Source organism: Spiractinospora alimapuensis, from assembly GCF_018437505.1.
Taxonomy (GTDB): Bacteria; Actinomycetota; Actinomycetes; order Streptosporangiales; family Streptosporangiaceae; genus Spiractinospora; species Spiractinospora alimapuensis.
Map to the genome: position 1 here is coordinate 2,913,940 of NZ_CP072467.1, position 56,801 is coordinate 2,970,740.

53 protein-coding genes and 2 pseudogenes (2 of these 55 only partly in view) are annotated in these 56,801 nt (G+C 69.5%); 20 read left to right on the plus strand and 35 right to left on the minus strand.

The genetic code is table 11. The annotated features are described in order from the left end of the window. The 11 genes and pseudogenes from J4H86_RS13370 to J4H86_RS13420 all read right to left on the minus strand — a co-directional run. Window positions 1-187, minus strand: partial view of an ABC transporter ATP-binding protein gene (locus tag J4H86_RS13370; RefSeq protein WP_236543826.1) — the beginning only. 563 nt of this gene lie to the left of the window's left edge; the window shows 187 of its 750 coding nt (coding positions 1-187); it begins with the start codon at window positions 185-187; its stop codon lies beyond the left edge, outside the window. Window positions 188-854: 667 nt separating this feature from the next. Then, a complete protein-coding gene (locus J4H86_RS13375; RefSeq protein WP_236543827.1) occupies window positions 855-1,736 on the minus strand; it encodes a zf-HC2 domain-containing protein in 882 nt (293 codons plus the stop codon). A 1-nt stretch (window position 1,737) separates the two neighbouring features. Further along, window positions 1,738-2,286, minus strand: coding sequence for an RNA polymerase sigma factor (locus J4H86_RS13380; RefSeq protein WP_330932529.1), 549 nt, complete (start codon window positions 2,284-2,286; stop codon window positions 1,738-1,740). A gap of 29 nt (window positions 2,287-2,315) precedes the next feature. Then, window positions 2,316-3,749: an ATP-binding protein gene (locus tag J4H86_RS13385; protein WP_236543828.1), complete on the minus strand. Its 1,434-nt coding sequence runs from the start codon at window positions 3,747-3,749 to the stop codon at window positions 2,316-2,318. A gap of 133 nt (window positions 3,750-3,882) precedes the next feature. Then, window positions 3,883-5,207, minus strand: a pseudogene (locus J4H86_RS13390) (sugar porter family MFS transporter). 209 nt (window positions 5,208-5,416) lie between these two features. Continuing rightward, window positions 5,417-6,658, minus strand: coding sequence for an MFS transporter (locus tag J4H86_RS13395; protein ID WP_236543829.1), 1,242 nt, complete (start codon window positions 6,656-6,658; stop codon window positions 5,417-5,419). Then, complete coding sequence (locus J4H86_RS13400; RefSeq protein WP_236543830.1) at window positions 6,655-7,197, minus strand: carboxymuconolactone decarboxylase family protein; 543 nt, start codon at window positions 7,195-7,197, stop codon at window positions 6,655-6,657. The genes J4H86_RS13395 and J4H86_RS13400 overlap by 4 nt, the downstream gene beginning before the upstream one ends. A gap of 702 nt (window positions 7,198-7,899) precedes the next feature. Further along, window positions 7,900-8,874 carry a Bug family tripartite tricarboxylate transporter substrate binding protein gene (locus J4H86_RS13405; RefSeq protein ID WP_236543831.1) on the minus strand — a complete coding sequence of 325 codons (975 nt, stop codon included), beginning with the start codon at window positions 8,872-8,874 and terminating at the stop codon, window positions 7,900-7,902. Then, complete coding sequence (locus J4H86_RS13410) at window positions 8,871-10,535, minus strand: tripartite tricarboxylate transporter permease (RefSeq protein WP_236543832.1); 1,665 nt, start codon at window positions 10,533-10,535, stop codon at window positions 8,871-8,873. The genes J4H86_RS13405 and J4H86_RS13410 overlap by 4 nt, the downstream gene beginning before the upstream one ends. A gap of 15 nt (window positions 10,536-10,550) precedes the next feature. Beyond that, window positions 10,551-11,096 (minus strand): tripartite tricarboxylate transporter TctB family protein, encoded by a 546-nt coding sequence (locus J4H86_RS13415; protein WP_236543833.1) that lies wholly within the window; start codon window positions 11,094-11,096, stop codon window positions 10,551-10,553. Window positions 11,097-11,099: 3 nt separating this feature from the next. Then, window positions 11,100-12,116 carry a tripartite tricarboxylate transporter substrate binding protein gene (locus J4H86_RS13420; RefSeq protein ID WP_236543834.1) on the minus strand — a complete coding sequence of 339 codons (1,017 nt, stop codon included), beginning with the start codon at window positions 12,114-12,116 and terminating at the stop codon, window positions 11,100-11,102. A 261-nt stretch (window positions 12,117-12,377) separates the two neighbouring features. Here J4H86_RS13420 and J4H86_RS13425 point away from each other — a divergent pair, with 261 nt between their 5' ends. Both J4H86_RS13425 and J4H86_RS13430 read left to right on the plus strand, forming a co-directional pair. Then, entirely contained in the window at window positions 12,378-13,994 is a 1,617-nt protein-coding gene (locus J4H86_RS13425; RefSeq protein ID WP_236543835.1) for a sensor histidine kinase, read from the plus strand. Next, window positions 13,991-14,674 carry a response regulator gene (locus J4H86_RS13430; protein WP_236543836.1) on the plus strand — a complete coding sequence of 228 codons (684 nt, stop codon included), beginning with the start codon at window positions 13,991-13,993 and terminating at the stop codon, window positions 14,672-14,674. The genes J4H86_RS13425 and J4H86_RS13430 overlap by 4 nt, the downstream gene beginning before the upstream one ends. On the opposite strand, the gene J4H86_RS13435 is transcribed toward J4H86_RS13430, so the two are convergent. After that, window positions 14,675-15,691: an alpha/beta fold hydrolase gene (locus J4H86_RS13435; RefSeq protein WP_236543837.1), complete on the minus strand. Its 1,017-nt coding sequence runs from the start codon at window positions 15,689-15,691 to the stop codon at window positions 14,675-14,677. It lies immediately after the preceding gene. A 248-nt stretch (window positions 15,692-15,939) separates the two neighbouring features. Between J4H86_RS13435 and J4H86_RS13440 the strand changes: the two genes are divergently transcribed. Next, window positions 15,940-17,394, plus strand: coding sequence for an HNH endonuclease signature motif containing protein (locus J4H86_RS13440; protein WP_236543838.1), 1,455 nt, complete (start codon window positions 15,940-15,942; stop codon window positions 17,392-17,394). Window positions 17,395-17,404: 10 nt separating this feature from the next. Here J4H86_RS13440 and galK read toward each other — a convergent pair whose 3' ends face one another. From galK to J4H86_RS13460, 4 genes are read right to left on the minus strand one after another with little or no spacing between them, the layout of a single operon-like run. Continuing rightward, window positions 17,405-18,586, minus strand: a complete 1,182-nt coding sequence (gene galK / locus J4H86_RS13445; protein ID WP_236543839.1) for a galactokinase — start codon at window positions 18,584-18,586, stop codon at window positions 17,405-17,407. Beyond that, a complete protein-coding gene (galE, locus tag J4H86_RS13450; protein ID WP_236537545.1) occupies window positions 18,573-19,583 on the minus strand; it encodes a UDP-glucose 4-epimerase GalE in 1,011 nt (336 codons plus the stop codon). Before galE ends, galK begins: the two co-directional genes overlap by 14 nt. Continuing rightward, entirely contained in the window at window positions 19,580-20,698 is a 1,119-nt protein-coding gene (gene galT, locus J4H86_RS13455; protein WP_236537546.1) for a galactose-1-phosphate uridylyltransferase, read from the minus strand. Before galT ends, galE begins: the two co-directional genes overlap by 4 nt. Continuing rightward, entirely contained in the window at window positions 20,695-21,516 is an 822-nt protein-coding gene (locus J4H86_RS13460; protein WP_236537547.1) for a DeoR/GlpR family DNA-binding transcription regulator, read from the minus strand. Before J4H86_RS13460 ends, galT begins: the two co-directional genes overlap by 4 nt. A 211-nt stretch (window positions 21,517-21,727) precedes the next feature. Here J4H86_RS13460 and J4H86_RS13465 point away from each other — a divergent pair, with 211 nt between their 5' ends. From J4H86_RS13465 to J4H86_RS13475, 3 genes are read left to right on the plus strand one after another with little or no spacing between them, the layout of a single operon-like run. After that, entirely contained in the window at window positions 21,728-23,017 is a 1,290-nt protein-coding gene (locus tag J4H86_RS13465) for an ABC transporter substrate-binding protein (protein WP_236537548.1), read from the plus strand. 37 nt (window positions 23,018-23,054) lie between these two features. After that, window positions 23,055-23,951, plus strand: coding sequence for a carbohydrate ABC transporter permease (locus J4H86_RS13470; protein ID WP_236537549.1), 897 nt, complete (start codon window positions 23,055-23,057; stop codon window positions 23,949-23,951). Continuing rightward, window positions 23,948-24,811, plus strand: coding sequence for a carbohydrate ABC transporter permease (locus J4H86_RS13475; RefSeq protein WP_394356371.1), 864 nt, complete (start codon window positions 23,948-23,950; stop codon window positions 24,809-24,811). Before J4H86_RS13470 ends, J4H86_RS13475 begins: the two co-directional genes overlap by 4 nt. On the opposite strand, the gene J4H86_RS13480 is transcribed toward J4H86_RS13475, so the two are convergent. Further along, window positions 24,801-25,385: a DUF2306 domain-containing protein gene (locus J4H86_RS13480; protein ID WP_269134583.1), complete on the minus strand. Its 585-nt coding sequence runs from the start codon at window positions 25,383-25,385 to the stop codon at window positions 24,801-24,803. The genes J4H86_RS13475 and J4H86_RS13480 overlap by 11 nt on opposite strands. A gap of 8 nt (window positions 25,386-25,393) precedes the next feature. Between J4H86_RS13480 and J4H86_RS13485 the strand changes: the two are divergent. Next, window positions 25,394-25,849, plus strand: a pseudogene (locus tag J4H86_RS13485) (TetR/AcrR family transcriptional regulator C-terminal domain-containing protein); the annotation flags it as partial. Window positions 25,850-26,208: 359 nt separating this feature from the next. Beyond that, complete coding sequence (locus J4H86_RS13490) at window positions 26,209-27,318, plus strand: type I restriction endonuclease (RefSeq protein WP_236537552.1); 1,110 nt, start codon at window positions 26,209-26,211, stop codon at window positions 27,316-27,318. A 41-nt stretch (window positions 27,319-27,359) separates the two neighbouring features. Here J4H86_RS13490 and J4H86_RS13495 read toward each other — a convergent pair whose 3' ends face one another. Next, on the minus strand, window positions 27,360-27,776 hold the full coding sequence (locus J4H86_RS13495) for a VOC family protein (RefSeq protein WP_236537553.1): 417 nt from the start codon (window positions 27,774-27,776) through the stop codon (window positions 27,360-27,362). Window positions 27,777-28,009: 233 nt separating this feature from the next. Here J4H86_RS13495 and J4H86_RS13500 point away from each other — a divergent pair, with 233 nt between their 5' ends. Beyond that, window positions 28,010-28,171, plus strand: coding sequence for a hypothetical protein (locus tag J4H86_RS13500; protein ID WP_236537554.1), 162 nt, complete (start codon window positions 28,010-28,012; stop codon window positions 28,169-28,171). 33 nt (window positions 28,172-28,204) lie between these two features. Here the strand turns inward: J4H86_RS13500 and J4H86_RS13505 are convergent, their stop codons facing one another. Both J4H86_RS13505 and J4H86_RS13510 read right to left on the minus strand, forming a co-directional pair. After that, window positions 28,205-28,600 carry a thiol-disulfide oxidoreductase DCC family protein gene (locus tag J4H86_RS13505; RefSeq protein ID WP_236537555.1) on the minus strand — a complete coding sequence of 132 codons (396 nt, stop codon included), beginning with the start codon at window positions 28,598-28,600 and terminating at the stop codon, window positions 28,205-28,207. Between the two features lie 51 nt (window positions 28,601-28,651). After that, complete coding sequence (locus J4H86_RS13510) at window positions 28,652-29,392, minus strand: SDR family NAD(P)-dependent oxidoreductase (RefSeq protein ID WP_236537556.1); 741 nt, start codon at window positions 29,390-29,392, stop codon at window positions 28,652-28,654. An 80-nt stretch (window positions 29,393-29,472) separates the two neighbouring features. On the opposite strand from J4H86_RS13510, the gene J4H86_RS13515 reads away from it, so the two are divergent. Next, a complete protein-coding gene (locus J4H86_RS13515) occupies window positions 29,473-30,114 on the plus strand; it encodes a TetR/AcrR family transcriptional regulator (protein WP_236537557.1) in 642 nt (213 codons plus the stop codon). A gap of 27 nt (window positions 30,115-30,141) precedes the next feature. Here the strand turns inward: J4H86_RS13515 and J4H86_RS13520 are convergent, their stop codons facing one another. Next, window positions 30,142-30,774, minus strand: coding sequence for an AAA family ATPase (locus tag J4H86_RS13520; RefSeq protein WP_236537558.1), 633 nt, complete (start codon window positions 30,772-30,774; stop codon window positions 30,142-30,144). 132 nt (window positions 30,775-30,906) lie between these two features. Between J4H86_RS13520 and J4H86_RS13525 the strand changes: the two genes are divergently transcribed. Genes J4H86_RS13525 through J4H86_RS13540 form a run of 4 tightly spaced genes read left to right on the plus strand, consistent with a single transcriptional unit; the run spans window position 30,907 to window position 33,784 of the window. Further along, entirely contained in the window at window positions 30,907-31,926 is a 1,020-nt protein-coding gene (locus tag J4H86_RS13525) for an NAD(P)-dependent alcohol dehydrogenase (RefSeq protein WP_236537559.1), read from the plus strand. Next, a complete protein-coding gene (locus tag J4H86_RS13530) occupies window positions 31,923-32,165 on the plus strand; it encodes an antitoxin of toxin-antitoxin stability system (protein WP_236537560.1) in 243 nt (80 codons plus the stop codon). The genes J4H86_RS13525 and J4H86_RS13530 overlap by 4 nt, the downstream gene beginning before the upstream one ends. 47 nt (window positions 32,166-32,212) lie before the next feature. After that, window positions 32,213-32,755 (plus strand): Uma2 family endonuclease, encoded by a 543-nt coding sequence (locus J4H86_RS13535; RefSeq protein WP_236537561.1) that lies wholly within the window; start codon window positions 32,213-32,215, stop codon window positions 32,753-32,755. A 33-nt stretch (window positions 32,756-32,788) separates the two neighbouring features. Then, window positions 32,789-33,784, plus strand: a complete 996-nt coding sequence (locus tag J4H86_RS13540) for a helix-turn-helix transcriptional regulator (protein ID WP_236537562.1) — start codon at window positions 32,789-32,791, stop codon at window positions 33,782-33,784. 124 nt (window positions 33,785-33,908) lie between these two features. On the opposite strand, the gene J4H86_RS13545 is transcribed toward J4H86_RS13540, so the two are convergent. Beyond that, window positions 33,909-34,838, minus strand: coding sequence for an SDR family oxidoreductase (locus J4H86_RS13545; protein WP_236544024.1), 930 nt, complete (start codon window positions 34,836-34,838; stop codon window positions 33,909-33,911). 133 nt (window positions 34,839-34,971) lie between these two features. Here J4H86_RS13545 and J4H86_RS13550 point away from each other — a divergent pair, with 133 nt between their 5' ends. Further along, complete coding sequence (locus J4H86_RS13550; RefSeq protein WP_236537563.1) at window positions 34,972-36,492, plus strand: hypothetical protein; 1,521 nt, start codon at window positions 34,972-34,974, stop codon at window positions 36,490-36,492. Between the two features lie 68 nt (window positions 36,493-36,560). Here J4H86_RS13550 and J4H86_RS13555 read toward each other — a convergent pair whose 3' ends face one another. After that, on the minus strand, window positions 36,561-37,892 hold the full coding sequence (locus tag J4H86_RS13555) for an OmpA family protein (protein WP_236537564.1): 1,332 nt from the start codon (window positions 37,890-37,892) through the stop codon (window positions 36,561-36,563). 367 nt (window positions 37,893-38,259) lie between these two features. Between J4H86_RS13555 and dhaL the strand changes: the two genes are divergently transcribed. The 3 genes from dhaL (at window position 38,260) to J4H86_RS13570 (ending at window position 42,594) form a co-directional block, all read left to right on the plus strand. Further along, the gene (gene dhaL, locus J4H86_RS13560; RefSeq protein WP_236537565.1) at window positions 38,260-39,969 is read left to right on the plus strand and encodes a dihydroxyacetone kinase subunit DhaL; all 1,710 of its coding nucleotides are present in this window, start codon (window positions 38,260-38,262) and stop codon (window positions 39,967-39,969) included. A 391-nt stretch (window positions 39,970-40,360) separates the two neighbouring features. Continuing rightward, window positions 40,361-40,864, plus strand: coding sequence for a hypothetical protein (locus tag J4H86_RS13565; RefSeq protein ID WP_236537566.1), 504 nt, complete (start codon window positions 40,361-40,363; stop codon window positions 40,862-40,864). A gap of 299 nt (window positions 40,865-41,163) precedes the next feature. Continuing rightward, a complete protein-coding gene (locus J4H86_RS13570; protein WP_236537567.1) occupies window positions 41,164-42,594 on the plus strand; it encodes a GntP family permease in 1,431 nt (476 codons plus the stop codon). 66 nt (window positions 42,595-42,660) lie between these two features. On the opposite strand, the gene J4H86_RS13575 is transcribed toward J4H86_RS13570, so the two are convergent. Continuing rightward, entirely contained in the window at window positions 42,661-43,833 is a 1,173-nt protein-coding gene (locus J4H86_RS13575; RefSeq protein ID WP_236537568.1) for a pyridoxal-phosphate-dependent aminotransferase family protein, read from the minus strand. Window positions 43,834-44,076: 243 nt separating this feature from the next. Here J4H86_RS13575 and J4H86_RS13580 point away from each other — a divergent pair, with 243 nt between their 5' ends. Further along, complete coding sequence (locus J4H86_RS13580; RefSeq protein ID WP_236537569.1) at window positions 44,077-47,031, plus strand: FAD-binding and (Fe-S)-binding domain-containing protein; 2,955 nt, start codon at window positions 44,077-44,079, stop codon at window positions 47,029-47,031. Between the two features lie 71 nt (window positions 47,032-47,102). Here J4H86_RS13580 and J4H86_RS13585 read toward each other — a convergent pair whose 3' ends face one another. The 7 genes from J4H86_RS13585 to J4H86_RS13615 all read right to left on the minus strand — a co-directional run bounded on the left by J4H86_RS13585 (window position 47,103) and on the right by J4H86_RS13615 (window position 54,156). Continuing rightward, the gene (locus J4H86_RS13585; protein WP_236537570.1) at window positions 47,103-48,026 is read right to left on the minus strand and encodes an NADP-dependent oxidoreductase; all 924 of its coding nucleotides are present in this window, start codon (window positions 48,024-48,026) and stop codon (window positions 47,103-47,105) included. A gap of 57 nt (window positions 48,027-48,083) precedes the next feature. Next, window positions 48,084-49,610 (minus strand): acyl-CoA synthetase, encoded by a 1,527-nt coding sequence (locus J4H86_RS13590; protein WP_236537571.1) that lies wholly within the window; start codon window positions 49,608-49,610, stop codon window positions 48,084-48,086. A gap of 95 nt (window positions 49,611-49,705) precedes the next feature. Beyond that, on the minus strand, window positions 49,706-50,263 hold the full coding sequence (locus J4H86_RS13595) for a potassium channel family protein (protein ID WP_236537572.1): 558 nt from the start codon (window positions 50,261-50,263) through the stop codon (window positions 49,706-49,708). A gap of 298 nt (window positions 50,264-50,561) precedes the next feature. Further along, complete coding sequence (locus J4H86_RS13600; protein ID WP_236537573.1) at window positions 50,562-50,981, minus strand: type II toxin-antitoxin system VapC family toxin; 420 nt, start codon at window positions 50,979-50,981, stop codon at window positions 50,562-50,564. A gap of 288 nt (window positions 50,982-51,269) precedes the next feature. Then, window positions 51,270-52,217, minus strand: a complete 948-nt coding sequence (locus tag J4H86_RS13605) for a mechanosensitive ion channel family protein (RefSeq protein WP_236537574.1) — start codon at window positions 52,215-52,217, stop codon at window positions 51,270-51,272. A gap of 204 nt (window positions 52,218-52,421) precedes the next feature. After that, window positions 52,422-53,132, minus strand: coding sequence for an HAD-IA family hydrolase (locus J4H86_RS13610; RefSeq protein ID WP_236537575.1), 711 nt, complete (start codon window positions 53,130-53,132; stop codon window positions 52,422-52,424). 31 nt (window positions 53,133-53,163) lie between these two features. Next, the gene (locus J4H86_RS13615) at window positions 53,164-54,156 is read right to left on the minus strand and encodes a DMT family transporter (protein WP_236537576.1); all 993 of its coding nucleotides are present in this window, start codon (window positions 54,154-54,156) and stop codon (window positions 53,164-53,166) included. A gap of 116 nt (window positions 54,157-54,272) precedes the next feature. Here J4H86_RS13615 and J4H86_RS13620 point away from each other — a divergent pair, with 116 nt between their 5' ends. Then, window positions 54,273-54,851, plus strand: coding sequence for a TetR/AcrR family transcriptional regulator (locus J4H86_RS13620; RefSeq protein WP_236537577.1), 579 nt, complete (start codon window positions 54,273-54,275; stop codon window positions 54,849-54,851). Window positions 54,852-54,866: 15 nt separating this feature from the next. On the opposite strand, the gene J4H86_RS13625 is transcribed toward J4H86_RS13620, so the two are convergent. The 4 genes from J4H86_RS13625 to J4H86_RS13640 form a co-directional block, all read right to left on the minus strand. Then, window positions 54,867-55,871, minus strand: a complete 1,005-nt coding sequence (locus J4H86_RS13625) for an aldo/keto reductase (RefSeq protein ID WP_236537578.1) — start codon at window positions 55,869-55,871, stop codon at window positions 54,867-54,869. A 142-nt stretch (window positions 55,872-56,013) separates the two neighbouring features. Beyond that, on the minus strand, window positions 56,014-56,403 hold the full coding sequence (locus J4H86_RS13630; RefSeq protein ID WP_236537579.1) for a hypothetical protein: 390 nt from the start codon (window positions 56,401-56,403) through the stop codon (window positions 56,014-56,016). A gap of 21 nt (window positions 56,404-56,424) precedes the next feature. Next, on the minus strand, window positions 56,425-56,781 hold the full coding sequence (locus tag J4H86_RS13635) for a VOC family protein (protein ID WP_236537580.1): 357 nt from the start codon (window positions 56,779-56,781) through the stop codon (window positions 56,425-56,427). Further along, a protein-coding gene (locus tag J4H86_RS13640; protein WP_236537581.1) for an ArsR/SmtB family transcription factor crosses the window boundary here: on the minus strand, window positions 56,778-56,801 show its end. The gene runs 354 nt beyond the window's last position; only the last 24 of its 378 coding nucleotides appear in the window; the start codon falls outside the window, past its right edge; the stop codon is at window positions 56,778-56,780. The genes J4H86_RS13635 and J4H86_RS13640 overlap by 4 nt, the downstream gene beginning before the upstream one ends.

Here is a 56,801-nt window from a genome sequence, read left to right on the forward strand (position 1 = left end):
GGCCACCGACGCGCAGCGTGCCGGCCCTGGGACGCAGGATGCCCGTGAGCAGCCGGAGCAACGTGGTCTTCCCGGCGCCGTTGGGCCCGAGTACCCCGCAGACCCCAGCCGGGATTTCCACCGTCACACCGGACAGGGCGGGACCGCGCCGATACCGGTACCGCACGTCCTTCGCGCTGATGTGCACGGTCCTCCCTTCGGTCAGCGGGGTCGCGGCATGTGGGGAGCCACCGAACGCGGGCGACGAGCGCGGCCGCACCCGGGAGTCCCCCCACGACGACCGAGGTGGACGGCGGTGCGAACCGCGCCGGTCCACCTGGTGCCCTCCCCAGCCTGCCCGGCCGCGAACGCCACCGAACGACACCAACGCCGGAACGCCACCTTCCGGCGGGCCACCAGCGGGGTCCACGGCATGTGGACCACCAGACGCGGGCGACGGTCACGGCCGCGACCTGGTTCGACCGGGTCCGGGAGGCGCGAACCCCGCCGGTCCACCTGGTGCCCTCCCCAGTCTGCCCGTCCGTGAACGCCACCGGACGGCACCACTACCGCGACCGCGCCGGGACGCCACCTACGGGGCGGGCCCCCCGGGGGGGCCCGCCCCGTAGGACTCACCCAGGGCACACCCCACGGCGAACCCACCACCATGGCGCCCACCAAACGGGCGCGCCACGGACCACGGACCTCAGCTCGCGCACTTCTCCCGTTCCCGACCGGCAACGGGAGCAACGCGCTCGAAGGCGTGGCATCAGGAGTCGAACCGGGCGACGTCATCACCACGCGCCAGGCCAGGGCGAGGACCAACCCAGGACCACCCTGGCGTTTCTCCGCTGATGGGAACACGTTCTCCCCGGTCACCCCAGGGCACGGGCGGGCCGCGCCACTAGCCGCGCGGCGGCCCCCAGCGCGACCGTGGCGAGGACCAGCACGAGCGCGTGACTCCCCCAGAGAAGCGTCGCCACCGTTCCCAGACGGGTCGATGCCAAGGCTCCGTGGATCGACGCCACGGCGAGCGCCCACGAGGCGGCGCCGAACACCAGGCCGACGGCGGGCGAGCGCCACACCGCTCCGAAGACGGTCAGACTGACGCCGAGCAGGGCGGGTGTCATCCACGCCCCGATGAGGGAGGCGACGGGTTGGCCCGCTCCGGGGAAAGCGGCGGCGAGGGCCGAGACGGCCAGCCCCAAGCCAAGCACGGCGCCCAGGACGAGTGCCAGTCGGGAGAGCCACACCGCCACGGGCGGAACGAGCATCGTGTACAGGGCCTCTTGGCGTGGATCCCGCCGTGGGTCGTTCACGGCGACTCCGGCGATCGTGACGATCGCGATGATGGCGGGAACCAGGTACTCCCCGGCGACGCCGGGTGCGACGAGGAGGGCGAGGGCCAGTGCCGCGAACCCTCCGGCCGTCCCCCACCACAGCGCCCTGGGCACCAGGCGGGCCTGACGCAGCGCCACCGCGCCGGCGAGCCGCAGCGCCCGACCGGCGGAGATCGTGGGTGCGGGGACCGGGGCCTCGGCGGAGCGCGGCGTGAGGTGTGGTGCGACGAGCGCGTCGAACGACGGGACGGCTGGCGGCGTGGCCTCGGCTCGCAGCGCGGCGGCGAGCTGGGCGGTCCCGTCCACCTGGGCGCGGCAGTGGGCACAGGAAGCCAAGTGTTCCCGCTCCGCGCCGGACAGACGCGCGTCGGCGTGCGCTCCGGCACGGGTGAGCGCCTCCTCGTCCAAGTGCGTCATGTCAGTTCACCCGCTCTCCGGGTAGCTGGGCCGCCAGCAAGCGTCGTGCCTTGGCCATCCGGCTCTTGACCGTGCCGACCGGAACACCCATCACCTCGGCGATGTCGGCGTAGGGCAACTCTTCCACCAGAGCGAACACCACGACCTCACGATGTGTCTCTGGCAACCGACCGATCGCCGCGAGAATTTCCTCCCGGCCGGCGGCGGCCAGGACCTGTGCCTCGACGTCGGTCGTGGTGTCCGCGGGCTCCGGGGCCGCCTCGATCTCGACCGTCGGAACCTGGTGCCGCCGCAACCGGTTGTGTGCCTGGCGCCGGGTTACCCCCAGCAGCCAGGCCCGCACCGAGGCCGACCCCTGGTAGCTGCCCGCGGATGTCCACACGGCGAGCCACGCTTCCTGCAACAGCTCCTCGGCGACCCCGCGATCGGAGGTGAGCCGGTACAGCAGCCGCAGCATGCCCCCGGCGTGCCGCTCGTACAGCCCGCGCAGCCCCTGCTCATCCCCGGAGACGACGCGCGCGAGCAGCTCGCCGTCGCTGTCCACGTACACCCCGATTCCGTCGCCATCCGAGCGGAAGCCTACTCACCACTCTCCGGATACGCCCACGCCGTAATGAGGTCGTCCGGCCCCAGCACGGGCAGGCCGTCGCCTTCGCCGGTGCGGGTAACGGCCAGAAGTGGGGTATCGGCATCAGCTCCGGGCATCTTGGATCGGTGCCCGACCAACTCCGCGAGGTCACCCGTACCGAACCCCCGATTCTCCCGCCACTTGATGGAACCGAGAAACGTCACTCGCCGTGCGACGGGGCCCCGGTCCGCGCCCACGAGATCGATCTCGGGGTTGTTGCTCCGCGTCCAGTACCCACCGACGACCGCTGTCCCCTCGGGCATCAACTCCGGGCGGCGACGCAGGGCCTCCCGCACGACCGGCTCGATCGCACCACCACGCCACGTGGTCCACGAGGCGTCGATACGGCGCATGGCCAGGTCGCCACGTCCACGTTCGATGTCCGCGAGAGACTGATCCACGAAGGCGAGCCAGAATCTCAGATGTGGGTCCGCCACGAAATAGCGCGTCTCCCGTGAGGGCTTCGTGGACAACGGTGTCACGGCGTCGATGACCCGCTTGTCGGCGAGGAGATGCAACGCACGTGTCAGTGTCGCCTGCGGCATGTCACCAGCGGCGCGGGCGATGGTGGAAAACGTTCTCTCTCCGGTGCCGATGGCCCCCAGAACGAGACGAGCGTGGCTCTCCGCGGGAAACTCCGCGGCCAATGTCCGCTCACCACTGACGAGTAGTGCGGAAGTAGGGTCCGCGAGAGCATCCCTGAGATAGGCCGCGACCGACGCGCCGCGCGGCCACTCATCGAGGATCAGCGGCAATCCGCCGGAAACAAGGTGTGCGTCGAAGGCCTCCGCCGCCGACAGTCCCAGCATCGCCGAAGCGTCGGCTGGAGTGAGAGGTGGAACGACGAGCTCGGTCGCGCGCTGGTGGAATGGCCGCCCGTAGTCATTGAGGGCTTCCATCATCGCCAGATCGGAGCCAACACCGATGAGCAGAACTGGAAGGCGGGATAGTTCACGATCAAAGATCTTCTGCAGCGTGCCCTCGAAGCCGGGATCGTTCGCGATGAGATAGGGCATCTCGTCCAGGACCACAACGCTGGGTCGGTCCGTAGGGAGAACGCGGGCCAAGAGTCGAAGGCTCGCGTCCCACGACTGTGGCACCTGATCGCGGAAGAGCTCTGCCCCGGGCAGGTCCGAGTCCTCCACGGCCTCGCCGAACAGACGCAGGTCCGTCGCCACCATCGGCTGGGCGGAGGCGGTGAAGAACACCGATGGCGCCCCCGACCGCTCGACGAACTCTTCGACCAACCGTGACTTGCCGACACGGCGCCGGCCGCGAATCAACAACGCGCGTCCGGGACGATCCGCGCGCCCTCCCTGCTCGACGCGACTCAACTGGCGCTGCAGGATCGCCATCTCCCGATGGCGACCAAAGAAACCGGACATGAAGACATCCAAATATGGAACCCTCACCAGTGAAACCCTCACTGGTGAAACCAACTTTCGCAACGGTGGTTCAGTCTAGACCGATCGCTCCGCTGGCCGTGGGTTGTCCACAGCTTGTTGACGAAGTCCCCGCCTACATGGACTCCAGGGTGCGGCCCTTGGTCTCGCGGACGTAGCGCAGGACGAAGAAGAAGGAGAGCACCGCGAAGACCGTGTAGACGGCGTAGGCGCCGGAGAGGTTCCAGTCCCGCAACTGCGGGAAGCTGACGGTGACGAGCCAGTTGGCGATCCACTGGGTCGCCGTGGCGACCGCCATCGCGGCGGCGCGCACCCGCAGGGGGAACATCTCGCCGAGCAGTACCCAGACGACGACGCCCCAGGATAGGGCGAAGAAGAGGACGAAGAAGCTGGCGGAGACCAGGGCGACGATGCCCCACTCGAACGGCAGCGAGGCGTTGTCCCCGGCGACCTCGGCGTTGCTGAACGCGAAGGAGGTGACGGCCAGACCGATCGCCATCCCGACCGAACCGACGAGGAGCAGGGGCTTACGGCCGACCCGGTCGACGAGTGCGATCGCGATGAACGTTCCCACGATGTTGACGAGGGACTGGAACAGGCTGAACAGCAGCGAGCTGTCCTCCTGGATCCCGACCGAGTTCCACAGGGATGTGGAGTAGTAGAAGATGACGTTGATGCCGACCAACTGTTGGAACGCCGACAGCCCCATGCCGACCCAGACGATCCCCCATCAGGCCGTAACGTCCCCGGAGGTCCCGCAGCCGCGGACGCACCTCCGAGCCGAGCGCCGCCCTGATCTCGGCGACCCGACGGTCGACGTCGCCCCCCTCGACCTCACGCAGCACCTGACGCGCCTGGTCGTCCCGGCCGATCCGGACCAGATGTCGCGGCGACTCCGGGATGACGAAGCTCAGTCCGATGTAGAGCAGGGCCGGCAGCAGTTCCACCCCGAGCATCCACTGCCACGCTTGGAGCGGCCCCAACTCTCCCAGCGCGCTCCCGCCGGCGGCGATCGCGATCATGTAGTTGACGAGCTGGGCGAGGGCGATGCCCACCACGATGGCCAGTTGCTGCAGGGACGCGAGCCGCCCTCGGTAGGCGGGCGGCGAGACCTCGGCGATGTAGGTCGGCGCGATCACCGAGGCGATCCCGATGGCGACACCACCCACGACCCGCCAGAAGGCCAGGTCCCAGATGGCGAAGGGCAACGCCGACCCGATCGCGCTCACCGCGAACAGCACACCCGCGATCTGCATGACCCGGATCCGTCCGAGCCGGTCGGCCAGGGGGACCGGCGACGCCGGCCCCCAACGCGGACCCAATGAGCGCCGCGGCCACCGTGAAGCCGATCAGCGCGGCGGTGGTCTGGAAGTGGGACTGGATCGCGTCGACGGCCCCGTTGATCACGGAGGAGTCGTAGCCGAACAGGAACCCACCCATCGCCGCGGCGCTCGCGATCAGCAATACGTGCGCGATGGAGCGGTCCCCACGGTCCCTCGCCCCGATTCCGTCGGCAGCCGCCACGATCGTCCTCACCCTCGCCTCGCCGGTGTTCCCGTCCACGGTCCCGCACGAGCGACGATGTGACCTGCTTCGACACTGCCTTCACCGCGATTCGCGCCCGGGTCGACCCTGGGGCGACCCCAGGGTCAGACCGAAAGCGACAGTCGCTCCCGGTTCCGCACCAACACCCACGTGGTGACCGCGGCCGCGAGGAACAGGGCGAGGAAGGTGAGGCCCAGGGCGTTGGCGATCCCCCACCGTGTCTGGGCCGCTCCGACCCCGATGTACAGCACACCCGCCGCGCCGGGGGCCAAACCCATCAGGACCCCCGAGGCCGCGGCGATCGAGTGCGGGGCGAGTTCCTGAGCCGTCGCCACCAGGATCGGGAAGTTCGCGTACACCAGGGCTCCGGCCAGGGCCAGCACCACGAAGTAGCCGACACTGCCCACCGGTAGGACGAGTACCGCGTACAACGGTGCGGTCGCGAGCACCATCGTGCCGGCGGTGAGCGCGAGACGGGGAACCCGTCCACTCAGCAACCCAGCGGACAGGGAACCGGCCACGGCGCCGAACGAGAACGTCGCGAGGGACCAGCCGATCACCGCGTCCCCCGTGGACCGGCCGACCTCGTTGACCAGCCACAGGGGCAGGGCGCTCGTCACCGCGACCACGACGAGACTGGACAGGACCCCTCCGACGGCCAGGATCGCCACCGGGCCATACAGCAGGCAACGGGCGCACGCGGCCGGACCGGTGGATCGGTGGTCGTCACGCCCGGCCGGCAGCAGCACGTAGAGCAGGACCGCGAGCACGACCCCGGGGATCATGAGCCACGGTGTGGCGGTGATCCCGAACTCGGCGACCACCCCGAGCACGATCACCGGTCCGACGGCGAATCCCAGTTGGCCACCCGCCGCGAAGAGGGAGATGGCGAGCTTCGGTCTGCGGTGCGCCTCCGTCCGCGCGATGACCGCGCCCGCGGGATGCACCGCGGCCGACCCCAGTCCCCCCACCACGATGAGCAGGAACAGGAGCCAAACCGCGGGGACCACGCCGAACAGACTCAGCAGAACCGCGCTGAGCAACACACCGATGGAGGCGACGGCACGCCGGTCCACCTTGTCGGTGAGCACGCCCACGAACGGTTGGCTCAGCGAGCCACTCACCCACATCGTGGCGACCAGGGTCGCCAGCATCGTCTCGCCCAGGCCGAAGCGCTCCTGCACTGTGGGAAGCAGGACCGACACGATGGTGGTCAGAGCGTCGTTGGCCGCGTGGGCCACGCTCAGCAGCACGGCGGCACCCAACCCGCCGACCACGAGCCTTCGGCGCAGGCTGTGGTCGGCGGGTCGGGTGCGCGGCTGCGTCGGAGTCAACGTGCTACTCACGCCGCGTCCTCACGTCCTCTGGCGTCGTCGGGCTCCAAACCCGCGACGAGGTTGAACGCGCCCGTCATCAGATTGAGGGCCACCAGACCGACGACGTCGGCGATGGCGCGCTCGTCCCATCCGTGGGCACGCAGGGTCGAGATGTCGTCGTCGGCGAAGGACGAGGGTTCGGCCAGGACTCGCACCGCGAAGCTGATCAGCGCCGTCTCACGGGGATCCGTGGAGACACCTTGACGCGCCAGCGCGACGTCGTTGTCGCTGAGCCCCGCGGCCTTGCCCGCCGCCGTGTGCGCCGACAGGCATAGAGCGCAACCGATCCACTCCTGCAGCGCCAGGGACACCTTCTCGCTGAGCGCGCGGGGAAGCTTCGCCCGCTTCATGGAGCGCGACAGTTCCAGGTAGCCGTTCAACAGGGCGGGCGAGTTGGCCATGGTGGCCACCATCGGCCCGACCTGCCCGTTCCTGGCGATGATTCCGCTGAGAAGCTCCGCGGAACGGGCGGGTGCCTCACTGGGCTCAAGGGCGGTCATGCGCGGCATCGGGCACTCCTTCGTTCCGACCTCTATACGGTGATGGGGTATTTTCTATACCCTACGGGGGTATAAAGCAAGTCCGTCTTCCCCTCGGATCGGGAAGACCACGAGGAAAGGAACGGCCCCATGTCACGAGAGCTGCGTCTCCGGTGGACCTCCCCGTCCACCCGACGCGTCCTGGCCACGACAGAGCTCGTGGTTCGTCTGTGTTGTCGCGCCCTGGTCGCCTCAGGGCGAGCGGACCTCAGCGGCCGAGCCTCCCGAGGTACCTGGTTCCTCCGCGCGGGCGCGACCACGCCCCTCCCCTGCGACCGCGGTGGGAGGCGGGCATAGCGGCAGTCACTCTGGCCGGGCCGCGCGAGCGGCCCGGCCCCCCGGAACGCGTGGCGGTCGTCGCGTGCGGCCTCGCCGTCGAACCCGGCATGACAGATCCCGCCCCCGGAAGAACCGCGCGGAGCGCGTCCGTTCCCGGTGCCACACCGCACCACGCGACGCGGCGGACCGCCACGATCCGCACGACTCCGGCTCCGTCCCAACACCGAATCCGACGGCGAAGGCCTCTCGAGCGGCCGGCGCGGACCGCACTGGTGGGCCAACGCAGACACGAGCCGAGGAGCACCGCGCTCGACCACGCGGGGACCGCCGCGTGCGGGGCGCTCGCACTGGCGGGGTGGCGCGGTGCGCGGTGCCGCCCGGGTCGGTGGCGGGTCACTGGAGGTCGAGTGACTCCAGAAGGGTGTCGATGCGGTCGACTTCTTCGGTGAGGAAGGTCGCGTAGTCGTCGCCGGCGAGGAAGGCGTCGTCCCAGTGGTTGGCGGCGAGGGTTTCCCGCCATTGGGGGGACTCGCGGAGGGCTTCGAGGCCGTCGATCATCTCGTCGCGGCTCTCCTCGCTCACGGCGGGTGGGGCGATCAGGCCGCGCCAGTTGGTGAACTCGAGGTCGACGCCGGTCTCCTTCAGGGTCGGGGCGTCGATTCCGTCTATTCGGTCGGGACCGGTGACGGCGAGGACACGGAGTTCGCCGGCGTCGATCGCGTTGCGGTACTCCCCGGCGCCCGCGGACGCCACGTCGACGTCGTGGCTGCGGATCGCGGCGAGGAGCTCACCGCCGCCGTCGTGCCACACGTAGTCGGCGTCCTCGACGTCCACACCGACGGTTTCGGCGAGCAGGAGCGCGGACAGGTGGTCGGGTCCAGCGAAGGCGGATCCACCACCGATCCGCACGGTGGTGTCGGGGTCGGCCCAGGCGGCGAGGAAGTCGTCCAGGGTCTCGAATGGGGATTCGGGGGGAACGAGCCACGCCCCCGGCTCCTCGATCAGGCGAGCCAGGGGCGTCGCGTCGGTGATGGGGTGGGCACTGTCCTCCGTGCGGGTGACGGCGACCAGGCCCATGCCCATCGCGAGGAGCAGCCGGTCGTCGTGCTGCTCGTACATCAGCCGGGCGAGGGCGGTGGTTCCCGCCCCGCCCGTCAGGTTGAACACCTCGATGTCGTCGGCGAGCTCGGCCTCGCCGGCCACTGCGGCCACGCTGCGGGCGGTGATGTCGTACCCGCCTCCCGGCGGGTTCGGCACCATGATCCGGACCTCGTCCAGGGGGCCCGCCCCCAGTCCGGGAGCGACTCCACACGCGGTGAGCACGGTCACCGCCACGGCGCCGGCGGCGCACCGCAGCAGGCCTCTCATGACGTGCCGCGGCCTCCGTCGTTCGTTCCGTCACTGTCGGTCGGGTCGCCCGCGTCGGGAGCGGACTGCGCGTCGGTCGAGTTCACCGCCGTGACGGAGTTTGCCGACTCGGGCGCGTCCTCGGCTGCGTCGGCGTCCGGTGCGACGGCGATGTCCGTAGCCCCGCTCTGGGCGTTGCCCCCCGTGCGGCGACGCCACAGGTACCCGATCAGCGGGCTCGCCAGGGAGAGCGCGCCCACCGCCAGGAGTCCGGCGGAGATCGGCTGGCTGAGGAAGATCGACCAGTCGCCGTGCGAGATCTGCAGCGCCTGGCGCATCGACCGCTCCATCAACCCGCCGAGGATCACCCCGAGGATAAGCGGAGCCAGTGGGAAGCCGTTCTGTCGCATCAGGTATCCGATGATCCCGAAGCCCAACAGCAGGAACAGGTCGAAGATGCTGAAGCTCAGACCGTAGATGCCGATGACGCAGAACACGACGATCAGGGGCAGCAGGATCGCCGGCGGCGTCTTGAGGATCTTGGCGAAGAGGGGGATCAGCGGCAGGTTGAGTACAAGCAGCACGATGTTGCCGATGTACATGCTGGCGATGATTCCCCAGAACACCTCCGGTCGGTCGCTGAGCATCAGCGGCCCCGGTTGGATTCCCAGCACCATCAGCGCGCCGAGCAGGATCGCGGTGGTCCCGGATCCGGGGACGCCGAGGGTGAGGAGGGGAACGAAGCTGCCGACCGCGGCGGAGTTGTTGGCCGACTCCGGAGCGGTCAGTCCCTTGATGTTGCCCTTGCCGAACGTGTGACCGTCCTTGGCGAGCTTCTTCTCCGAGGCGTAGCCCAGGAACGAGGCGACGGTCGCCCCGGCACCGGGCAGCACGCCGATGAAGAAGCCGAGCAGCGACTGCCGACTGGACACCTTCGTGATACTGCCCAGCTCTTGGCGGTTCAGCCACAGCGAGCCGATGGTCATCGCGTTCATGCCCTGGCTCCGCCGAACCAGGAGCGCGAACACCTCCGCCAGGGCGAAGAGCCCGAGGGCGACGATGAGGAACTCGATGCCCTCGTAGAGTTCCGGCAGCCCGAAGGTGAACCGCTGCACCGGGGTGGTGCTGTCGGTGCCCACCAGGGCGATCATGACGCCCACGACGGCGGCGATCAGTCCCTTGACGAGGTTCTGGCCCGACAGTGAGACGACCGCGGTGAGCCCGAGCACCATCAGCGCGAAGTACTCGGCGGGTCCGAACGCGACGGCGACGCGGGAGAGCTGCGGCGCGACCAGCATCAACAGCACGACACTGATGGTGCCGCCAATGAACGACGCGACCGCCGCCGTGGCCAGGGCCTTGCCCGCGTAGCCCTTGCGGGCCATGGGGTAGCCATCGAAGGACGTCGCCACCGTACTGGCGACGCCGGGCGCGTTCAGCAGGATCGACGAGGTGGACCCACCGAAGATCGCGCCGTAGTAGACGCCCGCGAGCATGATCATCGCCGTCGTGGCGTCGAGCCCGTAGGCGATCGGAATCAGCAGGGCGATCGCGCTCATCGGGCCGAGCCCGGGCAGCAACCCGATGATCGTTCCGGCGAGAACACCGAGGAACACGAACACCAGGTTCTCCGGCGCCAGCGCGATGCTGAACCCGTAGAAGAGTTGGTTGAGGGTCTCCATCAGAACTCCGCTGCCTCAGAAGGGGAATGGGCCGCTGGGGAGGACGACGTTGAGCCCCTCCGTCATGCCGAAGTACAGGACCGCCGTGACGCCCGCGCTCACCGCCAAGTTCACCAGGTGACGGCGGTAGCCGAGGTACCAGGTGGTCAGCACCGTGTAGAGCGTGGTGGACAGCAGGAAGCCCAGGGGGGTGATCAGGGCGATGTAGACCGCGGCGGAAGCGGCGAACAACGCCAGCTCCAGCCGCGGGTCGGACAGTCTCCCCAACCGCGTCCCCGTCTCGGCGCCCTCGTCCGACGTCCCCTCGGAGTCGGCGACGTTGGACGCGGCGCCCGATCCCGAGGCGGTCGCGTCCTTACCGGCGCCGCCCTTCTGCAGGAACAACAGGATCGACAGGATGAGCAGCGCGACACCGAGCCAGCGCGGCAGCGTGGAGGGCTGAACCGGGACCTGAACGGCGGTGAAGTCCGGCATCTGGAACGCCAGCACCAGGTAACCGATCGCGATGAGCCCCAGTGCCACCGCCATGACGCGGTTGGAGAAGCGGAAGGGGGTGTCCATGGGTCAGTCCTGCTCGTTGACGAGGCCGACCTCGTCCAGGATTTCCAGGGAGTCCTCGTGCACCTCGTCCAGGAAGGCGCCGAAGTCCGCGCTGTTCATGTAGGAGTCCTCCCAGCCGAGGTTCTCGCGCTCCTCCTGCCAGGCGTCGCTCTCCACCATCTCGGAGAACAGGTCCTCGTAGTACTCGACCTGCTCGTCGGTGATGTCCGGCGGGCCCATGACGCCCCGCCAGATGTCGAAGGTGTAGTCGATGCCCTCGTCGTTGAGCGTGGGGACGTCCGGGTGGTCGTCGAGGGTCTCGGGCGCGGAGACGGCGAGCATCCGGGCCTCGCCGGCGTCGACCATCGGGATCGCCTCGCCGACGCCGGTGACGACGGCCTCGAGGTGCCCACCGATCATGGAGGTGATGGCCTCACCACCGCCGTCGTGCGGGATGTAGTTGACGTCGGTGGCCTCGCCGCCGGCGGCGTGCACGGCGCCGGCCAGGGCCACGTGGTCCATGCTTCCCGGAGCGGAGCCTCCGCCGATGCTGATGGCCTCGGGGTCGTCGTCGATCGCGTCGACCAGGTCCTGGAAGGTCTCCAGCTCGGAGTCCTCGGGCACGACGTAGGTCATGTACTCGGTGGCGAGCGCGGACAGCGGCGTGAAGTCGTCGTAGGTGTACTCCGACTCACCGGACAGCGGCACGAGGATGATGGGCGGGCTGGTGACGAACAGTCGGTGCGCGTCGTCGGGGGTGTTGGCGATGCCGGCCCAGGCGATGGCGCCGCCGGCTCCCGGCTGGTTCTCGACCTGGATGGAGTCGACCATGTCGTTCTCTTCCAGGACGCGCGCGGTGGTGCGCGCCAACATGTCCCAGCCGCCGCCGGTGTCCGCGGGGGCGATCAGGTCGATCGGGCGCTCCGGCTCCCACTCGCCGTCGGCGTTGGTCCCACCGCCGTCGCCGCCACACGCGGTGGCGAGCACGGCGACCGAGAATCCCGCGACGATGGTGCGACAGGTGCGGGGTGTGCGAAGCATGGGGGTCTCCACGGTTAGGCATGACGTGCAGCACATGCTGCGGGGCGGTACATACGTAACCAGCGGGAAACGCGCTGGAAAACCGTTGTGATCATTAAGCCGGCAGTGGTGGTAACGGTCCTTGTGGTCGTTGTGTCCATGAATCCACGGAGGAGCAGGTAGTTGGTGCGATTGGGGGCGCGACGTGCGACGATGACCCTTTCGTCCGACCCGCCCCCGTGATCTCGCCGTAACGGGGGCCCTTGACCCAAGGAGCGACCGGTGCGCCCCCGCCTGACCCTCGCGGGACAGTTCCTCACCCTGCAGCTCACGATCGTGGCCGCGGTCGTCGTCGCCGTCGTCGGCGTCTCCTTCGCGCAGGCCAGCGAACGTTTCCGGCACGTTGAGGGCCAGGCGATGCTGGCCGTGGCGGAGTCGGCGGCGTCCACCGACGCCATCCGGACCGGCCTGTCCGACCGCGACCAGGAGGGCATCCTCCAGCCGCAGGCCGAGGCGCTGCGCACCCTGTCCGACGCCGACCACCTCATCGTCACCGACCTGGAGCGACGCATCCTGACCTCGGTGAATCCCGGCCTGATCGGGGAGCCGCTGGATCTTCGAGAGAGCACCGTACTCTCCGGCAGCACCTGGGTCGGCGTCATGGACGTGAACGGTGAACGGGTCATCGCCGCCCACGTCCCGGTGATCGACGACGAAGGCCGGATCGTCGGACTCGCGGCCGCGGGGCGGACGGTCCCCGGGCCGATCGGGCAGCTCATCTCGGCGGCGCCGACCCTCCTGGTGCTCGTCGGACTGGCGACTGTTCTCGGCTTCGTCGGCTCGCTGCTGCTGGCCCGCCGGGTCAAACGCCAGACCCTCGGCCTGGAACCGGAGGAGATCGCGCGCCTCGCCGAACACCGCACCGCCATGCTGCACGGCATCAAGGAGGGCGTTCTCGGACTGGACCGGCAGCACCGGGTCACCCTGGTCAACGAGGAGGCCGCGCACCTGCTCCGACTCCCCACGGACTCCCTCGGCCGCCCCCTCGCCGACCTCGGCCTGGAGCCCGACGTACACGAGGCCCTCACCGACCAGGTGCAGGAGCCTGACCGTGTGGTCCTGATCCGTGACCGGCTGGTCACCATGAACTGGATGCCGTTGGAGAGCAGGGACCGGAGGATCGGCTCGGTCACGACGATGCGCGACCGAACGGACCTGTCCCGCCTCCAGCAGGAGCTGGACCTGAGCCGAACCACGACCGACGCGCTGCGGGCACAGGCCCACGAGTTCAGCAACCAACTCCACGTGATCACCGGCCTGTTGGGGTTGGAGGAGTACGACGAGGCCACCCGCTACGTCTCCACCATCGGCGGGACCCGCACCCAGTGGGCCGACGACGTCTCCTCCTTGGTCGCCGACCCGTCGGTGGCGGCGCTGCTCATCGCCAAGGCCAGCGTCGCCGCCGAGCTCGGTGTGGAGCTGCGCGTCTCGCCGGGGACCCGCCTCGAACCGCACAGCGCGGAACTCTCCGACGACTTGGTGATGGTCGTCGGCAACCTGGTCGACAACGCCCTGGAGGCGGTGCGCGGCGACTCCTCGGCGTGGGTGGAGGTGGAGGTCGAGGACTCCGAGTGGGAGGTGCGGGTACGGGTGTGTGACTCCGGCCAGGGAGTCCCGGTTGAGCTGGCCGGCGAAGTGTTCCGGCACGGCTTCAGCACCAAACCCGCGGGGGGTACCTACCGTGGGGTGGGGCTCGCCCTAATCCGGCTGGTGTGCGGCCGACGCGGCGGATCGGCCTCGGTCCACGGGTCGGAGTTCGTCGCCACACTGCCCCACGGCCCCACCGAGGAACGCTTCGGCGACAGGACCGTGTCCCTGCCAGGGAAGGAGGCCCCGTGATTCGCGTGCTCGTCGTGGACGACGACTTCATGGTCGCGCGCATCCACCGGCGCATCGTCGAGCGTGTCCCCGGTTTCACGGTGGTCGCCGAGGCGCGCACCGGCGCCGAGGCGTTGGAACTCGTCCGTGGTCACTCCCCCGACCTCGTACTTCTCGACATCTACCTGCCGGACATCACCGGGATCGAGGTGCTGCGCCGACTGCGGGAGCTGGAGGAGCGGGTGGACGTTCTCGCGGTGACCGCCGCGAAGGACGCCGCGACCGTGCGCAAGGCACTGCACGGCGGCGTGGTGCACTACGTGATCAAGCCCTTCGAACCGGAGGTGCTGCACGACCGACTCACTCACTACCGCGACACCCGCACCGGTCTCCTCACCGAGGGCGACCACCACCAGGACGCCCTGGACCGTGTCTTCGGCACCCCGTCTCGGCCCCGGGCCGAGCCCGAGCCGCCGCCACGCACGCCCAAGGGCCTGAGCCACGAGTCGGTGCAGCTCATCGAGACGGTGCTCCGCCGCGAGGGCGACCTCTCCGCCTCCGAGTGCGCGCAACGCACCGGCCTGTCCCGGGTGAGCTCCCGCCGTTACCTGGAGTTCCTCGTCGAAGGCGGCAAAGCCGAAGTCCACCTCCGCTACGGCACCGCCGGCCGCCCGGAGCGCCGCTACCGCTGGAACGGGTGACTACCGGGCCAGCAGGTCCTTGAGTGCCTGGTCGATGAAGTTGGTGTCGGTGGAGTGGGCGCCGACGCCGGCGAAGTGTCCCCAGACCGACGGAATGGGGCGGAACTCGGCGTTCGGCATGAGGGACGTCTCGTACTCGCTGTCCTCGGGGGTGAAATAGAGGTCGGTCTGGCCGGGCATCACGATGGCGCGGGCGGTGATGGAGCCGAGCGCGGCCTCGAAGTCGCCGTGGAACCGGTCGTTGGCGGCGACGTTTCCCGTCTGCCAGGTCTTGGCCATGGCGAGGAGGTTGTTCGGGTCGCGTTCCAGGAAGAACCCCTCCCAGTAGCCGACGAGGAAGTCCTCCAGGGAGGTGAATCCGAGGTCGCGCCACAGTTCCGACCGGTAGAACGCCTGGGAGACGCCCCAGCCGGCGTAGACGCGGCCCACCGCGCGCAGCGCGCGGTGTGGCTTGGTGGTGTACCAGCCGTCGTCCCAGGCGGCGTCGGTGTGGATGGCCGCGCGCACCGCCTCCAGGAAGACGTGGTTGTGTGGCCAGCACTTCGCGGTGCCACAGAAGGGCGCGATGCGTTCGACCATGTCGGGGTACGCCGCGCCCCACTCGAACGACTGCATCGCGGCCATGGACCACCCAGTGACCAGGGAGACTCGTTCGATGCCGAGCCTCTCGGTGACCAGCCGGTGCTGCAACCGCACCTGGTCGTGCACGGTCACCAGCGGGAACCGGCTCTGGTTGAACGGCTCGGGAGTGTTGCTCGGCGAGCTGGAGAGCCCGTTGCCCAGCATGTTGGGCACGATGACGAACCGATCCGCGGGGTCGAGCGCCCGTCCCGGGCCGATCAGCCATTCGTTGTCGGGGTGCTGCCCGGAGTACCAGGTGGGGTAGACGACGACGTTGTCCCGCGCGGCGTTCAGTTCGCCGTAGGTCTTGTAGGCGAGCTCGACCCGCGGCAGCGTGAAACCCGACTGCAGCGCGACGTCGTCGAACACCGCGATCTCGTAGTCCCGCTGGCCCATGCGTCCACTCCTCAACGTCGACCGGAACACACCGCGTGGGGCGGACGGCCCCGTGCCATCGCACGACACCGTCGCAGGTGATCCGTCCCCGGCCTACGGCCACGCAAAACCCCGCACCCGTTCGGCGCGGGAGGCACTCGCCTCTCCGACACATTCAACGGACAATCCGCTGGTCGGGACCATTGGCGTGTGTCCACAGATCCGGCGCGCGGCTTGTCCCGGGTAGCCAGTCGAGCGATCCTGGATGCATGGACTTCTCCAGTACCGCATCCGCACCGAGGTCGGTGCGCGCTGAGCTCGCACGGGCTCTGGCGCGCGTCGCCGAGCTCGACCCGTACGGGGTGGAGGAGGCGGAACTGGTGGGTGTGGTCACCGACTGCGCCAAACTGGCCGCCGCCACCGCCGGTATGAAACTGGCGGCGGTCGCGGAGTTGGCCCGGCGGTTCGACGAGCACGAGCACGGGGCTCTCGCGTCGGGCGCGGAATGCGCTGGAGCGGAGGTCTCGCTGGCGCTGCGCCTCACCCCGGCCGCCGCGGACCGGCTTGTCGTTCTGGCTCAAGGTCTCGCGGATCGGCTGCCCGCTACCGCGACCGCGCTACGGGGCGGGCGCATCGGTGAGGACAAGGCGCGTGTGCTGGTGGAGGAAACCATCAATGTCTCCCCAGACGTGGCCCAGCGGGTCGAAGAACGGGCGCTGTCCTTCGCGTCACGCCTGACCGCCCCCCGCTTCCGCCGACGGGTGCGCGTGCTCGTCATAGAGACCGATCCCGACGGCGCGGCCCAGCGACGCGACGCCGCTGTCGCCGAACGACGGGTAGGCATGTGGGACGACGGCGAAGGCACTACCACCCTCGCCGGTTCCAGCCTTCCCGCTGGGCCCGCGATCGAGGCCTACCACCACCTCGACGCGATGGCGCGTCAGCTCCACCGCACCGAAGCCGACCTCATGCGCCAGCCGCGAACCCTGGAACAGGTTCGCGCTGACCTCTTCCTCGACATGATCCGTGGTCGCTCCCCGAGGCCATCCCCACACGAGGACGGTTCTTCCGCGCCAGCGCGAGTCGATCTCCCGGCCACCAACGACGACACGCATTGGCCAGGAGATCCCCCGGCCAGCACCGGGGAAAGCCTGCTCCCAGCCGACACCCACCACCCGCCCCCCACCCCTGTTGGACGGCTCCACCTCACGATCCCCTTCGACACGCTCATCGGTGAAGGACAGGCGCCCGGGGAAGCCGCCGGCTACGGACCCCTCCTCGCCGACGTCGCCCAACACCTCGCACAACGCGCTCTCGCCTCGCCCCGGTCCACGCTGGCGTGCTGGACCGTCACCGACGAGCATGGCGGCGCCGTCGCCCACGGCACCACCAGTTATCGGCCCAGTACCCGGATGCGCGCTGAAATCCTCGCTCGGCACGCGAACTGCGCGTTCCCGACCTGCGGCCAGCCGGCGACCCGTTGCGATCTGGACCACACCACCCCGTACGACAAGGGCGGACCGACCTGCCCCTGCAACCTCGCTCCCCTGTGTCGCCGGCATCACCGCCTCAAGCAACACCTCGACTGGCGCATCACCCACCCGGCTCCAGGGCATCTCACCTGGAAGACACCCACCGGGGCCGTCCATACCGCTCAGCCCAGGGCGATATCCACGCGCTACGCCTCTCCCCGGGACCCCCCACCCACATCACGCGCCCCGTAAGAGCGCCCGGTCACTCGCGCAGCGAGCGTGCTCCGGGGGACGGAGTGGGGGTGAACGAGGTGGGGGGCGTGAAGGCCCTCCGGGCGAAGGCGTCGCGGACCGCGGCGGTGCACCGTGGGGCCGTGCCCGACTCCACGAGGGAGATCACGCATCCGCCGAAGCCGCCGCCTGTGATTCGGGCTCCCAGTGCGCCGGCCGTCAGCAGCGCGTCGACGGCGGTGTCGACCTCGGGGACGCTGACCTCGAAGTCGTCGCGCAGGGAGACGTGGCTGGCGGTGAGGAGCGGACCGATCGCGCGGGTCCGTCCCTGACGGAGGAGGTGCACGGTCTCCAGCACTCGCGCGTTCTCGGTGACGACGTGCCGGACCCGTCGGCGGAGGCGGTTCTCGGGGAGGGCCGCGAGCGCGCCGGGGAGGTCGGTCGGGTCCACGTCCCGCAGCGCGGGAACACCGAGCAGCACCGCCGCCCACTCGCACGTCCAGCGCCGTTCGGCGTACTCGTCGGTGACGAGCCGATGCGGGGCGCGGGTGTCGATGACCAGGAACTCGGTGTCGTCCTCCCCCGGGGCCAGGGGCACGGGCGTGGTCTCGAGGGAACGGGCGTCGACCAGCAGCGCGTGCTGGTCGATCCCCAGCAGGACCGCGAGTTGGTCCATGATGCCGCAGGGCATCCCGACGAAGTCGTTCTCGGCGCGCTGGGCGGTCCGGGCCGTGGCGTGTGGGTCGAGGTCAAGGCCGTAGAGGTCCGAGGTGGCCCGGGTGACCGCGCACGTGAGCGCGGCCGAGGAGGACAGGCCGGCCCCCAGGGGCACGGCACTGTCGACCAGGATCTCCATCCCACCCACGGGGTGGCCGGCCCGGACGAGATCCCACACCACGCCGGCCGGGTAGGCCGCCCAACCCCGCACCGTCCCCGGCGCGAGCTCGGGGGCAGTGGTGTCCAGAGTCCCGTCGGCCTGGCGGGAGCGGATGGTCAGGGTGTCGTCGCCGGTCGGGGCGGCGGCGACGGTGAGCAGGTGCGGCAGGGCGAAGGGGAGCGCGAACCCGTCGTTGTAGTCCGTGTGCTCGCCGATCAGGTTGATGCGCCCGGGCGCCGCCCACAGGGCCTCGGGTTCCCGGCCGAAGACGGAGCGGAAGTCCGCCGCCAGCACCGCACCACGACCGCCGGCGTCGTTGTCGTCATCCCCGGTCACAACTGACGCCTTCGTATCCAGCGCGGTCGCCGCCGCCAACGTCGCGTCGGGACCGGTTCCGCTCGAAGTTCCAGGCGTCGCCGATGGTTTCCTCGAGACCGCGGCGCGGCGTCCAGTCCAGCTCCGCCCAGGCGCGGTCGTTGCTGGCGACGAGGACCGCCGGATCGCCGTGGCGACGCGGACCGGCCACCGACGGGAGCGCTTCTCCGGTGACCCGACGGACGGCGTCGAGGATCTCGCGGACGGTGTGCCCGGTGCCGCTCCCCAGGTTGATCGCCCGGAACCGGCCGGGCTCGGCGCGGTCCAGGGCCCGCAGGTGGGCGTCGGCCAGATCGACGACGTGCAGGTAGTCCCGGACGGCGGTTCCGTCCCGAGTGGGGTAGTCGGTTCCGTGGATCCGGGCGGGTTCGGTCCCCTCGTAGGCGGCGCGCAGCAGGCTGGGGATCAGGTGGGTCTCCGGGGTGTGGCGCTCGCCCAGGCCGCCCCAGGCGCCGGCGACGTTGAAGTACCGCAGGCTCACCACGCCGAGGTCGTAGGCCTCGGCCCAGGACGACACCATGTGGTCCACGGCCAGTTTGCTGGCGCCGTAGGGGTTGGTGGGGACGGCGGGGTCGGTCTCCCGAATGGGGGTGGACACCGGGTCTCCGTACACGGCGGCGGTGGACGAGACCACCAGGCGACGTGTCCCCCAGCCGGCGGTCGCGTCGAGGAGGGCGAGGGTGCCGGCCACGTTGGTGCGCCAGTACGCCTCGGGGTCGGTCGTGGATTCGCTCACCAGTGACTTCGCCGCGAGATGCACCACCGCGTCGACGGGGCCGCGCACGGTCTCGCCCGCGTCGCGGACGTCGGCCCGGACCAGCGGGACTCCCACGGGCACCGCGTCGGCGTGCCCGGTGGAGAGGTCGTCGAGGACGACGACGTCGTGCCCGGCCTCGGCGAGGAGCTTGGTGACCACGCTGCCGATGTATCCGGCGCCCCCGGTGACGAGGACTCTCATGACAGCGCCTCCCGCAGCCGCGTGGCGATCGTCTCCGGTGGAACGTCGTTGACGAACACACCCATGGCGGCCTCCGATCCGGCGAGGTACTTGAGTTTCCCCGGCGCGCGGCGCACGGAGAGGAGCTCCAGGTGGAGGTAGGCGAGGTCGCGTTTGGTACGGACCGGCGCCTGGTGCCAGGCCGACACGTAGGGCATGGGCAGGTCGAACAGCCGGTCCATCGCGCGGAGGACGGAACGGTAGAGGACGCTGAAGTCGTCCCGTTCGGCGTCGGTCAGCGCGGGGAGGTCCGGGACCCGCCGGTGGGGGTAGAGATGGACCTCGACCGGCCAACGCGCGGCGGCCGGGACGAACGCCGTCCAGTGCTCGGTCGTCCGCACGACGCGGAGTCCGGCGAGCCGTTCGGCGTGCAGATTGTCGGCGTAGAGGTTGCGACCGGTCCGGTCCTGGTACTCCGTCGCCGAGTCGAGGGCGCGGGTGGTGCGGGGGGTGACGAAGGGGTAGCCGTAGATCTGGCCGTGGGGGTGGTGCAGGGTCACCCCGATCTCCGGCCCCCGGTTCTCGAAACAGAACACCTCCTCCACCGCGGGGCTCGCGGCGAGAGCCTGGGTGCGGTCGGCGAGGACGTCGACGATGGTGCGGATCCGCCGCTCGGGCAGGTCCGCGACGGACGCGTCGTGGTCCGGGGTGAAGCACACGACCTCGCAGCGGCCCCGCGCGTGGCCACGGGACGACACCAGTTCGCCGACGTCGGGGAGGGAGGTGTCCGGGGCGGCCATCAGGGCCGGGAAGCGGTTCTCGAAGCAGACCACGTCGTAGGTGGACGCCGGGATCTCGCTCTGGTTGTCCGCGCTGGACGGACACAGGGGGCAGGAGTCGGAAGGGGGTAGGTGTGTGCGCTCCTGCCGGTGGGCGGCGATCACCACCCACTCGCGGCGGAGGGGGTCGAACCGCATCTCCGGGGCGGTGGGGCGGTCCTCCGCCGCGCGCCGGTCGACGGGGACGGCGGGCTCCGCACGTGCCCCCGCTTCCCCCGGCCGGCCGCCGCTCGGTGCGGTCTCGTCGTAGTAGAGGATCTCGCGGCCGTCGGCCAGGGTTCCCGTCGTCTTCCTCACGGCTCGTCCCGTTCCCCCTGGTCGTGCTGGTCCCCGTTCCCACGGTCCGGATCGGCGAGGATCACCCGGTCCACGTGGCCGCTGAGCGCGTCGTGGGCCTCGTCGTCGAGTCCGGTGTCGGTGACGAGGACGTCGCAGCGGGACAGCGGGGCGATGGTGCTGATACCGACGGTCTGCCACTTGGTGTGGTCCGCGACGACGATGAGGGTGCGGGCGGCCTCGACGAGCGCGGCGTTCGTCTCCGCCTCCATCAGGTTCGGCGTGGTGAAGCCGGCGCGTTCGGTCATCCCGTGCACGCCGAGGATCAGGACGTCCAGGTGGAGGTTACGCAGCGCGGCCACGGCGATCGGGCCGACGAGCGCGTCCGACGGGGTGCGGAAGCCGCCGGTCAGTGCCACCGTCTGATCCGGCCGGGAGGCGCGGTAGAACACCTCGGCGGCCTGGAGGCTGTTGGTCACCACCGTGAGGCCCGTGGTGTCGCGGAGGTGATGGGCGACGGCGCGGGTCGTCGTCCCGGCACTGAGCCCGACGGCACTGCCCGGCTCGACCAGCCGGGCCGCCTCACGGGCGATCGCGTCCTTCTCCCGCTCCTCGCGCGTGGACTTCACCGCGAACCCGGGTTCCTCCGTGCTGGTGACGTGCGGAGCGACGGCTCCGCCGTGCACCTTACGGATCGCGCCGCGGGACTCTAGCGCGTCGAGGTCCCGGCGGATGGTCATGTCGGAGACGGAGAGACTCTCCACCAGGTCGGTGACCCGTACTCCCCCGGACCGGCGCACCTGGTCCAGGATCAGCTCGCGCCGCTGCGCAGCCAGCATCCGTCCTCCGGAATGGTAGATCGTGTTCGAATGTGTTTGAAACAGTTTCCCATCGCGACCTCGACTGTCAACTATCTCCGCAACTGGGCTGTTCCGACCAGCGATCACGTTCAGTTTTGGTGAGAAACGTTGACATCACCCGCGTCTGGTGCGGATGATGTGGTTTCCAGTGACCGTGGTCACATGACCGATCTGCAGCGAGGGGCCCACGATGCGCAACATCAGTCCTGCCCTGGGGGCACGGTGGAAGGTGGCCGGAGCGGCCGCGCTCGTGGGGGTCCTCGCGGCGACAGCCTGTGGCGGCGACGGTGGCGGGGGCGACGACAGCGAGGTCGAGGTCTTCTCCTGGTGGACCGGTGGCGGTGAGGCGGCGGGACTCGACGCCCTGATCGAGGAGTTCGAGGCCAACAACGACATCTCCTTCGTGAACGCCGCCGTGGCCGGTGGTTCCGGCACCAACGCCCAAGCCGTCCTCGAGGGACGCCTGCAGAGCCAGGATCCACCGGACTCCTTCCAGGGCCACGCCGGCGCCGAGCTCCGTGACTACATTGAGGCCGACTACCTGGAGCCACTCGACGACTTCTTCGAAGAACAGGGCCTGAACGACGCCTACCCGGACCAGCTGCTGGACCAGGCGAGCTACGAGGGCAGCGTGTACTCCGTCCCGGTGAACATCCACCGGTCCAACGTGCTCTGGTACAACCCCTCCGTGCTGGAGGACGCCGGGCTCGACCCCGAGGCCCCTCCGGAGAGCGTCGAGGACTTCGTCGCGGCGTTGGAGCAGGTCGAGGAGGAGACCGACGTCATCCCCCTGTCCGTCGGGGCGCAGTGGACCGTGGACCACCTGCTGGAGAGCGTCCTGCTGGGTTCCTTGGGCACCGAGGCCTACAACGCCCTCTGGGAGCCGGACGCCGACTGGAGCACGGCCGAGGTCAGCGACGCGTTGGACGACTTCGCGACCATCATGGAGTTCACGCAGGAGGAGTCGGACGCCGAGGACTGGCAGGAGCCCTCACAGCGGATCGTGGACGGCGAGGCCGCGTTCAACATCATGGGCGACTGGGCCGCCGGCTTCTTCGACGAGCTGGAGATGACCCCCGGCGAGGACTACATGTGGGCCGCGTCGCCAGGAACCGACGGCACCCACATGTGGCTGTCGGACAGCTTCACCCTGCCGGTCGGCGCACCCAACGAGGGCGCGGCACTGGAGTGGCTGGAGTTCGTGGGCAGCCAGGAGGGCCAGGACATCTTCAACCCCCTCAAGGGCTCGATCCCCGCCCGGACCGACGTCGACCCCGCGGCCTACGCCGACAGCGAGTACCTCACCTGGGCGCTCGAGGAGTGGGAGTCCTCCGAACTGGCCGGGTCGTTCTGGCACGGGGTCACCGTCGACAACCGGTGGAAGAGCGACATCGACACCGCACTGGGCCTCTACCTGCAGGACGACGACCTGGAGACGCTGCAGGAGCAGCTCGCTCAGGCCGCGCAGGAGACCGAGTAGTGGACCGCCCGTCCTGTCGGGGAGGGGAGACCTGCCGGTGAAGCGGGCACGCGCGTGGCTGCCAGGCCTCCTCCTCGTCTCCCCCTCCATCCTGTTGATCGGTGTCTTCGTCTACGGACTGATCGGCTGGAACTTCCGACTGGCCCTCAGCGACCAGCACAACCCCATCGACGACGGGGACTTCGTCGGGTTCGCCAACTTCGTGGCGCTGTGGCAGGAGGCGCGCTGGCCCGCCGCCGTCGGCAACGCCGTCGTGTTCACCGTGGTGTTCGTGGGCGGCGCCCTGGTGATGGGGTGGCTCCTCGCACTGCTGCTCGACAAGGGGATCAAGGGCGAGTCCACGTTACGCACCATCTACCTGGCGCCGATGGCGGTGTCGTTCATCGCGACCGGTGTGGTGTGGCGGTGGCTGATGAACCCGGCGCCCGCCGACCGCGCGACCGGGTTGAACGCGCTCTTCGTCAACCTCAACCTGGACTTCCTGGTCAACAGTTGGTGGACCGCGCCGAACTTCGGCATGGCCGCGATGGCGCTCCCGGCGATCTGGCAGCTCTCCGGCTACATCATGGCGCTGTTCCTGGCCGGGTTCCGTGGGGTGTCGGAGGACCTGCGGGAGGCCGCCCGCGTCGACGGGTGCTCGGAGTGGCAGGTGTACTGGCACGTCGTCATGCCGCAGCTCCGCCCCGTCACCCTCTCCGCCGTGATCATCCTCGGGCACATGTCGTTGAAGGTGTTCGACCTGATCATCGCGATCGCCGGGAAGCAGATCGTCGCCGACGTCCCCGCCGTCTACATGTGGGACATGGTCTTCGAGGTGCGTGACCCCGCCAAGGGAGCCACCATCGCCGCGTACATGCTGATCGCGGTGGCGGCCTTCGTCATCCCCTACCTCGTGTGGAGCATGCGCAAGGAACGAAGCGAGGGGCGGGCATGACCATCACCACCAGCGGAGCGACCCGGCCGGTCGGCGGGGGGCGTCGGGCCACGGCGGCCCGCACGGCCAAGTTCGTGGTGCTGTTCCTTGTGGCCGCGGTGTTCCTCCTGCCGATGTACGTCCTGCTGGTCACCAGCTTCAAACCCTTCGAGGAGGCCACCGCCTCGGCCGCGTGGCTCCTGCCCCGGAACTGGAGCCTGGAGGCGTGGACCGTCGCCTGGCGGGAGCTCGCGCCCGGGCTGTGGAACAGCGTGAAACTGGTGGTGCCCAGCGCCGTCATCTCCGCGGTACTGGGCTCCATGAACGGCTACGTCCTGGCCAAGTGGCGCTTCCCCTACGCCGACGTCGTGTTCACGCTGTTCCTGTTCGGGATGTTCATCCCCTACCAGGCGGTCATGATCCCGCTGCAGCAGCTCATGATCTCCGCGAACCTGATGGGCGGCCTGTTCCCGGTGATCCTCGCGCACGTCGTGTACGGGATCCCGATCTGCACCCTGATCTTCCGCAACTACTACGCGAGCGTCCCCGACGGCCTGATCGAGGCCGCCCGCGTCGACGGGTGCGGCATGCTGCGCACCTACGCGTCGGTCATCCTCCCGATCTCCGCCCCCGCCTTCGCGGTCACGTTGATCTGGCAGGTCACCCAGGCCTGGAACGACTTCCTGTTCGCGGTGTTCCTCACCGGCCCCAACAGTTGGCCGGTCACCGTCCAACTCAACAACGTCGCCGGCGCGATGACCGTCGCCTACAACCAACAGATGGCCGCCGCCATCCTCGCCTCGCTGCCCACCATCGTCATCTACCTCATCCTGGGCCGCTACTTCATGCGCGGCCTGATGGCGGGATCGCTCAAGGGGTAGGCGCCGGGCGCGCCGCCCGACGCCTACGGCCACCGTCGCGCTCCAGCCACCACTGGGAGATCACGAGCGAGAACGCGAGGCTGAGCCAGATGTTGATACTCGTCGCGCTCTGCAACATCAGTTCGTCGCTTCCGGCGTAGACGGTGTCCACGACCTGGGCGAGGCTGATGATCGCCGGGATCGCGAAGATTCGGCTGACGATGATGGACATCGTCAGCACGAAGCTGCGGATCATCCACCGCCGGTGCTCGTCGAACCGCCGCGCCCGCGCGGCCAGGAACCCGCGCAGGGTGACGAAGAGCCACAGCAGCGCGATGACGATGTTGCCGACCATGGTGGATGGCCCGAACGGCGTGTGCAGGCCGATGTACACGGCGGTCACTCCGGCCGGCACGACCCCCGCGAGGACGTAGACCCGCCCCGTGATCCGGTGTCCGCGGCGGTGACGCCGACGAAACCACGGCCAGATCTGGAAACAGCAGGTCACCATGGCCACGGTCCCGGTGAGGACATGGGTGACCAGGAGCGGGTAGTAGACCCACCGCGGCGGGACACCCGCCCGAGGTCGACGGATTCGACGACTGGCGGCTCGCGGTGAACCACTGGGCCGGCGAGCTGTGGACCGTCTTCCAGCGGCGCCCCTGGCTGCTCCGCATCCCCTTCGACCGCCCCCCCTTGGGCCCGAACCAACTGACCTGGCTGGACCGCCTCCTCCAGTGCCTTCAGACCGCTGGGCTGCGTGGCGAGGAGTCGATGGCGTCCGGCCTCTTCCTGATCTCGGCGATCCGAGGCCTCGCCCTCGTCGACACCGATCTGGGCCGCTCGTCTCAGCACACCGAGGCGCCAACCGATACGTCAGGCATCCTCGCCCAACTCGTCGACCACGCCACCTTCCCTGGCCTCGCGAAGGCGATCGCCCACACCGAACAGGCGACCGCCCCCCTCACCCCCGACTCCCCCATCCCCGTCCAACTCCGCTTCGGCCTCGACCGCTTCTGCGACGGCGTGGAGGCCTGGGTGAAGAACGCCCGCTCCTGAGCGGCGGCGACAGGACGGATCCGAGACGCGCACGAACGGCGAGCACCGGGTGGATCACCGTTCGGTGCCTCACCCGCCATCCCTACTTTTTCGCCACAGGGATCGACGACGGCCGCGGTGACGCAGCCTCCGCCCCTGGGGAGGGCGCGAATCCGGATCCTCCGCGTTGGTTTCCGACACCCGAGAATCCCTTATCAAACCGTGAATTCGCTAAACGCGAATTCGTTACTGATCCACTGTTCTACTGGCCCTCGGGAGGGCGCCACCGGGGGGCGCGAGCGGCAGCCATGGGAGTGGGGCGCCGCGCGGCGAGATTCTTCCACCGACGCAGGCCACCAGCAGTCAGGGAAGAGCACGCTATGGAATTCCACGAGCGCCTCGGTGCGATCGCCGCCAAGATCCGCAGTCAGCGGGACACGATCCAGACCGAGGAAGCGACGAAGAACGCGTTCATCATGCCGTTCATCGCCCAGGTCCTCGGCTACGACGTCTTCGACCCCCGAGAGGTCGTTCCGGAGTTCACCGCGGACGTGGGGGTGAAGAGGAACGAGAAGGTCGACTACGCCATCATCCACGAGGGCGAGGTCCAGATCCTGGTCGAGTGCAAGAAGTCGACCGAACCGCTGAGCACCGAGCACGCCGGACAGCTCTTCCGGTACTTCGCGGTCACCAACGCGCGCATCGCGGTCCTCACCAACGGCATCACCTACGAGTTCTACACGGATCTCGACTCACCGAACCGGATGGACGAGAAACCGTTCCTGATCGTCGACCTCCTGTCACTCGACGAGACGCTCCTCCCGGAGCTGAGGAAGCTCACCAAGGAGGCCTTCGACCTGGACTCGGTCATCAACGCGGCCGAGCAACTCCGGTTCCTGGGCTCGATCAAGCGGACCCTCGCCGCACAGTTCCGGGAGCCCGAGGAGGAGTGGGTCCGCTTCTTCTGGAAACGCGCCACGGACGGGTCACTGACCAAACGACGTCTCGAGCAGTTCACGCCGCTCGTCGCGGAGGCGGCGTCCCAGTTCCTCAACGACCAGGCGAACGAACGTCTCAAGGCCGCGCTGGGCGCCGGCCAGAGTCCACCGGCCGACCACGAGGGGGACGGCGAGACCGACGACACGGACACCGGGAGTGAGTCCCACGGCGAGGACGCGGAGGGAACGGACTCCGAGATCGTCACCACGCTGGAGGAGCTGGAGGGCTACCGCATCGTCAAGGCGATCGCCGGGCTGGAGGTCGCCCCGGGGAGGATCACCTACCGCGACTCCAAGTCGTACTTCGCGGTGCTGGTGGACGACAACAACCGCAAACCGGTGGCCCGTCTGCACTTCAACGCCAAGACACGCAGACACCTCGGGACGTTCGACGCCGAGAAGAACGAGACCCGGCACTTGATCTCCGGGCCGGAGGACATCTATCTCCACAGCGACGCGATCCGCGCGGCCGCCCGGACCTTCGGCGGCTGAGGTGAGGGGTGGGGCAAGGCCCCCGTGCCATGCCCCACCCCTCACCTCTCGTCGGTCGCGTTCATCTCCACGAAGTGCGGGTTGTACATGACGCCGAGGACGTTGCCGAAGGGATCGAGGAAGGCCGTGGTGATGAAGCCTTCGCCCCGGTCCTTGAGCGGCTCGATCTCGGTGCAGCCCAGGGCGACCAGGCGTTCGTGGGCGGCGTGGACATCGTCGACGTGCCAGTACATCACTGTGCCACCCGGGCCAGGGGACAGGGTCTCCGGGCGGTAGCGGCTGTCGATCAAGCCCAGCTCGTCCTGGTTGTCGCCCACCCGGAACTCGTAGTACCCGACCTTCCCCCCTACTCCGGGCACCGAGAAGTAAGGTTCGATGCCAAGCAGATCCGCGTACCAGCGCTTCGCGGCCTCCAGATCATCGGCCCAGTAGCTGACCGTGGCCATTCCTCGCAGCATGGGTTTCTCCCCCGGGTCGTGCGTCAGGGACGTCACGGACGGTAGACGTGATCGCGGACGATGAGTGTCCGCGATCTGGGCCCCGCTCGCCCCTCGCTCCTCCTTCCTGCGTCCTACCCGCGGAAACGCCCGCGCACATGGGTCGGCCGGGACATCTGTCATGCCCAACGGATGACAGCGAGCCCTGCCACGGGTGGCTCCAGGACGGGAGGATGGTGATCGAGGGAGGCACCATGTCCGAACAGCCCCAGAAGCGACGACGCTATGGTCTGACCGGCGTCGTCATGGTCGTGTGCGGAGCGTTCTTCGGCCTGATCATGGGCGACCTCGTAGTCGGCGCCATCTTCGGTGCCGCATTCGGTGCCGCGATCCTGCTGCTCTACCCGAAGACGTGACGCGTTGAGCGCGTGGGGAACCCCCGAGGGCAGCTATTCCCCCGGGCGTTCCCCACGGGGAAGCTGGCAGGCGGGAGTCGCTCCGGGCAGCCGGTGCCGGTTGGCGGCCACGAGCCGATAGCCGAGCTCCGCCACGTCCCGCACAACCGGCGCGCGCAGCAGGAACCCCAGCGCGTGCCATCCCCGACCACGGGTGTGCCGGAGGAGCTCACCGACGGCCGCGGCTCCACTGTGGACGTCTCCCCTGGGTCCGACCCACAGCACCGCCCGGCGTGCACGCGCGACGCTGACACCCATCGTGGCCAGGTCGGCGTCCTGCCAGGCCCGCACGGTGGTGCGCACAGGAAGGCGGTCGACGACGAACCACACGCAGCGCGTACAGAAGCCGCAGTCGCCGTCGTACAGAAGCACCGGCTCGTGGGTGGTCATGGGATACACCTTCCCACCCACCTACCACCGACGCTCGGGGACTCGGGATCGTCAGGCGTTCGCGCCCCCGTCCACTGTGATCGCGCTCCCGGTGATGGTCGCCCCACCTGGACCGGCGAGGTAGGCGACCGTCGCGGCGACCTCGTCCGCGGTGTTGTAGCGCCCCAGGGCGGTGAGGTACCGCTGGTCGTCGGCGCCGGGCCCGTCCGCCGGGTTCATGTCGGTGTCGGTGGAGCCGGGGTGCACGACGGTCGCTGCGATCCCGCGCGGCCCAAGATCACGGGCGACCCCACGCGTGAACCCCACCAGCGCGGCCTTGCTCATCGAGTACAAGCTGGTCCCCGGCCCGGGAGCACGCTCTGCCAGGTTGCTCCCGATACTGATGATCCGCCCTCCGTCCGTCATCCGCCGGGCGGCGGCCTGCGTCGCGACGAACACGCCGCGCACGTGGACGGCCATGATCCGCTCGTAGTCGGCGAGCGTGAAGTCGTCGATGTCGCCGTAGGTGAAGATGCCGGCGTTGTTCACGAGGATGTCGAGGCGTCCGAAGGCGTCGACCGCGTGGTCCACGGCGGCCACCACCTGCTCCGGCTCCGCGACGTCCGCGCGCACCGCCACCGCGCTCCCGCCCTCGCTCTCGATCCCCGCGACGACGCCCTTCGCCCGCTCCTCGGCCGTGTTGTAGGTCAGGGCCACACTCGCTCCCTGGGATGCCAGTCGGGTGGAGATCGCCGCGCCGATACCGCGGCTTCCGCCGGTGACCAGCGCGACTTTGCCCTGTAGTGAAGTCATCGTTCATCCTCGATTTCTGTGTCGATCGATACATAATTGCTAGCATGGGTGTGGCGGACAGGTCAACGTGAGGAGGTCGAATGAGCGGACGTGGGCGCCCCCGGCAGTTCGACCGGCGTGCGGCCCTGCGCACGGCCATGCTCCTGTTCTGGGAACACGGCTATGCCGGAACCTCGATGAGCATGCTCACCGCGTCCATGGGAATCACGTCGACGAGTCTCTACGCGGCCTTCGGCTCCAAGGACGAGTTATTCCGGGAGGCGATCCGGCTCTACGACTCCCCTGACAGCTCACCGACCGAACGCGGGCTCAGGGAGCCCTCCGCCCGTGGGGCCGTCGAGGCGGCCCTGCGTGGCAACGCCGACGCCTACGTGGACCCCGACACCCCACCCGGTTGCATGGTGGTGCTCGCTGGCCTCAACCTGGGCTCGGGCCAGGAGCACATCGGCCGTTTCCTCGCGCAGAACCGCCGGGAGGTCCGGGCCCGGATCAGCGCGCGGATCCAGCGCGGCGTCGACGAGGGAGACCTCCCCGCGAGCTCGGACCGCGACGCCCTCGCGGCCTATGTGACAACCGTGATGCACGGCCTGTCCATCCTGGCCAGGGACGGCTGCGGACGCGACGAAGCACACCAGGTCGTCGACAGCGCGATGGTCGGCTGGGACGCACTCATTCGCCAGTACGAGGAGGGCACGGTAGCGGCCCGCCAACCAGCGGAGTGACCAGCCGGACGGCGACGGGGAGCCGCCTCAGCCGAGTCGGATGTGAGTGGCGCTCGTCCACGCACGCCGGAGGCGCCCCAACAGCGGCCCGTCGGTGTTGGGGGCGAGCCCCAGCCCGGCGGACGCGGCGACGCGGTCGGCGACCTCGGCGACGGTGAGACCATCAGTCCACACGTGCTCCGCGAACTCCGGCTCGGCCAGCCGCTCCAGGCAGGTGTCGAGCTTGGTGACCGCGAAACTCTCCCAGCGCAGCGGAGCGCCCCGGCCCGCGAGCAGTTCGGCGGCCCGTCCCCCCGCGCGCCCGTTCAACCGCCGCAGCACCGTGTGACGCTCCGCGAGCAACGCGACGTGACGCACCGTGTGGCCACGGTGGCGTAGCCGGTCGATGATCTCCTCGAAGTAAGCTGGCTCGACGAGTGTCATCGGTGCGATGACGGGCGCCTTCCGTGTCGTCAGCACCCGGTCCAGTACCTCGAACACGCCCTGGCGCCAGGCCGGGAACTCCTGGAAGTCGGGGCTCGTCCCCCGGGGCATCATCCGTCGCAGTCCGAACCCGACGTCCTCGGGGTCACAGACAACGCTGCCGGCGAGTCGCCGACGCAGCTCGTAGGCGGTCTGTGTCTTTCCACCGCCGAACGGCCCGTTGATCCATAACAGCACACACGCAGGCTACCGATCGGTCAACGAGGAGAGTCCCCCGGAACGGACGGGGCCGCCGCACCGGGGGTACCGGGCTCCGCACCGGGTACCAATCCGACAGTTCCGGTGTTCCCGTCCCCCGCGAGGTGACCCGTGCGCGCAGCAGTACTCGAGGACGTCCGCCGCGTCGTGCTCCAGGAACGTTCCGTTCCCCAACCCGGGCCACTCGAGGTCCAGATCAAGGTCCTCGCCGTGGGTGTGTGCGGGTCCGACGTCCACTTCTATGAGCACGGCCGAATCCAGGACCTGGTGGTGGAGAAGCCCCTCGTCCTCGGACACGAGGTGTCGGGGGTCGTGACGGCGCTCGGCTCCGCCGTGAGCCGCGTCGACGTGGGACAGCGGGTCGCCCTCGAGCCCGGTGTTCCGGACTTCACCTGCGCGGAGTGCCGTGCCGGGCGGTACAACCTGTGCCCACGGATGCGGTTCTTCGCCACTCCCCCGGTCGACGGCGCTTTCGCCGAGTACGTCGTGCTGCACGAGGCGATGACCTATCCCGTCCCCGACCAGCTCACCGACGATGCCACGGCGCTCCTGGAACCCCTGTCCGTGGGCATCTGGGCGAGCCAGAAGGCCCGCGTGACGACCGGTGACCGGGTACTGGTGAACGGCGCGGGCCCCATCGGTCTCTTGGCCGCCCAGGTGGCGCGGGTCTTCGGCGCGTCCGAGGTGGTGGTCGCCGACGTCAACACCGAGCGGCTCGGCGTGGCCGACTCCCTGGGGGCGGACACCGTCGACGTGGGGACCACCGGCCTCGCCGCGTCGGGGTTCGAACCCACGGTCCTGCTGGAGTGCTCCGGCAACGTACCGGCCACCGTCGCCGCGGTACGTACGGTTGCGCGCGCCGGCCGCGTGGTGCTGGTCGGCATGGGCGCGGACGAGGTGCCGCTCCCCCTGTCGAAGGTCCAACAGTACGAACTGGAGGTCACCGGCACCTTCCGCTACGCCAACACCTGGCCCACCGCGATCGACCTCGCGGCCACCGAACGCGTCGCCCTCGACCCACTCGTCACCGGCCACTACCGCCTCGACCAGGTCGAGGACGCCCTCACCAGCGCGTCCCACGACCCGTCCGTCATCAAGTCCGTGGTTCTTCCGCCACGATTGAGTCCGTGAACGAGGACCGAGTCGAACTCTCCGTGGCCCAGACACCAGATCGCTCCGCTGATCGGATGCATGAGGCTGGCGATGGTGGCGAGGCCAGCTACGGGACGCACGGGGACGTCAGGGAGGACTACGAGGCGATGATCGACCAGGAAGGCGGGCGGATCGCCGCGGCGCGACTGCGGGAGATTCACTCCGGCGGTGTCGAACTCGTGTCCGCCGAGCATGTCGCCAGGGATCTTGGGCTGTGACTGTCGAAACACGCACTCACGGCTCGAGAGGGGACGGGGAGACTTCCTTGCGCGCCGTCGCGGACCGCTTGGCCGATGTACTCCCCACCGGCTTCCGTGTCGAGGTGCTCGGAGGAAGTCTCGTCGCGTCCCCCGCTCCGTCGAACAAGCACAACGGTGTCGTGCGTCGGGTCATGTTGCAGGTAGAGCGGCAACTGACTCCAGATCGCATGACCTATCAGGTCTCTTCTGTTGGCTTCGGCGGTGATGACGGCGATCTCGCGATTCCCGACCTCGTCGTCCTGCCGAGCAAGGCCGAAGAGGAGGACGAGTGGCTGAACTCGCCGGACGTGGTCGAGTTCGTACTGGAGGTCGCGTCCCCTGGAAACCCCGCCACTGACGTCACGGTGAAACCACAGGTGTACGCGTCGATGGGGATTCCCATCTATCTGCTGATCGATCCCCGCCGCGGGTCCGCCGTGTGCCGCTCGGATCCGCGGGACGGGCGATACCAGGGGATCCACCACTTTCGGTACGGTGCGGTGATCCCTCTGCCCGACCCGCTGGAGGACGTGCGCATCGAAACCGACGCACTGCCGCGCTACACGTGAACCCCTGACTCCCCACCGCCCTAGGCTGACGGTATGCGGGCGGAGCGGTTGGTGGCGTTGTTGTTCACCTTGCAGAGCCGGCGGGGGGCGACCGTCGCGGAGTTGGCGGGGGCGTTGGACGTCTCGGAGCGGACGATGCATCGGGACCTCGCCGCGTTGCGATCGGCGGGGGTCCCGTTGTGGACCGAACCCGGGCGACATGGCGGGGTGCGGCTGGTCGATGGGTGGCGCAGCCAGCTCGACGGACTGACCGCGCGGGAGGCGGTGGCGCTGTTCGCGATGGGCGCCCCGGGGGCGCTCGGCGAGCTGGGCCTGGGCACCGCCGTCTCGGCGGCGCACGCGAAGGTGTCGGCGTCGCTGCCGGCGGGGCTTCGAGGACAAGCCCAGCAGATGGCACACCGGTTCCACCTGGACGCACCGGGCTGGTTCGGCTCCCACGACGACGTCGAGCACCTCACCACCTTGGCGCGCGCCGTGTGGAACCAACGACGTGTCCGGGTGAGCTACCGACGTGGCGAACACACCGTGGAACGGACCTTGGAACCCCTCGGCCTCGTCCTGAAGGCGGGCGTCTGGTACCTGGTGGCCGGGGTGGCGGACAGCGTCCGCACCTACCGCGTCGCGCGGATCGAGTCGGGCGAGGAGCTCGACAGCACCTTCGAGCGCCCCGACGACTTCGACCTTCCCCGGTGGTGGCGCGCCTCCTCGGCCCGGTTCGAGCGCTCGATCCATCGCCTCCACGCCCGGATCCGGCTCTCCCCCGAAGGGAGGCGGCGGCTCCCGCTGTTCCTCGACCAGGAGATCGCGCTCCCGGCCCTGGACGACGCCGTCGCTCCCGACAGCGAGGGCTGGACCACCGTCGAGGTCCATTTGCAGCGCGAGGACATCGCCGTGAGCCAACTCCTGCCGCTGGGACCCAACGTGGAGGTCCTCGCTCCGCACTCCCTGCGGGTCGCGTTCGCCGACACGGTGCGCCGGATGGGGCTGATCCACGCTGCACCTGCCGCACCCGCCGCACCCGACTCCTAACCCCCGAACACGTCGCCGCGCCGCGTTGGTCGGGGGTGGGTGGTGTTGGCCGCGCTGTAGCGGGTCGGGGTGCACCCCCACTGGTTGGAAGTGGAGAAATCCCGGTGGGGGTGTCCCCCGTACGTCAGCGGTAGCCGGTGGTGTCGGCGGGCTTCCCCTGTGCCTCCACCTCGGTGACGTAGCGCCAGGCGTCGGGACGGCTCCCGTCGACGTCGTCGATGTCGTAGATCCGCGCCAACTGGCCACTGTTCAGGGTCTGTCCGGAGAACCGCCGCCGATCCGGGTCGGAGGCCAGCGCCACCACGCCGCGCCCCACGAACGTCGGCGACTCCGAGATGGCGAAGTGCGGAACCCGCGTGAGCGCGTCGCGCCACGTCGCCTCGGTGACGCCGTAGTGGTCCAGCATCGCCTCGGACCGCAGCCAGCCAGGCGTCACCGCGACCGCGGTGGTGCCGTACGGTTCGGTCTCGGCCGCCTGCGCGATCGCCAGCGGGTGCGACGCCGCCTTGGCCAGGTAGAACGCGAGCGTGGTGCCCGTCCGGTAGTGCTGGTTGTACTCGGCGGTCCCGTCGGTCATGTCGACCACCAGCCCCCCGGGCTGGCGAATCACCAGCGGCAGCAGGAAGTGACTCGTGATGACGTGGGACTCGATTCCGCTACGGATCATGCGCAGGCTGGCCTCCAGGGAGTGCTCCCAGACGGGGGTGTCCCACTCCATCGCGAAGTCCGCGCCCCACACGCCGTCGACCAGGATGTCCAGCCGCCCCTGCTCCGCGTCGACGCGCTCGGCGAGCTGGCGCACCTCCTCGGGGACGAGGTGGTCGACGCGCACCGCGTGCGCCGTCCCTCCGGCCGCCTCGATCAGTCCCACCGTGCCGTCGATCGACTCCTGTCGCCCGATCTCCGACTGTTCCCCCGCACCGCTACGTCCGGTCACGTAGACGGTCGCCCCGGCCCGCCCGAGCTCGACGGCGATGGCGCGGCTCGCCCCCCGCGTCCCGCCGGCCACGAGCGCGACCTTGTCCTTGAGTTGACTGGTGATCTCTCTGTCCATGGACAACACCGTGGCAGCGAACCCTGTCAGGACGCGGCAGTGTTTCCCCGCGATTCTTAAATGTCGCGCGGCGCTGTCCGTGACGCCCGCCCCGGCTCCGTTCGCGCCCACGACGCGCGGATAGGGTCGCGCCATGCGGCCCCCCTTCCGCCTCAGACGGCTGACAGCGACCGAACGCCGGGTCGCACGCGCGTTTCTCGCCCGTGAGCGGGTCGACCTGCGGCGCGGCGACGCGCGGGACGACCCCGCACGGGCGGGAACCTGGCCCCGGAGCCGGACCGTACGCGCGTCCGTGCTGGCGGAACTACTCGCGACCGACGGCGACGCCCCCGGGCAGGGCCCCAGCCTGCAGCTCTACGGCGCGCGCATCGTGGGACTACTGGACCTGCGCGACGCCACGATCACCGGAGAGCTACGGCTCGCCGGGTGCGCCGTGGAGGGGGAGATTCGACTGGTCGACGCCACCACCCGCTCCGTGCGGTTGAACGACTGCTGGATCAGAAGGATCAACGCGACACGGTGCGCTGTCAAAGGGGTGTTCAGCCTGGACTCCTCCACCGTGTCGCAAGGCGTGCGGCTCGACAACGCCCACATCACCGGAGTACTGCGGATCAACAACGCCAGTCTGCGCGCGCCCGACCACGTCAGCCCACGCGCACGCCCAATGTCGGTCAGCGGTCGCCCCGAGGAGCCGCTCCCGTGGGGGCTGTTCGCCGGGGGGTTACAGGTGGAGGGCGGGACGTTCCTCCGCAACAGCACGATCCAGGGCGTCCGTGTCCCCGGGTCCACCCTGACCGGCGGTCTGCACCTGGAGAGGTCCACGCTGACCGGTGTGGGGGAGCAGGCGCTCCGAGGCGACGACATGCGGGCCGGGATGATCAGTCTCGAGCACACCACGGTGAACGGCACCGTGCGGCTCCGTGGGGCGCACATCGACGGCACCCTGCTGTTCCGGGAGGCACGCATCTCCGCGTCGGACCGCGCGGTACACCTCAGCCACGCCCGGGTGGACCAGCTCATCTTCACACCGGCGTCCGTCACGGGCCGGGTGAGCTTCGCGAGCTCGCACTTCGGCGTGCTCTACTCCCACCCGCACTCCTATCCCGACGTCGTCGACCTGACCGACACTGTGTACGTGTCCCTCCGGCCCGCGTGGCCGCTGCGCGACCATCTCTCGTGGGTGTCCCGTGGCCCGCACGGCTACCGCCCACAGCCCTACCAACAACTGGCCGCCTGGTACCGGAGCAACGGTCAGGACCAGCTCGCGCGGCGGGTCCGGCACGCGCGGGTCCGCCAGTGGCGCGGCACCCTCCCGCTGCCCAGCCGGATGTGGGGCCACCTACTGGACGCTCTGGTCGGCAACGGCTACCGCCCGTGGATGGCGGGAGCCTGGAGTGCCCTCCTGCTCGCGGTGGGAACGGTCGTGTTCCACCTGGTGCCGCCCACCCAGATCGACCCGGACCACCAGCGGACGTTCAACCCGTTCATTTACACGCTGGACCTGCTGGTTCCGGTGAGCGTCTTCGAGCAGCGCGGTGCGTGGGACCCCACCGGAGGCACCCAGTGGCTGGCGTGGGTGGTCATCGCCGCCGGCTGGGTGCTCGCCACCGCGCTCATCGCCGGAGCCACCCGCACCCTGCGCCCAGGAGATTGAGCACACCGGGTCGGAGCACCGCCCGTGAATGACGGGTGCCCGGAGTCCCTGACCCACACGGAGCGCTGTCAGGCGATGGCCACTCCTTCGATGGTGCCGACGGGGCCTAAGGTCACGTCGGTGACAGTGGTACCGGGAGTGATCGGAAGCATCGCGTAGAACTCGCGTGACGTTTCCCCGTGCAGGTTGGTGGACCCGCCGTCCACTCCGGCGGTGGAGCTGCAGAAGCAGTAGGGCTGATCCCTGTCGTCCGGGGGGTGGACCCGGAGCGGGTGGGCGGTGCGGTCGCCGTCGGGGTCGCTGAGCGTCACGGCGTGCGTGCCGTGATAGCGGAACTCCCCCCAGCGAACGGAGGAGAGGTCGAGGCTCACCCGGACGTCGTTCGCGTTGGGGTTGTGGATCGCGTAGGTGAGCAGCGCCGTGCTCGGGGTGATCGCCTCGAGAGCGGTGAGCTGGATATCGACCTCGGCGTCCTCGTTGTCCCCGGCGGGACCGGTGACAGCGGCCTCCTCCACCGCGATCCCCTCGCCCCGCTCGGAATCCCCGTCGGCCAGTTCGTCCTCCTGCTCCTGGACTGGGTCTCCGGCGACCTCCGTACCACGGGGCACGCTGATGGTCACCCGACGGTTGAGCGCCCGCCCGTCCTCGTCGCCGTTGCTGGCGATGGGCTCGGCGGATCCGAACCCCTCGGTCTGGTAGTCGATGTCGGACTCGATGACGGACTCCAGTTCGGCCACCTCGGGTTCCGCGTCGGGGGCGTCGCTGGGCGGGGTGTACTCCAAGCCGTCCGGGGCGCCGTCCTCGATGGGCACGTTGACGAACGGCAGGGCCACGTGCGTGACGACGGTGAGTGCCTCCACGTTCTCCGGGGGCGCCGCCAACACGGCGTAGCCCTCCCAGGTGTCGCCTTCGGAGGTGAGGTAGGAGTTGTCCGAGGAGCTGCACAGGCACGCGTCCCCGTCGCCCTCGTAGTACGGCCGGTGCAGGGTCCGGCCGTCCTGGTCGAGCCAGGCGATTCCGGAGAAGTAGTCCCACGAGTAGTCCTGGGACTCGCCGAACCCTTCGGCGAGGTGGGAACTCGTGTGTAGGTCGTTGCCTTCCTCGCTCGTCACCGTCATCTGGGCGACCATGTGTTCGTCGTCGACCCGGTGCAGGCTGACCTCCGCCACGCCGCCGTGGAGTTTCCAGGGGTTGGTCTCCCTGCTGGCCACAGCTTCACCTGTCGCATCGACCGGCTGCGCGGCCTCGTCGCCCCGCTCCCCGGCGGCCTCGCCGTTCTCCGTGCCTTCGCCCGGTTCGGCGTCGTCCCCCAGTCCGAGGAGGCCGCACCCCGCCGTCAGGGTCGCGGCGGCGGTCATCGTCGCGAGGAAGGTCAGGGGGCGACCAGCACGCGTCAGCAATCAGGCTCCTCACGCAGCGCCCGCGGCGGGCACGCACAGCTATGACATCTCCACTCCAGGAACATTTATCACATGGATGATCTGCGTGCTATGCCGTTAATAGGCCCCGGAAGATCACAATTCGCCGTAAACGGGGGTATGTCGTCGCGCCCATGCCGCGTTTCGTCCCGTGGCCGAGTGCGTGCCTCGAGGGGCACCGTACCCACGTGATCCGTGGCCCGTGCCTGCCGCGAAGCCCACACCGATCACCCACGATCACGTCGCGTCCCGGACACAACACCCATTCGGCAGAATCGGGAGACAGAGAGGCACTGCATGGTGTGGTGTTGGCGATGCACACGTCCCTCCTATAGTTCGGAGTCACAGCATGAAGAAGATCTTGGACACCCCCGGTGAGGCGGTCGGCGACTTCATCGAGTGTCTGGTGTCCCACTCCGACGGCCTCGCCAAGGTGCGAGGCTGGAACGTCGTCGCCCGGGCGGACAGCGGCACCACGAACTCCGGGCAGGTCGCCGTGCTCTCCGGAGGTGGATCGGGGCACGAACCCGCGCACGCCGGCTACGTGGGGCCCGGGATGCTGAACGCCGCCGTGCTGGGACCCGTGTTCACCTCGCCGTCGGTGGACGACGTCCTCGCCGGGATCCGGGCGACGGCCGGGGCCGCGGGGGCGCTGCTGGTGGTGAAGAACTACACCGGGGACACGCTCAACTTCGGACTCGCGGCCGAGATGGCCAAGGCCGAGGGAATCCCCGTGGAGACGGTCATCGTCCAGGACGACGTCGCGATCGAGGCGGCCTCCCGGGTGGGAAGCCGGGGGATCGCCGGGACGGTCCTGGTCCACAAGGTCGCGGGGGCGGCCGCGGCGCGGGGACTGCCACTCGAGGAGGTCGCCTCGATCGCGCGCGGGTTCGCCGCGAAGGTCGCCAGCATGGGGGTGGCGACCGCGCCGTGCGTGCTTCCCGGAGCGTCGGCTCCCAACTTCGAGCTGGAGGACGACGAGGTCGAGTGGGGCCTGGGCATCCACGGTGAGGCGGGACGGGAACGCGGAACCATGGTGCCCGCCCGCGAACTCGCCTCGGTCCTGGTGCGGGCGATCACCGCGCGGGCCGAGCTGGGAGCCGGTGCCAGGACCGCGGTCCTGGTCAACGGCCTGGGAACGACGACCCCGATGGAGCTGGAGATCACCGCCGGCCGAGTCCTTTCCGCGCTTCGGTCCGAAGGAGTGGAAGTCGAACGGCTCTGGGTCGGTACGTTCCTCTCGGCGCTCGACATGGCGGGGTGCTCCGTCTCGATCGTGGACGTCACGGACCAGGAACTCGAACTTCTCGACGCCCCGACCGACGCCGCCGCGTGGCCCCGGGCCACCGGTCGCGTTCCCGACGCCGAACGCTCTGAGCTGCCCGTCCCCGAGAACGGCGGCGCGACGCGGTCGACGGGGTCCCGCGCCGGGGCCGACATGTCCCGGCTTCTCGACGCGGTGGGCGCAGCGGCCCGCGCCGTCCTGGAGGCGGAGGACCGCCTCACCGAACTCGACCGCAACGTCGGCGACGGCGACATGGGAACGAACCTGGCCCGCGGCGCTCGCGTTCTCCTCGAGCAGGCCGACACGCTGGCGAAGGAGAGCACCGAGAAGGCGCTGCTCCTACGTGTGTCGGAGGTGCTGCGCAAGGAGGTCGGCGGCACGTCGGGACCGCTGTACTCGCTGCTGGTGTTGGGCGCCAGCGACCGACTTTCCTCCGACAAGCCCGACGCCGCGACCTGGGCGGAGGCGTTCGCCGCCGGAGTCGCGGCCGTCCAACGCATCGGCGGTGCGCGGGTCGGCGACCGCACCATGATCGACGCCCTCCGCCCGGCGGCGGACGCCCTGGCACGGGAGGTGGCGGCGGGGACCGACCCGGCGGCGGCCCTTCGCCACGCCGTGGACGCCGCCGACCAGGGCGCGCGGCACACGGCCGAGGTCCAGGCGTCCCTGGGCCGGAGCAGCTATCTCGGCGAGCGGGCCGTGGGTCACCCCGACCCCGGAGCCGTCGCCGTCGGAATCTGGCTGCGCGCCCTGAGCGACCAAGTCTCCGGGTAGGAACGGGGCCGGTCAGGACGGCGTACCGCCGGGCCATCCGGCGGTGACTCCCCTGTCCTAGGAGCGACCGGAAACGCTGTGTTTCCACGACGCGTCCCTCGGCTGGCGGCTCCGCGTCCGCCAGCCGAGGTCGGTGCGGGCCTCACGTCACGCTCGTCGGACGACCCGCGGTACGCGGGGCCTGGCGTCACCGCCATAGTGCCGGCACCGGCCGGGGACCATGCGCCCACCGTCGCCGCCCTCGCCCGAACCCCGGACACGCCCTTCGGTGACCACGCCCGCGGAGGTGTCGGTTGGGGTCAGGCCGCCCACTTCGGGTCGCATGGCGGACTTCTGGGGGTAAACACACTGGTCAGCACTAGGCGGGCGGTTTTCGGGGAATGACCAGGACGTGGAGACGAATCAGCCAACACCCGCCGATGTTCCGCCGGAGCGGTACGCGGAGATCGATCGCCTCGAGCCTCTGGTGGGGCGATGGAGCATCGAGACCGTCCTTCCCGAGGGGCAGGAGCCCAGTGGACAGGAACCGGCGGCCTGGACGACCTTCGAGTGGTTGTCGGGCCGGTTCTTCCTGGTGCAGCGGTGGGCCGTCGACCTACCGGAGGCACCGGACGGGATCGCGGTGATCGGCATCGAACCCACCAGCATCGGTGGCCCGTTCACCGGACCGCTGTTCACCCAGCGCTACTTCGACTCCCGTGGGGTGCACCGTGTGTACGCGATGACCCTCGACGACGGGCTGTGGCGGCTGTGGCGCGACTCGCCCGGCTTCGCGCAACGGTTCCGTGGCGAGTTCTCCGCTGACGGCGACTCGATCGAGGGCGCCTGGGACAAGTCCGCCGACGGCGTGACGTGGCAACGCGACCTCACCTTGCGCTACCGCCGCGTGGGCTGACCCTCGTCACCTGCGGCAAGATCAACGGGCGCCTGATACGCGTGTTTCCCAGATCACACCGGGGGTTGACGTGCGCCACACCCCCGCTCTACTGTTCCGTTATTCGATTTTCTAATTCCATAGTGTGAAAAGCAGAAACGAGTTTCTTTCGTTCCCCATTTTCCCCGGGCGCATCCCGTCCCAGCCGGATCTCGGTGCGCGGGCCCGGGCCTGGTGTGGCCCGGCAGCGTCGCCGGATCCACGCCCGACCAGTCTGCCGTCGCACTCCCCGGCGCGGCTCCCCCCGAGAGGACTGGAACGTGGAAGAAACGATCACGAACAACCCATTCGTCGCCCTCATCGGCTTCGTCGCCGTCATCATCGTTCTGCTGTTCCTCATCGCCAAGTTCAAGTGGCACGTGTTCATCGCGCTGCTCGTCCCGATCGTCCTGCTGAGCTTCGCGCCGACCATCGACCGCACCGTCTTCATCGAGGCCTTCGAGGTCGGCTTCGGGCGCACGATCCAGTCCATCGCCGTCGTCATCGTGCTCGGCACCCTCATCGCCGAGGCACTCCGCAACAGCGGCGCCGTCGAGCGCATCACCCAGTCGATGCTGCGGGTGGTCGGCAAACGGAACATGGCACTGGCCCTCACCCTGGCCGGCTTCGTCATCGGTCTCGCCGTCTTCTCCGACGTCGGCTACATCATCCTCAACCCACTGGTCCACGTCGCCGCCCTACAGACCGGCGTGACCATGAGCTTCATGGCCACCGGTCTCGTCGGCGCCATGCAGCTCACCCATGCCGTGGTCCCACCGACACCCGGCCCGCTGGCCGCGGCCGCCGTGGTCGAGGCCGACATCGGGCTGATCATCCTGTACGGGTCGATCGTCACCATGATCGGTTCACTGGCGGGGTGGGTCTACGCGCGGATCGTCGGTCCCCGTGTCCCCTCGCCCCCATCGGAGAAGTACCTGGCCCACGCCAACAAGGACGGGTGGCACATCGGCGCCGCCGATCCGTCGGAGGACGACGCCGACGGGAAGGCGGCGGACACCAAGACCGAACGACGCCCGCTCCCGTCGCTCGGTCTGTCCTACGCGCCGGTGATCGTGCCGTTGCTGTTGATCGCCGGCAGCAGTGTCGCCGACTTCCTACTGCCCGAGGACCACCCCATGCACGGCATCGCGATGCTGGTGGGGTGGCCGGTACTCGCCCTGGGAATCGGGGTATTGCTCGCGTACTTCCTGGCCTGGCGCACCCGTTGCTACGAGGGGCCGGAGACCCTGAAGGACACGTGGGTGGAGAACGCGCTGCGCTCCTCCGCCATGATCATCATGGTGACGGGGTTGGGCGGCTCCCTCAGCCAACTGCTGCAGGCCACCCCCGCGGTGGACTCCATCGCCGAACAGACCCTCGCCTGGGGCATCCCCGCGATCGTGCTCCCCTTCCTGATCGGGGTGCTCGCCAACATGGTCACCGGATCCACCACGGTCGGCGTGATCACGGCGGCGTCGATCACCGCGCCGATGATGGGGACCCTGGGGCTCTCCCCCGAGGCCACCATGCTGTCCGCGGCCTGCGGGTCGGTCATCATCAAGTACTTCAACTCCAGCTACTTCTGGGTCTGCACCACACTGTCGGGCATGACGCTACGCGCCGCACTCATCTCCTACGGTGGCGTCACCTTCGTCGGCGGCACGTTCTCCATGCTCGGGGTCGTGGGCCTGTGGGCGATGGGCGCGATCTGAGGCCGACCCCACGCCGACGACGGTGGGGGGTGCCGGACGGATCCGGCACCCCCCACTCGCGCGTCGTCAGGACGGCGTCGCGGTGTCCGCGAGGTACTCCAGCGCCGCGGTGACGCCGCCACTGCGGTGCGAGATCCCGGCGACCCGAAGCCCCGCCTCGACGCCCGCGAGCGTTCCCAGGAGCGCCGCGTCGTTCAGACTGCCGAGGTGGCCGATTCGGAACACCCGCCCCGAGAGGCGCGAGAGTCCCGCGCCGAGGGAGATGTCGAAGTGGCTCAGGATGGCGGCGCGCAGGGCGTCGGCGTCCTGGCCGTCGGGCATGACCACCGCGGTGAGGACCGGGCTGTGCTCCTCGGGGACGCGGCACTGGGTCTCGAACCCCCACGTCCCCACCGCGCGGCGGGTGGCCTCGGCGTGCCGCCGGTGGCGCGCGTACACGGAGTCCAGTCCCTCCTCGTGCAGCATCGCCACGGCCTCCTTGAGGCCGTAGAGCAGGTTGGTGGCCGGAGTGTAGGGGAAGAAGCCCTTGGTTCCGGCCTCCAGCATGGGCGCCCAGTCCCAGTAGGACCGATTGAGCGAGGCCCGGTGTGCGGCCTCCCTGGCCTTGGGGCTGATGGCGTTGAAGCTGAGCCCCGGTGGGAGCATCAGTCCCTTCTGTGAACACCCCACCGTGACGTCGACCCCCCACTCGTCGTGCCGGTAGTCGACGGAGCCGAGCGAGGAGATCGTGTCCACGAGCAACAACGCGGGGTGGTGAGCCCGGTCCATCGCGGCGCGCAGGTGCGGGAGCCGGCTGGTGACACCGGTCGAGGTCTCGTTGTGGACGATGGCGACGGCCTTGATCAGGTGCTCGGTGTCCTCCCGGAGACGCCGCTCCAGCTCTTCAGGGTCCGGACCGCTGCGCCAGTCGCCGGGAACGAGGGTGACTTCCAGGCCGAGGTCGTGAGCGACGCCCGCCCACAGGGTGCCGAAGTGACCGGTCTCGAACATCAGCACCCGGTCACCGGGTGAGAGCGTGTTGACGAGTGCGGCCTCCCACGCCCCCGTACCCGACGCCGGGTAGAGAACGACGTCGCCCTCGGTACGCACCACGGAGCGGAGTCCGTCCAGCGCGGCACGGCCGAGGTCGGCGAACTCGGCGCCGCGGTGGTCGATCGTTGGATAGCTGATGGCGCGGAGTACGCGGTCGGGGACGTTGGTTGGTCCCGGGATCTGCAGGAAGTGCGAACCGCCCGACATTGACTCTCCCCTCGGATTCCGAAAAACGGAAAACCGTTGTCGATCTACGAAAGTCTTGGCCGTGCGGGGCTACCTGTCAAGGGGTCACACCTTCGCCTCACCACGGACCTTGCGTCGAGAGCGCGCGGATGAGTGACGAAAAAACCGGGGACCCAGGTTTCGCATTACAGACTATTGCTCTTGCGATACGGAACTGCCTACAGTCGACAGGAACCAGTCGCACAGTACTCGTGGAGAGTCTCCGTGGCACTGCCCTCCCCCCGCACTCAGCATGACGGCCCCAGGGACGACCTCGCCGAGGAACTGCGCCGCTCGGTCGCCGGAGAGGTGCGGTTCGACGCCTACACCCGCCATATGTACGCCACCGACGCGAGCATGTACGAGATCGTGCCCCTGGGGGTCGTCCAGCCTCGGGGAAGCGACGACGTCGTAGCGGTCATGGAGACGGCGCGCGACTTCGGGGTCCCGGTACTCCCTCGCGGAGCGGGCACCAGCCACTGTGGCCAGACCGTCGGTCAAGCGGTGGTCCTCGACTTCTCCACCCACATGCGCCACGTCCTGGAGCTGGACGCGGAGGCGGGCGTCGCCCGCGTGCAGCCGGGCCTGGTCCAGGACGAGCTGAACGCCGCGGCCGCCCCCCACGGCCTGTTCTTCGCCCCCGACACCTCCACGAGCAACCGGGCCACGCTCGGCGGGATGATCGGCAACAACTCCTGCGGGTCACGCTCGGCCGCCTACGGCATGACCATCGACCACGTGCGCTCCCTGGCGGCCGTGTTGGCGGACGGATCCCACGTGCGACTCGGGCCGGTGGCCCCGTCGGTCGCCGACGCCAAGGCGGCGCAGAACGACCTGGAGGGGCGGCTCTACCGCGAACTCCCCCGCCTGGCGGCCCGCTGCCGCTCCGCCGTCGAGGCGCAGTCGGGAACGTTCTGGCGCCGCGCCGGCGGCTACCGGATGGACCGGCTGGTCGCTGACCCCTTCGACCTCGCCGCGTTCACGGTGGGCTCCGAGGGCACGCTCTCACTGGTCACCGAGGCCGAGGTGACGCTGACCCCGAAACCCGCCGCGACGGTGATGGTGGTCGGTCACTTCACCACCACCACGGAGGCCATCGCCGCGACGGACGACGCGATGGCGGCCGACGGGTCCGCGATCGAGCTGGTCGACAACTTCATCCTCGACCTGGCCCGACAGTCGCCGCAGCACGGGCATCTGGTGCGGCGGTTGGAGGGGGATCCGCGCGCCCTGTTGTTCGTCGAGTTCTACGCCGACTCCGTGGCCGAGGCCGAGGCGGGTGCCGCGCGGCTCACCAAACTGTGGCAGGACCACGGACACGGTTACGCGGCTCCCCGTGCCACGACGGCCGCGGAGCAGCAGCCGTTCCGGGCCCTGCGCAAGGCGGGCCTTGGGCTGTTGATGCGCGCGGGCAAGCCGTCCGAGCGGTCGGTGGCGTTCGTGGAGGACACGGCGGTGCCGCCCGAGCACCTCGCCGAGTACACGACCAAGTTCGCCGAGATCCTGGACCGCCACGGCCTGCGTGCCGGCTTCTACGGTCACGCCTCGGCGGGATGCCTGCATGTGCGTCCGTTCATGGACCTGAGCCAGCCCGGCCAGGTGGCGACCATGCGTGCGGTCGCCGAGGAGGTCTGTGAGCTGGCCCTGTCCTACGGTGGCGTCAACTCCAGTGAGCACGGCGACGGGCTGGTGCGCAGCGAGTTCAACGAGCGGATCTTCGGGGCGGAACTGTATGGGGCGTTCCGGGAGGCCAAGGCCCTGTTCGACCCGGACAACCTGCTCAACCCAGGCAAGATCGTGGACGCACCACCCATGACGGACAACCTGCGGACGCCGAAGATCCCCACGGCCGTCCCGCTCACCACGCACTTCGACTTCTCCGAGCACGGGGGGATGCGGGACACGGCGGACCGGTGCCAACGCATCGGAGCGTGCCGGAAACCGGCCGGTTCGGGCGGCACCATGTGCCCGTCGTTCATGGCCACTCGCGACGAGGAGGACTCCACGCGCGGGCGCGCCCTCACGCTGGTCCAGGCGCTGTCGTCCCCGGACCCGAAGGCCGCGCTGGCGGACGAACGCGTCAACGAGGTCCTCGACCTGTGCCTGGAGTGCAAGGCGTGCAAGAACGAGTGCCCCATGTCGGTCGACATGGCCACCTTCAAGAGTGAGGCTCTGGCCGCGCACCACGAGGAGCACGGGACCCCCGTACGCAGCCGACTCTTCGGTCGGATCCGCCAGCTCAACCGGTGGGGGTCGTGGGGTGCGCCGCTGTCCAACCTTGTCGCCAACCTGCGGCCGGTCCGCGCCCTGCTGCACCGGTTCGTCGGTGTCGAACGTCAGCGCCCCCTCCCCCACTTCGAGCGCGGGAATTTGGTGCGGTGGTTCCGGCGCCGGAACACCGCCCCGGCCGCCGAGCCGAACGCGCGGGAGGTCGTGTTCCTCGCCGACTCCTTCACCACCTTCACCGAGCCACACGTCGGCCGGGCGGCGATCGAGCTCCTGGAACACGCCGGGTACCGCGTCCGGCTGGCCGAGGACGTGTGCTGTGGCCGGGCCCAGATCTCCAAGGGGCTGCTGAAAGAGGCCAAGGCCACCGCGAACACCCTGGTCACACGACTTGCGGAGGACGTCGAGCGCGGGGCGACCATCGTCGGGTGTGAGCCGTCGTGCGTGGCCACCCTGAAGGACGAGCACCAACAGTTGGTCGGCGGCGAGCGGGCGGCGGCCGTGGGCGCCAGCGCGACGCTCGTCGAGGACCTCCTCGCCGAGGCGCTCGACGACGGGCGCCTCACCGTGCCCGAGGGAGCCGAGGCGGGCGCGTCCGACGTCCTCTTCCACGGGCACTGCCACCAGAAGGCCGCGCTCGGCACCACCGCGACCATGCGGATCCTGCGGCACGTCGCCGGGGGCTCCGTCACCGAACTCGACGCCGGATGCTGCGGCATGGCCGGATCCTTCGGCTTCGAGACCGAACACTACGACCTTTCCATGACCATCGGCGGACAGCGCCTGTTCCCCGCGATCAACCGAGCGCCGGACGCCGCGGTGTGCGCCACCGGGACCTCCTGCCGCCAGCAGATCGCCCACGGAACCGAGCGCGAGGCGCGCCACCCCGTCGAGCTGCTGCACGAGGCCGTGTTCGGCGCGCGCACGGAGGCGACCGAAGAAATGGCGGATTAGCCGAGGAGTCCGGGAGACGCGGCCAGACGCCGTCGTCGGGGCGGGAGGCGTGCCGCCTCCCGTATCCCTCACTACCTGGTGGTGAGCACGATCTTCCCCTGGAGGTGTCCGGTCTCGGACTGCCGGTGGGCCTCGGCGGCGTCGGCGAGGTCGTAGGAACCGGCGATGGCCACCTGGAGGGCGCCCTCCGCGTAGAGATCCGCGAGTCGGCGCAACCTGCTCGGGGATCGTTGGCTGCGGAGGGGCTGGACCCCGTATTCGTCGACGAGGTCGAAGGAGGTGATCGTGCCGATTCGACGGCGATCGGCCACCAGTTCGACCGAGGCCCGCAGCGCGTCGGGTCCGGCGGCGTCCAGTGCCACGTCCACACCCCGGGGAGCGACGCCACGCACCCGTTCCACGAGCCCTTCGCCATAGCTCACTGGGGTCGCCCCGAGCGAGCGCAGGTACTCGTGGTTGCGTGGGCTCGCGGTGCCGATCACCGTGGCCCCGCGGTGCACCGCCAACTGCACCGCGTAGGTCCCCACTCCGCCGGCGGCGGCGTGCACGAGCAGCGTCTCCCCTTCGGACACACCCAAGCTCTCCAGCGCCGTATCCGCCGTCTGCCCCGACGCGGACAACACACCGGCGACCTCCCACGGCACGGCCGCCGGCTTGGCCACCATCTGGTCGGCGGAGACCACGGTGTACTCGGCATAGCAGGTCATCATGGCCCAGCCGATGACCTCGTCACCCACCGCCCACTCGGCGACGTCGTCCCCGACCGCGTCCACCACCCCGGCGAACTCGTTGCCCAGGGTCCGCGGAAACTCCTTGGGCGCCCACGGCACCTCGCCTCGCCGCACGGCAGTGTCGATCGGCTGCACCCCGGCGGCCCGCACCGCGACCCGCACCTCCCCCGGCCCCGGTTCGGGAACAGGAAGCTCGGCGACCTGGAGCACCTCCGGCGAGCCAAACCGATTGAACACTGCCGCACGCATCGTTGTGTTGGTCATGACCCCACCCTGATTCCTCAAGTTCGGTGGAAGTCAAGCGGGCGGAGGAGGTGCCCCTCACTCGGATGGCGCGTCCCGGAGCTCCCGTTTGAGGATCTTGCCGGAGGCGTTGCGGGGGAGGGACTCGACGAGGTGGACCGACTTGGGGACCTTGAAGGGGGCGAGGTGGTCCCGCACGTGCTTGACGAGCTGGTCGGGGAGGGTGGTCGTGTCCGCGTCGTCGCGGGGGACGACGTAGGCGGTCACGGCTTCGATCCACCGTTCGTCAGGGATGCCGACCACGGCGGCCTCGCCCACTCCGGGGTGGGTGTAGAGGGCGTCCTCGACCTCGCGGGAGGCGACGAGGATTCCGCCGGTGTTGATCACGTCCTTGATCCGGTCCACGACCTCGAGATATCCGGCCTCATCGACGCGCACCAGGTCGCCCGAGTGGAACCAGCCGCCCCGAAAGGCCTCCGTAGACTCCTCGGGCTTGTCCCAGTAGCCCTCGCAGAGCTGCGGCGAGCGGTACACGACCTCGCCCAGTTCACCGGGAGCGACGTCCGCGCCCTCGTCGTTGACGACCCGGAGTTCCACGAAGAGCGCGGCCCGCCCGGCGGAGGTGGGGCGCGCGTCGTGTTCCTCGGGGCGAAGGATCGTGGCCAGCGGGCCGATCTCGGACTGGCCGAAGCAGTTGTAGAACCCGAGCTCAGGCAGCGCGGACCGGAGCTTCTCCAGCACGGGTCCGGGCATGATCGAGGCGCCGTAGTAGGCCTTGCGCAGGCTGGAGAGATCCCGACGCGTGAAGTCCGGGTTCCCCGCGAGGGCGACCCACAGGGTGGGTGCCGCGAAGAACGCCCCGTGACCGTCCTCCTCGATACGGCGCAGCACGTCGGTCGGGTCCGGGGTCTCCACGATGGTGTTGCGGGCGCCCACCGCGAGCCACGGCATCAGGAAGACGTGCATCTGCGCACTGTGATACAGCGGCATGGCGTGCAGCGGGGCGTCGTCCTTCGTCAGGTCGAGACCCACCAGGCAGGAAAGGTACTCGTGCACCAGAGCCCGATGCGTCATCATGGCGCCCTTGGGCCGCGAGGTCGTGCCCGAGGTGTAGAGGAGCTGCACCAGGTCGGTGTCGACCACCGCCACATCGAGGTCGGGAACCGGTCCGGCCGAACTCACCTCCAGCAGGGATCCCGGTTCGTCGCGTAGCGCGACGACGTGCACCGAGGCCGTCCCGACCTCGTCCACCGCCGGCCGCAGCGGCGGGTCGACGAGCACCATCGAACTGCCGGACTGTTCGAGCAGGTAGGAAAGCTCCGCCCCGCGCAACGCGAAGTTGATCGGTACGTGCACCAGTCCGGCGCGGGCACAGGCGAGGAAGCCGATCAGGTAGGCGTCGGAGTTCTTGCCGTACGCGGCGACCCGGTCCCCGGCGCTCGCTCCGAGGTCGAGCAGATGCCGGGCCACGCGGCTGACCGCCGCGTCGAGTTCCGCGTAGGTCCAGGCCCGGTCCTGGAACAGCACGGCCGTGTCCCCCGGCGCACGGGCCGCACTGCGACCGACGATGTCATCGACTGTGCTGGATCTGGTCGAACCCGTCATCCCAGCCCGCTTCCCTTGAGTTCCGCCACGGCGGCCGCCTGTCTGGAAGCCAATCGTGTGTCGGCCGAGGGGGTTTTGACAATAGGGCGGCGCGGCTACGCGCGGTGTTGCCGGGAACGCAGGCGTTGGGTCACCAGCCAGGCCGCGGTCGCGAGCACGATGAGATTGAACAGGATCTGCACGGTGACAAGAATCCGGGCGAGCTGTCCCTCCGCGTGCACGTCCCCGTAGCCCACGGTCGCGAGCGTGGTGACCGTGAAGTACAGCGCGTCCGTTCGAGTGTGCAGGTCGACGAACTGCTCGGGCCGTGCCCGCGCCATCACGTAGTCCGCGAGGGCGAACAGCACGACCCCGAACACCGTCACCACCGTGAGGCCCTGGAACGGCAGGTTCCCCGCCGTCGTCCACTCCTGCCGCCGCGCCGCCCGCGCGACGACGAGCACGACGAACCCGATCCCCAACACGAACCCCACCGCGCGCGCCCAGATGGCCCACTTCGGCATCCCCGTGTCCAACGGCAGCACGTAGTACAACACCAGCACGCCCACCACCCCCGCGGCCGTACTCCCCCATCCCCGCACGTCGCCCCCCACCACCGTTCCCCAGGTCAGGTGGGCAGTGTCGCAAGGCGGGCCCGCCTCAAGCGCGCGCATCCACGGCGTGGCGATTATGGGAATGCTGGAAACCCAATCACGCGGCGTCCAACGCACGCGTCATGACACCATGCAGTTCCTCGGTGTGTTGCACCTGCACAGCACTCTGCTCAGAAGCGCCTCTGGCGTGTGCCGCCTGCCGATCGAGTGCCCGTTCTCGCCCATGGCCGAAAGGTGAGACCGTACCCGCTATCCCCGACGCCGCCGCTTCCAGGGCCGTTCCTCACGTCATGTGGGCAGTCACAAGCCGGATCTGGACAGCCGGGGAAACACCCCGAAGGTGATGCGGCGGCCTGGCTCACCGCTCGCGCGGCACGAGGTCGAAGTACCCCATCGTTTGAGACTTGACGACGTGAAAATGCCTCCGGTCGAGTGTGGCGATTCGCCGCACCCGCATACGCTCGGCGAGAGTGACAACCGAAGCGTCAGTGCCCCCGAGGGGAAGAGCACTGTAGGTACCGACGAGTGCGGACATGCGCCGCCAGTCGCTTCCCGTGAGGTCCGAGACCTGAATATCCCCCTCGGCGAGGGAACCCAAGAACTGGGACTCCGCCAGCGGACCGAGCTGTCGGTCGATGAGGTAACACGCCTCCGCGACTACGAGGGGACTCGTAAACAATGGACCCGGCTCATTCTCGATGACCGCTACGCATGCCTCATGCCACGGATCCGCCTCATCGGCGGCAGCGAGGATAACCCCCGTGTCGAGGATCAGCACCCGGCCTGGTCCCTCCCGAAACCCTCCGCCAGCATGTCATCGGCCTCGGCGGCGGAACGACCGGACGTGGACCTACCCAGACCGACGAATCCAGGGCGGTCACGTCGAATGTGCGGGGCTGGAAGGTGCTCCAGCACTAGCTCGCTAACAACCTCGTCCATCGTGACGCCACGTTCCGACGCGAGAGCCGCGGCTCGTGCCGCGATCTCGTCAGGCAGAGTCACCACCACGCTCATGTACCCAGAATAGCCGTTCGCCCGGCGGGATTCACTCCGCGCCTACGGGGCGTCACCCCTGCGGGGACGTCATCACCGGGCGGGCGAGTTCGATGTTGTGGGTGTCGAGGGCCTGCTTGAGGTGGGCGAGGAGTTCGCGGCCTTGGGCCCATTGGGAGCCGGGTCTGGTCTTGGCGATGACGCGGATGGTGAGGACGCCGTTGGTGATGGAGACGACGCCGTTGACCGTCGGGGGTTCGAGGAGTTCCTCGGGGGCGCTGGCGACCTCGCTGTAGGTTCCGGAGGCCTCGGCGAGGACCGCGCTGGCCTCCCGGACGTCGACCGTGGCGGCGAGGGGGATGTCCACGACTGCGTTCGCCCAGTCCTGGCTCATGTTGCCGACGCGGAGGATCTGGCCATTGCGGACGTGCCACAGGCCGCCGTTGAGGTCACGGATCTTGGTGACGCGCAGCCCCACCTCCTCGACGGTCCCGACCGCCTCGCCGACGTCAACCACGTCACCCACGCCGTACTGGTCCTCGACGAGAATGAACATGCCCGCGAGGAAGTCCTGGACCAACCCCTGCGCACCGAAACCGATCGCGAGACCCAGGACACCGGCGCTGGCGAGGATCGGGCCGATACTGATGCCCACCTCGGACAGAACCATGACGATGGCGACGCCGTAGATGACGATCGAGGCGAGGTTGCGCAGTACGGAGCCGAGTGTTCCCGCGCGTGCCTGGCGACGCGCGGCGGCCGGCGTTCCGTTGCCTCCGGCCAGCTTGCCGAAGGTACTGTTCCCGAGCTTCTCCCGGGAGTCGACCACGTGCTTCACCAGGCGGGTGATCACGCGGCCGAGGATCGCGCGCAGCAGCCCGGCCAGAACAAGGATCACCACGATGCGCACGCCGACGGTCAGGTAGTCGCCGTAGTTGGCGAGCCAGCTGTCGGGTTGAGCGAGTTGGGTGAGCTCGGCCATGGTGGGCGCTTGGATCGAGGGGTCGGTGGCCAGGAACACAGGCCCTCCTTAGGAAAACAAGGGTGGCGGCTCGACGCTGGAGGCGGCGGAACGGGGGACCCAAGGGGGTCGTGGACCGCCCGCTACGGAAGGAGTCAACGCGGGCACTGTCCGCCATAGTGCCATAAACCGTGCACCCGCAGGTCCAGCGCCGAACACTACCCTCGGAACGGATCGCCGGGAACACTTTCCCGCGATCCGGGGCTAGAGCCCGGCCGCGTCGGCCAGCTCCTCCAAGGAGGAGAAGTGGTGGTCGGGACGCGTGATCTTCGTCGCCGCCGGCGTCGCCCCGCTGCCGGCCTGTCCCTTGCGGCGCTCGATCCAGCAGGTCTCGTAGCCGAGGCCGACCGCGGCTCCGATGTCGTGGAACTGGCTCTGCGCGACGTGCATGATGTCACTCTTGCGGTATCCGTGTGTGCTCTGCCGCCCCAGGCAGTAGGCGAACATCCGCGGGTCGGGCTTGTTCACGCCCACGTCCTCGACGGTCACGGTGTCGTCGAACGGGTTCCCCAGGGTCTCGGCCATGCGGGCGACGGCCCAGTTGTCGGTGTTGGTCAGCGCGACCAGGCGGAACCTGCTTCCCAGGCGCCGTAGGGCGGCGACGGCGTCGGGGAAGGCGGGCCAGTCGGCGATGGAGGCCGTCAGTCCGGACACGTCCTCGCCCGTGACGGGAATTCCGAGCTCGCCGGCCAGCCGCCGATAGATGGGCGCGAGCATCTGTGTAAAGGGCATCTCCGGTGTCTCACGCTGCTGCACCCCCTCCGCCCGCCCGAACGCCGCCAACAGCGCACGGTCGTCACCCCGATAACCGGCGCGGGCCGCCAGCGGCCGGATGTACGTCAGGATTCCCGTCTCGAAGTCGATCAGGGTGCCGACCACGTCGAAGGTCAACACGCGGTGGTCAGAGATGCTCATAACTCCTCCATGTATATCCATACCGGTTGGTTTACTGGGGGAAACGTGTGGGTGTCCCGCCGCTCGTGACGGTGGGGCTCGCCGCCCCGAGTGGGACCTCCGGCGCCTGGTGAACCTCAGCGGGGGCGTTTGCACTGACGCGGTCACTCCTCGACGCCCGGCCGGGCAGCATGACCAACACCACCGCGAACGCGCTCACGACGAGGCCCAGCAGCCCCGACAGGGACACGGGCGTGGCGAACATGAACCAGGACCACAGCACGGTGACCGGAGGGGTGAGGTAGAGGAGGCTGGACACGCGGCCCACTCCCATCCGCGCGAGACTGGCCCAGTAGAAGCCGTAGCCCCCGATCCCGGACAGGACCACGACCCACACGACCGCGAACCAGAAGCCGGAGGTCGCCGGCGGAACGAACCCCCCGGTCGACAGCGAGAACCCCGTGAAGATCGCCGCGCTGACGGCGCACTGGATCGCCAACGCCTCGGGCAGTCCCACCCGACTCTCGTAGCGCCGTTCGACCAGGGTGCCCGCGACCAGCGACAGCATGGCCAGGCCGGGGAGCGCGAAGGCCCACGCTGGGGCTCCCGACACGCCAAGGTCACCGGACACGACCAACGCGACTCCACCGATCCCGAGGAGCAGGCCGACAACCTGCCGGCCACGTACGCTCTCGCCGAGGAACACGGCCGCGGCCGCTGCCGCCACCAGGGGCTGCAGTGCGGCGATGAGCGCGCTGGTTCCCGCGCTGACCCCGTTGCTGGCGGCGGCGACGACTCCGTAGAGGTACCCCGCCTGCGCCAGGGCGCCGACCACCGTGTGCAGCACCAGACCACGCGTCGCGATCGGACGCCGCCGGCAGACGACCACCACTCCGAGGACCAGGGTCATCAGGATCATTCGCCAGGCCAGAACGGTCTCGGGCGCCGCGGCGTCCCTCGCCAGCTCTGCACCGATGAACCCGGAGCTCCACATCAGCACGAATCCCGTGCCGAGCAGTACGCCGATCCCGCGTGTCAATGCCATCCCCTCTCACCGGTCCGCCCACTCCCCCACGGGGGCAGCTTCACCGGACTCTCAGGAGCGAGGTAACCATACCGGTTGGTATACTCGCAGTGGAGTTCCGATGAGAGGTGGGTCTCATGCGCACGAAACCGGGGGGACTGACCCCGGCCGCCACCCGCGTCCTCGCGGTGGCCAGCGATCTCTTCTACACCCGTGGAATCAACACGGTCGGCATGGAGCTGATCGCCGAGGAGGCCTCGGTGACCAAGAAGACGATCTACGACCGGTTCGGGTCGAAGGAGAACCTCGTGGTCGCCTATCTCCGCGCGCGGGACGAGCGATGGCGGCACTGGTTGCTGGACCGACTGAACCAGTTCGACAACCCCCGCGACCGCGTCCTGCACACGTTCGACGCGCTCGGCGAATGGATGGGGGAAACATCGACGCATGGTTGCGCCATGGTCAACGCCTTCGCGGAACTCACCGACCCCGGGCATCCCGGACGGCTCGTCGTGACCTCCCAGAAGGAGTGGACACACACGCTGTACCGGGACCTCGCGCGAGAGCTGGGGACCGCGAACCCCGACGCCGTCGCGGAGACACTGTTAGTGCTCCACGAGGGCGCCGTCATCACGCACGCAGTGGTCGGCCGCGCCGACGCGACAGAGACAGCGCGCCGGGCGGCCGAGCGGCTCCTCCCGGAGGGGGCGTCCTGAGCTCGGGACGAGGGGTCAGGCGTCGAACACGCTCCACTGGGCGTCAGCCGAGGCGATGAAGTCCTGGGGGTAGCCGGCGGTGAACGGGGAGGCCTCGTTCAGGATCCGCATCGCCTCAGGGGTGAGCGTGATCCCCGAGGAGCCCACCACGTCGAGGAGTTGGGCCTGGGTGCGGGAGCCCACGATCGGCATGACCGAGGCGTTACGTCCCCGCAACCAGGCGAGCGCCACCTGGGCCGGCGTGGCACCGATCTCGTCTGCGACGTCCTGGACGGCCCGCGCCGCTGTGCGGTGGGCGGGGGTGACGTGGTCGGCGGTGAACCTCGTGCTGTCGGCGACCTCCCCGGAGGCGGTGAGCTTGCCCGAGAGGCGACCGCCGGCCAGGGGGCTCCACGCGGTCACGCCGATGCCCAGGTGCTCGGCCATGGGGAGCAGGTCGCGTTCCACCTCACGTTCGAGCAGGTTGTAGTGCACCTGGAGTCCGACGAACGGGGTCCAGTCGCGCCACTCGGCGAGGGTGTTCGCCCGGGCGACGACCCAGGCCGGGGCGTTGGAGATCCCCACGTACAGGATCTTTCCCTGGCGAACCGCGTCGTCCAGGGCGCGCATCATCTCCTCGAGCGGGGTGTGCTTGTCCCAGATGTGCACCCAGTAGACGTCGACGTAGTCGGTACGGAGTCGCCGAAGGCTCTGCTCCAGCGACAACCTCAGGTTCTTACGGTGGCCGCCGGCCACGTTGGGGTCATCGCTGTCGTTCGCCCGCGGTGGGACGTACTTCGTGGCGACGACGAAGGAGTCACGCCGCTTCTCCAGCGCGGCACCCACGACGCTCTCGCTCTCGCCGTAACTCGGCGCGGTGTCGATGACGTTTCCGCCCGCCTCGGCGTAGGTGTCGAACAGCGCGGGGGCGGTGTCGTCGGGATCGCCCTCGTAGTACCCCATGGCGCCCAGCCACAGGTCCGACACACGGAGCCCACTGTCGCCCAGCAGGCGGTAACCCAGTTTCGGTTGATCTGCCATGCCCCGATCCTGACCCCCGGAAGACACCGACACCACCCCGTAGCGTGACCCTGGCGGGGCCACCCTGAGCCCGCGGATCACGCCACCGGTCGCGTGGACCGGCCGTCGCGACACACCCCGCGTGCCAGCGGGGATCACGCCGTCACACCTCGCGGTTGGTCGGGATCACCGCGCAGATCGCGTGGCGTCCCGCGGTGGCCCGGACGACGTAGCGGTAGGACTCCCCTCCCCGCTCGGTCCCGCCGGCGTCGGAGTAGGACCACCTGACGTCGACCGAGGTCAGGGTGGGCGTCAACTCCTCCACGGCCGTCAGGGTCGGCGCGGCGACGGCCATGCCGGGGCCGCCGAAGTGTTCCGTGGCACCGCTGAACGCGGTGGTCGCGGCGTCCCGGTCCGACATCGCGAGGCTCTGGTCATCGCCGAGCGCGAAGGTCGGATAGGCGTAGCAGTCCGCCAGTCGGTTGATGTCCCCCGTTGCGAGGGCGCCACCGTAGTCGTCGAAGAACCCCCGCAGGCCATCGTGCTCTCCCATGCACCCGGCCCCCCTCTGCGATTACCCGTCTTCTGGGTTATTACCCCAGTTGACGACGTCTACGGTCCGCCCGTCCGGATCGGTGTAGGTCCCGTCGTCGTTGGGGCGGAGCGCGGAGCTCGGGGGCGCGTCGAGCGCGAGCCCCAGCCGCATCCGCCCGGTGGCGCGCTCGGGCGAGGTGGCCGGGTACAGCTCCATCACGCAGCCGTCGGAGAGCACCGCCGCATAGTGTCGCGGCCCCCTCCCATGCTTCTCGGGGACGAAGGTGAGGCCGAGGGACGAGTAGAAGGCGTGGCACTCCTCCAGGCGGGTGGTGTACACGACGAGGAGCCGCACCGAGCTGCCCGAGCGGCGCCGGACGGATTCGTCGGGGGTCACTCGTCGCTCCCGTCCCGTGG

Coding starts and splice junctions, on each gene's coding strand:
- J4H86_RS13460 (WP_236537547.1), bottom strand. CDS start 21,516: ATGCTGGCTGCGCAGCGGCGCGAGCTGATCCTGGACCAGGTGCGCCGG.
- J4H86_RS13630 (WP_236537579.1), bottom strand. CDS start 56,403: ATGGGAGAGCACGATGGCCTGCGGGGGTTCTTCGACGACTACGGTGGC.
- J4H86_RS13490 (WP_236537552.1), top strand. CDS start 26,209: ATGGAATTCCACGAGCGCCTCGGTGCGATCGCCGCCAAGATCCGCAGT.
- J4H86_RS13545 (WP_236544024.1), bottom strand. CDS start 34,838: ATGGACAGAGAGATCACCAGTCAACTCAAGGACAAGGTCGCGCTCGTG.
- J4H86_RS13410 (WP_236543832.1), bottom strand. CDS start 10,535: ATGGAGACCCTCAACCAACTCTTCTACGGGTTCAGCATCGCGCTGGCG.
- J4H86_RS13375 (WP_236543827.1), bottom strand. CDS start 1,736: ATGACGCACTTGGACGAGGAGGCGCTCACCCGTGCCGGAGCGCACGCC.
- J4H86_RS13585 (WP_236537570.1), bottom strand. CDS start 48,026: ATGACCAACACAACGATGCGTGCGGCAGTGTTCAATCGGTTTGGCTCG.
- dhaL (WP_236537565.1), top strand. CDS start 38,260: ATGAAGAAGATCTTGGACACCCCCGGTGAGGCGGTCGGCGACTTCATC.
- J4H86_RS13620 (WP_236537577.1), top strand. CDS start 54,273: ATGCGCACGAAACCGGGGGGACTGACCCCGGCCGCCACCCGCGTCCTC.
- J4H86_RS13405 (WP_236543831.1), bottom strand. CDS start 8,874: ATGAGAGGCCTGCTGCGGTGCGCCGCCGGCGCCGTGGCGGTGACCGTG.
- J4H86_RS13625 (WP_236537578.1), bottom strand. CDS start 55,871: ATGGCAGATCAACCGAAACTGGGTTACCGCCTGCTGGGCGACAGTGGG.
- J4H86_RS13400 (WP_236543830.1), bottom strand. CDS start 7,197: ATGCCGCGCATGACCGCCCTTGAGCCCAGTGAGGCACCCGCCCGTTCC.
- J4H86_RS13610 (WP_236537575.1), bottom strand. CDS start 53,132: ATGAGCATCTCTGACCACCGCGTGTTGACCTTCGACGTGGTCGGCACC.
- J4H86_RS13385 (WP_236543828.1), bottom strand. CDS start 3,749: ATGTCCGGTTTCTTTGGTCGCCATCGGGAGATGGCGATCCTGCAGCGC.
- J4H86_RS13515 (WP_236537557.1), top strand. CDS start 29,473: ATGAGCGGACGTGGGCGCCCCCGGCAGTTCGACCGGCGTGCGGCCCTG.
- J4H86_RS13415 (WP_236543833.1), bottom strand. CDS start 11,096: ATGGACACCCCCTTCCGCTTCTCCAACCGCGTCATGGCGGTGGCACTG.
- J4H86_RS13540 (WP_236537562.1), top strand. CDS start 32,789: ATGCGGGCGGAGCGGTTGGTGGCGTTGTTGTTCACCTTGCAGAGCCGG.
- J4H86_RS13595 (WP_236537572.1), bottom strand. CDS start 50,263: ATGCGCGCGCTTGAGGCGGGCCCGCCTTGCGACACTGCCCACCTGACC.
- J4H86_RS13435 (WP_236543837.1), bottom strand. CDS start 15,691: ATGGGCCAGCGGGACTACGAGATCGCGGTGTTCGACGACGTCGCGCTG.
- J4H86_RS13590 (WP_236537571.1), bottom strand. CDS start 49,610: ATGACGGGTTCGACCAGATCCAGCACAGTCGATGACATCGTCGGTCGC.
- J4H86_RS13505 (WP_236537555.1), bottom strand. CDS start 28,600: ATGACCACCCACGAGCCGGTGCTTCTGTACGACGGCGACTGCGGCTTC.
- J4H86_RS13420 (WP_236543834.1), bottom strand. CDS start 12,116: ATGCTTCGCACACCCCGCACCTGTCGCACCATCGTCGCGGGATTCTCG.
- J4H86_RS13500 (WP_236537554.1), top strand. CDS start 28,010: ATGTCCGAACAGCCCCAGAAGCGACGACGCTATGGTCTGACCGGCGTC.
- J4H86_RS13475 (WP_394356371.1), top strand. CDS start 23,948: ATGACCATCACCACCAGCGGAGCGACCCGGCCGGTCGGCGGGGGGCGT.
- J4H86_RS13575 (WP_236537568.1), bottom strand. CDS start 43,833: ATGTCGGGCGGTTCGCACTTCCTGCAGATCCCGGGACCAACCAACGTC.
- J4H86_RS13440 (WP_236543838.1), top strand. CDS start 15,940: ATGGACTTCTCCAGTACCGCATCCGCACCGAGGTCGGTGCGCGCTGAG.
- J4H86_RS13615 (WP_236537576.1), bottom strand. CDS start 54,156: ATGGCATTGACACGCGGGATCGGCGTACTGCTCGGCACGGGATTCGTG.
- galE (WP_236537545.1), bottom strand. CDS start 19,583: ATGAGAGTCCTCGTCACCGGGGGCGCCGGATACATCGGCAGCGTGGTC.
- J4H86_RS13510 (WP_236537556.1), bottom strand. CDS start 29,392: ATGACTTCACTACAGGGCAAAGTCGCGCTGGTCACCGGCGGAAGCCGC.
- J4H86_RS13495 (WP_236537553.1), bottom strand. CDS start 27,776: ATGCTGCGAGGAATGGCCACGGTCAGCTACTGGGCCGATGATCTGGAG.
- J4H86_RS13465 (WP_236537548.1), top strand. CDS start 21,728: ATGCGCAACATCAGTCCTGCCCTGGGGGCACGGTGGAAGGTGGCCGGA.
- J4H86_RS13550 (WP_236537563.1), top strand. CDS start 34,972: ATGCGGCCCCCCTTCCGCCTCAGACGGCTGACAGCGACCGAACGCCGG.